Genomic DNA, 54,082 nt, shown 5'->3' with positions numbered 1-54,082 from the left:
AGCGTGGAGTTCGTCGACCTGCCCGCCGGGCCGCCGCTCGGCGTGGGCGGCCTGCCCTTCGAGACCACCGAACTCCAGCTGGCACCCGGCACCGCGCTGGTCCTCTACACCGACGGACTCGTCACCGGCCGCGAGCGCGACCTGGAGAACGGACTCGCCGCGCTGCTCGGTTCCCTGGCCAGCGCCCACGCGGGCGGGTCCCCGGAGGAGACCTGCCGGGCCGTGTTCGACGCGCTGGTCCCGTCGCGTCCGAGCGACGACATCGCGCTCCTCGTCGCCCGCACGCGCCTGTTCGAGCCGTCCCGGGTGGCCACCTGGGACGTACCCGACGACCTCGCCGCCGTCTCCCGCATCCGCAACGCATGCACCGACCAGCTCACCGCCTGGGGCCTGGAGGAACTGACCTTCACCATCGAGCTGATCCTCAGCGAGCTGATCACCAACGCCCTCCGCTACGGCGCCGAGCCGATCCGCGTGCGCATGCTGCGCGACACCAGCCTGGTCTGCGAGGTCTCCGACGGCAGCAGCACCGCCCCGCACCTGCGCTACGCCGCCATCATGGACGAGGGCGGCCGGGGCCTGTTCCTGGTGGCCCAGCTGGCCGAGCGGTGGGGAACCAGGTACACGGCACGCGGCAAGGTCATCTGGTCAGAGCAACCGCTGACCGCACCCGAGTACCGGTTCGAGGCGATGCTGCTGTAGCCCCCGCGGGTTTCTCGCCCGGGTATTCGCGTGGTGCCGGCGCTGCTCGTACGTCGCCGTACGCCAGTAGCATGGGCCTGGCTCCAGGGGTGCTACGAAGCAGGGTGCGGTTCAAGCTCGGTGACAGTCCGTCAGTGGTTTGCCGCGACCGGATTGCCGGTCAGGTTGACAGCGGGAGCGGGGTGTCCGCGGGGCCGTTGTGGTCGCTGGAGGGTGGGTCGGACACGATGGGGGGATCGCATGGGATCGCCTGGCCGGAGCGGACCCGGAAGTCGGCCCAGTCGGCACGCCACGGCCTGTGTGTCCCGTCACCGGAGTCGCCCGGACACAACGCCCCGCCGTCGTGCCCGCAGGTCGACCCGACGCGGTGGGCGTGTGACCGGCCGGCCGGAGTCCGCGGTGCTGCTCCCGTCGCTGCGTGTGTGGCTCGGGTCGGTTGCGGCCTTCGCCGCGTTGGTGGTCGTCGTGCTCGGGATCCGGTATGCCGACGAGGGCGAGCCCGGCGGGGCGGACGCGCGGATCGGGGCGGCGGTGGACGGTGTGGGGCCGTCGTGGCGGTCCGTCGCGCTGGCCATGGATTCCCTTGGGGAGCCGGTGGGAGCCGCGACGCTGGTCGCGGCCACTGTCGCGGGCTGCCTGCTGCTTCGGCGTCCTCGCGCGGCGGTGTTCGTCGTCGCCGGCGTCGCCATGGCCGTGGGGACGGCCACGTTGCTGAAGCACCTGGTGGGACGCACCATCCACGGCGGGAACCTGTCCTACCCGAGCGGGCACACCGCCTTCCTCGCCGCGCTCGCCCTCACGGTGGCGATGCTCGCGGCCCGCCGCCGGGGCCGGGACGGGCTCGGCGGCGGGCCGGTCGACGCCTTACGCGTGCTCACTGCGGCGCTGGTCGCCGGCGCCGCCATGGGCTGGGCGCAGGTCGCGCTGGGCGCGCACTACCCGACCGACGTCCTCGGCGGCTGGTGCACCGCGCTGGCGGTGGTACCGGCGACCGCGTGGCTGGTCGACCGGCTGGTCGGTCGGATGACCGACGCCGGTCGGAGGGAGCGTCGCTGACGTCGCGTCACGCCAGTCGGCGGAACACGGGCTTCACCGGCCGCCCGCCCAGCCAGGGGGCGGGGTCAGCGGCGTCCAGTGCCTTCCGGTACACGGCACATGCCTGGGCCACCACGTCGACGGTGTGGTCGATGTCGGCGTCGTCGAGCGCGCTGCTCACCACGAACGACGGGGCCAGCACTCCGCCCGCGAGGAGCTGGCGCAGGAACAGGGTGCGGTACTGCTGCGACGGCTGCCGGTCCTCGTCGAGGGTGGCGAAGACCAGGTTGCTGGCCCGGCCCCGGACGACGAGGTGGTCGCCGACGCCCATGCAGGCGGCGGCCTCGCGGACACCGGCGGCCAACCGCTCGCCGAGGGCGTGCAGCCGAGCGGTGACGCCCTCCTCGACGTAGGTGGTCTGCACGGCCATCGCGGCGGCCAGCGAGTGCGTCTCCGCACCGTGCGTGGTGGACAGCAGGAACACCCGGTCGCCGGAGTGACGCAGCCCGCCCCGCTCCATCAGGTCGCGGCGTCCGGCCAACGCGGAGACGGCGAACCCGTTGCCCAGCGCCTTGCCGAACGTGGAGAGGTCGGGGACGACGCCGTACAGGCCCTGGGCGCCCGCCTCGGACCAGCGGAAGCCGGTGATCATCTCATCGAAGATCAGTACGCAGCCGTGCCGGTCGGCCAGCTCGCGCAGGCCGGCGAGGTACCCGGGCGGCGGCTCGGTGTGACCGGCGGGTTCGAGGATCAGGCAGGCGACCTCGTCCCGGTAGCGGGTGAGCAGCTCCTCCGTGGCGGCCAGGTCCCGGTAGGGGAACGCCACGGTGAGGTCGGTGATCGCGGCCGGAATCCCGGCGGACATCGGCGTGGTGCCGATGAACCAGTCGTCGACGGAGAAGAACGGATGGTCGCCGCAGACGGCCACCCGCGGGCGCCCGGTGACGGCGCGGGCGAGTCGCACCGCGGCGGTGGTGACGTCGGAGCCGTTCTTCGCGAACTTCACCATCTCGGCGGTCGGAACCGTGGCCAGGAAGTGTTCCGCGGCCTCGACCTCCACGATGGACGGCCGGACGAAGTTGCTGCCGCGGTCGAGCTCCCGCCGCACCGCCTCCAGCACGCGTGGGTGGGCGTGGCCGAGGCTGACCGACCGCAGGCCGGAGCCGTACTCGACGTAGCGGTTGCCGTCGACGTCCCACACGTGGGCACCGCGGCCGTGGCTGATGACCGGGGCCAGGTTCTCGGGGTACTGGTCGTCGCCCTTGGCGTAGGTGTGCGCGCCCCCGGGGATCACGGCGTGCAGTTTCTCGTTCGCCGCCCGCGACCGGGGCAGGGCGAACTCTTCGGTGGATTCGGTGTCCACGCGGGCCTCAGCTCTCCTTCTGCCGCAGGACCTCGGCGAGGCTCGGCGCCTCCCGGTCCCGCTTGGACATCGACGTGGGCGGCAGCGGCCAGGGGATGGCGAGCTCCGGATCGTCGAAGGCGATCGTCACGTCCTCGGCCGGATCGTGCGGGCGGTCGATCAGGTACGAGACGTCGGTGGTCTCCGTCAGCGCCTGGAAGCCGTGCGCGCACCCCGCCGGGACGTACACGCTGACCTGCGTCTCGCCGGACAGCTCGAAGAAGGCCACGTTGCGGTAGGTCGGCGAGTCCGGGCGCAGGTCCACGACGACGTCGAAGACCTCCCCGTACGAGCACCGCACCACCTTGGCCTCGCCCGCGCCGGAGCGCAGGTGCAGGCCGCGCAGCACGCCCTTCACCGAGCGGGACACGCTGTGCTGGACGAAGGCGTCCGGAGCGAGGCCCACCGAGCGGAGCACGTCGGCGTCGAAGGTGCGGCAGAAGAAGCCGCGCTCGTCCGCGTACGGGGTCGGTCGGAACATGAACGCGTCGGCGATCGCCGGGACTTCGGTCGCCTTCACGGCGTCTCCCTCGAAGCGTGGGTGTGGTCGGTCGTCGGGAAGAGGGCCGCGGTCAGCGCGCTGAACTGGTCCTCAAGGCGCCGGGTGGCGGCCAGGTTCCGCTCGGCGAGGGTCTGCCGCAGCTCCGGCGAGCGCTTCTCCAGCTCCTGGAACTGCTCGATCAGCCGGTCGGCGTCGACCTCGCGCGCCGGGTGGCAGTAAGTGCCCAGCCCCATCTGGTCCATGAGCGCGTCACTCTTCGCCGCGTAGCTCAGGGCGAGCGTCGGCGTGCCGACCTTCAGCGCGCAGACCAGGTTGTGGTATCTGGTCGCCACTACGGTGTCGGCGGCCGCCGTCTCTTCCATCAGGTCGGCCAGTGAGGCCGTTTCGGCAGCGGTGACCAGCGGCGAGTCCACCGCTTCGAGGATCTCGGCGACCACCGTCGCGTCGACGTCGTCGCCGGTGAGCAGCCGGACCGGCCTGCCGTCCTCGACCAGTGCGCGGACGAAGCGGGTCGTCCCGTCGAGGTAGCGCCGGTGGATCTCCTCGGCCCGGGCCCGGTCGTCGTTGCCGCCGTGGAAGTCCATGACGCCGACGCAGACCACGCCCGGAGTGCCGGAGGGCGCGCTCGCGGGCGGCGTCGGCAGGGCGAAGGCGAGGTCCGGGTGGACCTCGTCCCGCGCGGTGTCCACGCCCATCGCCCGTATCGCGTCGCGGGACAGGGTGTCCCGGTACGACCGGTACGCGGCCAGCCGCGCCGACCAGCGCACCAGGGCCCGGGTCGGCCGGTTGCGGATCGCGGCGGCGCCGACGCCGACCAGCGCCACCCGGGTGCCGAACAGCCGGCCGGACGCGCAGAGCAGGAACAGCGCGTACGGGAAGCCCCACGGCCGCAGCGGCAGCGTGGCCTCCAGGACGCCCATGCCCGGCACGATCACCACGTCGTGCCGGCGCACCCAGGCGGCGGTGCGGACTGCGTCGACGAGTTTGCCCAGCCCCTTCGCCGCGATGGCGCCCGCCCGCGAAGCGGTCCGGTACTCCCCGCGGTACCAGTGCAGCCGCGTCGCGGGGATCCGGTACCGGGCCGCGACGACCTCGGGTCCGCCGCACAACGCGTCCACGACGGCCTCCGGGTGCTCGGTGCGGAGGTAGCCGAGGACGGCCTCCAGCGACCCGTCGTTGCCGAGGTTGCCGGAGCCGAGCAGGCCGAACACCCCGACCCGCAGCGGGGGTCGGTTCATGCCCTCCTCCCCTCGCGTCCGGCCACCAGGGCGTCGACGGAGACCGTGAGCAGGGCCGGCTCGACCGGGGCGCGGTCCTCGACCCGCTCGCCGGCGCCCGGCCGGAGCCGACTGGTCATCCAGGCGGCCAGGTGGCCGTAGCACGTGCGCCGGTCGTCCGCGGACAGCGGAGCCCGCCGGATCGCCGAGGCGAAGCCCCAGACGTACTCGGCGAGCAGCCGGGGCGTCGGGTGCAGCGGGCCCGCCCGGCGCGGGTCCAGGTTGACGCACCGGGAGCGCTTGGAGGGGTTCGCCCGCTCGGCGCGGGTGGGGTGGTCGCGGCGGAAGTACAGCAGCTCCGGCACCTGGTGGAAGGGCCCGTGCAGGGTGATCTCGGCGACGAAGGTGCGGTCCGCGTGGTGGTAGCTGTCGTGCGGCTTCACCCGGCGCAGCACGTCGGCCCGCATCACCCCGTAGAAGTCGTCGCCGCCGGGCTCGAACAGCAGGCTGCGGAAGCGCTCCGGCGCGTGCGGCGAGTCGGTGGCGAGCCCGTACTCGTAGGGGACCTTCACCTGGCCGTCGCCGTCGATGACGGCCTGGCCGGAGTGGGCGAGGATGATCTCCGGTCGCTCGTCCAGCGCCTCCACGCAGCGCAGCAGGAGGTCCCGGGCGTACAGGTCGTCGTGCGAGGCCCACTTGAACAGCTCGCCGCGGCACTGGGTGAACACGTGGTTGTGGTTCGGCGCGGCGCCGATGTTGCGGGGCAGCCGGAGGTAGCGGATGCGCGGGTCCCGCGCGGCGTACTCGCGGCAGATGTCCTGGGTCGCGTCGGTCGAGGCGTTGTCGGAGATGACCAGCTCGAAGTCCTCGTAGGTCTGGCCGAGCAGGGCGTCGAGCGACTCGGCGAGGTATTCCTCGCCGTTGTGGACGGGCAGGCCGATGCTCAGCCGGGGTTGGGCGGTCATGGTGTCCTCACTTCGGGGATGCCGTCCTCTACTTCGGGGGATGGGGCGTGGTGGCGCTCGCGCAGGGCGGTCCGCAGTTGCAGCCACCACAGGGCCGAGCCGCAGGCGGTCGCGGTGGCGACGCCCCAGGCCGAGCCGACCGTGCCGGCCAGGGCCGCCCCGCCGAGCCCCCCGCCGAGGTAGCAGGCGGAGGCGAACAGCTGGCAGCGCAGGCTGCGCCGGGCCGCGGCGAGCGCGCGCAGCCCGGCCGCCGCGCCGCTGCCGAGGCCGGCGCCCGCGACGCCGAGCGTGGCCGGCACGATGAGCTGCGAGGCGGAGTGCCAGACGTCGCCGAGGACGAGCTCGCCGACCCGGTCCGGCATCAGCAGCAGCGCCGCGCCCCACAGCAGCGCGGCGCCGGCCTGCCCGCCGCCCAGCAGGAGGCAGAACCTTCCGAGCCGTTGCGGCGCCTGCCTCAGCACCCGTGCCGCCTCCGCCACGGTGACCAGCGACAGCCCCATCAGCAGTGCGAGGAACGGGCCGAGCAGGAGCTCGGCGCCCCGGACGGCGCCCACCGCGCCGACCCCGGCGATCGCGCCGAGCCCGTACGCCCGCAGCTGGCTCGCGCCGCTGAGGCTGACGTTCTCGACCAGGTACCGGCCGCCGAGGTCGCGCTGCTCGCGGAGCCATCCGCGGGCTCGGGTGACCCGGGGCCGGAGGCCGGACTGGAGGCAGCCGTACCCGGCGGCCACCGCGGCGGAGGCGCCCCAGGCGAGCAGGAAGGCGGCCACGGTGCCCACCCGGGCCGCCACGACCATGGCCGGGACGAGCATGACGCCCTGCACGAGGTCGTTGGCGAAGGCCTTCTTCCCGGTGCCGGCGGCGAAGAACGCGAACCGCCAGGCGTCCTGCAGCAGCAGCGCCGGCAGGGCGACGCCGAGGCACGCGAACGCAGGCCCCACGCTGCCGCCGAGGGCGAGCCCGACCAGCAGGCACACCGCGCCGAGGCTGGCGCCGACGCCCAGCGCGGCGCCCGTCGACCGGGCCGCCGCCGCGCGCCAGGGCGCGTCCGGCACGCCGCTGAAGCGCACCACGAGCGGGTCGGTGGCCAGCCCGCGGGCGACGTTGAGCACCACGCCGTAGGTCAGCCAGGCCAGGCTGAACACGCCGAACGCCGTCACCCCCAGCTCGCGGGCCACGTAGATGCCCACCGCGAAGTTGGTCATGCTGGAGGCCGCCTGGTCGGCCAGTCCCCAGGACAGCCGACCGACGACGGCCCGTTTGCCGGTCGGCCGGGCCGCTCCCGCCGTGGCCGCCGGTGTCGTCGACGTCAACCCCTCGGTGGTCATCGGCGTCACGCCTTGATCAGCCCGGCGCCCTGGAGGGCGCCGGCCGCGACGGCGACGGTGTCGAAGGGCAGCCCGGAGCGCTCGGCGACGTCCAGCAGGCTGTGCTCCCCGTCGGACATGCTGAGCACCCAGAGCATGGCCATCTGCGCCTGCTTCGCGTTGCTGCGGCCGCCGAGCGAGTCGTACAACCCGCGCCGGCCCAGCTGCGGTTCGCCGTACGGGCTGAGGTTGAGGTAGCGCCGGTTGCGGTCGAGCACGGCGAAGGCCTCGCGGCAGACGGCGAGGGTGTCCGCCATCGCCTCCGGCTTGACGAAGTCCGGGTTGTCCGCCGAGGTGTGGTACTCGGGGTACCCGGCGTACGGGGTCCGGCTGAGCGAGCCGACGCCGAGGTCGAACCCGGGCGAGCAGTACTGCCGCTCGTCGTAGCCGTACGGGGTGAACTCGGCGACGCGGTGCGGGCGTTCGGAGGCGGCCAGGACGTGGCGCAGCACCCGGTCGATCTCCGCGTCGCCGCGCCGGCTCTGCTTGTACGTCAGTTGGCCCGGGTCGCCGGCGCATGCCAGCACCAGCCCGTGCTTGACCCGCTCCACCCGCTCCGCGTTGCGGGCCAGCCAGGTGATCGCCCCGATGGTGCCGGGTGCGAAGATGAACCGGTAGGTGTACCAGGGAGTCTGCTGCGCCAACTCCCGCGCCAGGAAGGCCGCCACCGCGATGCCCGCCAGGTTGTCGTTGGCCAGCGACGGGTGGCAGACGTGGCAGGAGACGATCACCTCGTCGGCGACCTGCCCGGGGACGACGTGCTCGGCGTAGGTGAGGTGGCCGTCGGCGAGCGTGGAGTCGATGCGCACCTCGTACTCGCCGTCCGGCAGGGCGTCCAGGGTCTCCTGGGCCAGGCAGAACCCCCATTCGGGCGTGTAGTAGCTGGTGCGGTACGGCACCCAGGTCGGGTGCTCCGGCAGGGTGTGTAGGTGTCCGCGCAGCTCGGTCAGCGGCATGGTCGCCGCCACCGGCACGCTGTAGCCGAGCACGTGCAGGGAGGACGCGGCGAAGTCGACGACCCGGTTGCCGGCGGCGTCGGCGATGTACGCGTCCCGGATGTTCCACTCCTGCGGCACCGTCCAGTCGAGCACCTGCGTGCCGGTCGGCACCTCGTGCACCTGCAGCGGGAGGTACTCGCCGACGATGTCCAGGGTGGCGCGCACACCGTCGCCGGTGATGCTCCGGCACAGCGGGTACAGCCGCTCCACCAGTGCGTGCATCTCCTCGCCGACCGTGGTCACCGGCGCCACCGCAGGGTGTCGTCGACGGTGCCGGCCTCGGAGGCCCGGCGCAGCACGGCCAGCCGGGTGAAGCCGCGTTCGAAGCTCTCCCGGGTCATCCCGAACTTCCGGTAGGCGTCGGCGAGTTCGAGCGCGCCCTGCTTCACCGTCCACTCGCAGTCGAAGCCGGGCAGCGCGGCGCGGAACCGGGAGAAGTCCACCCGGTACGAGCGGGGATCGGCGCCGGCCTCCCCGGTGATCCGCACCTGCGAGCCGTCCACCGCCTCGGCGACCTGCTCGGCGATCTCGGCGACCGTGACGTTGTTGGTCTCGCTGCCGATGTTGAAGGCCCGGTCGTGCACCGCCTGCCGCGGGGCGGTCAGCGCGGCCGCGAAGGCCCGGGCGATGTCGGCGGCGTGCACCAGCGGGCGCCAGGGGGTGCCGTCGGAGAGCACCAGCACCTCGCCGGACAGCAGCGCGTGGCCCACCAGGTTGTTCAGCACGATGTCGGCGCGCAGCCGGGGCGAGTAGCCGAAGGCGGTGGCGTTGCGCATGGACACCGGGGTGAAGTCGTCGTCGGCCAGCTCGTGCAGGTCGTCCTCCACCCGCACCTTGGACTCCGCGTAGGGCGTCACCGGGCGCAGCGGGGCGTCCTCGCCCACCAGGTCGTCGCCGCCGGCGGCGCCGTAGACCGAGCAGGTGGAGGCGTACAGGAAGCGCCGCACCCCGGCGTCGCGGGCCAGCTTCGCCAGCCGTACGGAGGCGTGGTGGTTGATGTCGTAGGTGAGGTCCGGCGCCAGCGAGCCCAGCGGGTCGTTGGACAGCGCGGCCAGGTGGATCACGGCGTCCACCCCGGCCACGTGCTCGGCCGTGACGTCGCGCAGGTCCACCCGGTGCCCCGGCGGGTCCGCGGGCGTCGGGCCGAGGACGCAGTCCGCGAACAGGCCGGCGTCAAGGCCGACGACTTCGTGCCCGGCGGCCGCGAGGACCGGTGCCATCACGGTGCCCAGGTAGCCCTGGTGTCCGGTCAGCAGTACGCGCAAGGTTCAGTCCCCCAGATCGAGAGTGCCCAGATTGAGAGTGAGTTTGGTGACGGCGAACGCCTCGGCGTAGCGCGCGTGGCATTCGATGCCGCGGATCCGCGCCAGCCCGAGGAAGGCCTCCCGGTCGTACCAGGGCCGGTGCCGTTGTGAGGGGTAGTGCCCCTGCAGCAGCCGCACCTTCTGTTCGGCGGTCTCCGGGGACAGCGGCTGGTACGCCACCGGGCGGCCCAGGTCGGCGTCCCACTTGACGATCTCGTAGCCGAGCACGAGGTGGTCGCGGAACGCGGTGGTCACCAGCTGCGCCAGGCCGCGGTGGTCCTGGTGCGCGTCGTCGGTGCGCGGTGCGAGGAGCAGGCCCGGTTCGGTCTGCCCGCGCAGTTCCTCGACCGCGGCCTTGGCCTCGTCCCAGTGCGCGGGCAGCCGGCCGTCCGGCAGCTTGAGCACGGTCAGGCGCAGGTCGGCGCCCGGGCAGAAGGCGGCGAGCGCGGCCCGCTCCTCCTGCTCCCGTTCGCTGCCGCCGCCGGAGAGCACCAGCGCGTCGACGCGCAGACCCGGCCGCGCCCGGCACATCGTCAGCAGGGTGCCGCCGGCGCCGACGGCGATGTCGTCGCAGTGCGCCCCCACCGCGACGATCCGGTCCAGGCCGCCTGACCCTAGCCGGATCACGCGCTCCTCACCCCGCCGCCGGTCGCGCCGGCCCCGGCGCCGTCCCGTTCCCACACGGCCCACGGGCGGTCGCCCCGGGCGTAGGCGGCGTCGAGCGCGGCCCGCTCCTTCACGGTGTCGGTCGGCTTCCAGAAGCCGCGGTGCTGGTGTGCCACCAGCCGTCCGCGCTTGGCCAGTTGGGTGCAGCCGTCGGCGACCAGGTCCCCGTTCTCCGGGATGTGGTCGAAGACCTCCTGGCGGAGTACGAAGTAGCCGCCGTTCTCCCACAGCGGCAGTTCGCTCACCGCGGTGATGCCCCCCACCAGGCCGTCCTCGCCCAGGTCCACGCAGTGGAACGAGGACTGCGGGGGCACCACCATCATCGACGCACCGGCGTCGCGCCGGGAGAACCGGTCGATCATCTCCGGCAGCGGGGCGTCGGTGAGCACGTCGGCGTAGTTGGCGAGGAACATCTCGTCGCCGTCCAGGTGGTGGCGCACCCGGCGCAGCCGCTCTCCGATCGGCGACTCGATGCCGGTCTGCGCGAACGTGATCGTCCAGGAGGCGATGTCGGTGGACAGCAGTTCGGTCCGCCCGCCCCGCAGCACGAAGTCGTTGGACGTCGTCTCCTCGTAGTTGAGGAAGAAGTCCTTGATGTGGTGGGCCCCGTACCCGAGGCACAGGATGAACTCCGTGTGCCCGAAGTACGCGTAGTAGCGCATGACGTGCCAGATCAGCGGCCGCGGGCCGACCATCGCCATCGGCTTGGGCACGTCGTCGGAGGCTCCGCTGCGCATGCGCAGCCCGTAACCGCCGCAGAACAGGACGACCTTCATGGCTTGACCTCGACAATGCTCAGTTCCGGGATGGGGAAGACCAGCCGGCCGCCCCACTCGTGCACGAAGGACAACTGCTCGACCAGCTCGGCCCGCAGGTTCCACGGGAGGACGAGGACGTAGTCCGGCCGGTCGGTGCTGATCCGCTCGGGGGCCAGGATCGGGATGCGGGTGCCCGGGGTGAACCGGCCGTGCTTGTAGGGGTTCCGGTCGACCGTGTACGGGAGCAGGTCGGGCCGGATGCCGCAGTGGTTGAGCAGGGTGTTGCCCTTGCCCGGGGCGCCGTAGCCGACGACCGTCTCGCCGCGCTCGGCCGCGTCGATGAGGAACCGCAGGAGGTCCCGGCGCACCTTGGCCACCCGGGCGGAGAACTCGGTGTACCCGGACAGCTCCTGGAGCCCGGCGGCCTTCTCCCGGTCCAGCACGTCGGCCACCCGCCGGCTCGGCTCGCCGGCCACCTCGGCCGGCCGGGCCCACAGCCGGATGGAGCCGCCGTGGGTGGGCAGCAGCTCGACGTCCACGAGCGTGAGTCCGCCGCTCGCCAGCGCCCGGGTCGCGGACGCGACCGTGTAGTACTGGAAGTGCTCGTGGTAGATCGTGTCGTACTGGTTCTCCTCGATCAGGGTCAGCAGGTGCTGCACCTCGATGGAGACCCAGCCGTCGTCGGACACCAGGGCGCGCAGCCCCCGGGTGAACCCGACCACGTCGGGGATGTGCGCGTACACGTTGTTGGCCACGACCAGGTCCGCCGGCCCGTGCTCGGCGCGGACGGCCGAGCCGGTGGCCGGGTCCAGGAACTCCGTGAGCGTGGGCACACCCGCCTCCCGCGCCGCGGCGCCGACGTTCACCGACGGTTCGATGCCGAGGCAGCGGATCCCCCGGTCCACCACGTGCCTGAGCAGGTACCCGTCGTTGCTCGCGACCTCGACCACGAAGGCGCCGGGGCCGAGACCCAGCCGCTGGACGGCATCGGCGACGAACGTGCGTGCGTGCTCCACCCAGGAGGTCGAGTAGGAGGAGAAGTACGCGTACTGCGTGAACGTCTCCTCCGGCGTGATCAGCGGGGGGATCTGCGCGAGCCAGCAGTCGGTGCAGACCCGCAGGTGCAGCGGGTACGCCGGCTCCGGCCGGTCCAGTTGGTCAGCGGCGAGAAAGCTCTCACACGGCGGGGTCGCCCCCAGATCGACGACGCTCCCCATCGCCGTCGAGCCGCAGAGTCGGCATCGTGTCATTTCCTGCCCCCATTCCTGCCCGCGCGGGTGCCCCGCCGCGAGCCAGCGTTTCCGTTCCCTACCGGCGGTGCGCCGTCCGCGCCGCCGGACCGCACCGCGATCGCGGTGCGGTACCCCTCCACCAGGCGCTCCAGCCCGACGGCCGGGCTGAACCCCTGCTCGTAACGGCGCCGGGCCGCCCGGCCCATCTCCCGGTTGCGGTCCGGCTCGGCCGTGATCCGGCGTATGCAGGACGCGAGCGAGGCCGCCTCGCCCGGCTGGTGCAGCAGCCCGGTCACCCCGTCCTCGACGAGTTCGACGAAGGCGCCGTGACCGGCGGCGACGGCCGGGACCCCGGCCGCCATCGCCTCCACGACCACCAGGCCGAACGCCTCCAGCCACGTCGAGGGAGCCACCACGGCGACCGACCGCGCGACGGCCTGCCGGCACTGGGCCCGGTCGTACAGGCCGACGCACCGCACGTCGTCCCGGCCCGCCGCCCAGGCGGTCACCTCCCGCTCCAGCGGCCCCGCGCCGGCGACCACGAGCGGCACGCCCACACCGCCGTCCGCGGCGATCTCGTCCCACGCGGCCATGAGTAGCCGCACACCCTTGGCCTCCGCGAGTCGGCCGAGATAGAGCAGGTGCTCGCCGGCGCCCGTCCGGCAGGCGCCCGGGTCGGGCACGAAGTTGTGCTTCACCGCCAGCCGCTCGGCCGGCAGGCCGGCCCGCGCCAGGACGTCGCGCTGCGCTGCGGAGATGCAGAAGAACCGCTCCACGCCGGACCACCACCGCCGCCGGTTGACCGCCAGGCTGACCGCGAGCGGCACCGTCGCCAGCCGGGAGTCGCGGTAGCAGCCGTGCCGGACGGCGGGCAGCGGTGACCCCCCGACGCACTCGGTGCACGGCCGGCCGCCGCGCTGCAGCGTGCCCGGCGGGCAGACCTGGGTGTAGTTGTGCAGCGTGGCGACGGCGGGCACGTCGGCGTCGGCGCAGGCGGCCAGCACCGCGGGCGACAGGAGCGGGAAGACGTTGTGGACGTGCACCACGTCCGGCCGTTCGGCGCGCAGCCGGGCGGCGAGCTCCGCTCGGACCGCCGGGTTCCACGGCACCAGCAGCGGCACCGCGGCCTTGCCCAGCAGGGACCGGGCGGCGATGTCGTCGCTGCGCCGCTCGAACACCTCGACCCGGTGGCCGGCCTCGCGCAGCAGCCCCACCTCCTGGTCGACGACCTCGTTCTCCCCGCTCGGCTGCGCCGAGTTGTAGCGGTTGTGCACCACGAGGATGTGCATGCTCACGTTCCCTCCGTTCTCCGGGCCCGTTGCGGTATGCGTCGTCGGGGGATTTCGGGCGTTGCGGGGGGAGCGGCCGCGGCGGGTGCCGCCAGCAGCGAGGCGGCCACGGTCAGATGGAGCAGGTACGGCGAGGCGTCGCCCAGCCCGGCCTCGGTGTACGAGGCGATCGCGCAGTAGCTGATCAGGAAGATCGCGCAGGCCCTCGACAGCGACGGTGGCCGCAGCAAGGCGACGCCGCCCAGCACGATGAAGACCGCCGCCACGACGGTGACGCCGGCCAGGCCCTGTTCGTTGTAGACGGCCAGCCAGCTGTTGTCGATCGGCAGCCCGCCGAACGACTTGTCGCCCAGGCCCATGCCGAATAGCTGCTCCGTGGTCGTCCGGGGTGCTGCCAGCAGGGCGTCCCAGACCTTGGCCCGACCGGTGAGGTTGGAGAAGTTCTCCTGGCTCTGTCCGCGCAGGAACCACGCCTGGAGCAGCGAACTCAGGCCCACCGCGGCCACGGTGGCGCACAGCACCGCCCAGGCGAAGAACCGCCGGGCGGCGGCGCTGGTCAGGATGAGCGAGCCGATCGCCAACGCCAGGCCGATGATCAGGCCGAGCGTGGCCGTCCGGGTGTGGGTCAACGCGAGCAGGACGAGTGACGGCACGATGACCGCCGCCGCACTGGCCCTGGTGGTCCGGCGGTCCAGGAGGAGCAGCACGGTGAGCCCGATGATCACCGCGGCGTACTGTCCGATCTGCGGCGGGGTGAGCGGCCACAACGCGCCGACCAGCCGACCGCCGTAGAGCTCGGGCATAGCCGCGCCCGGTGAGACGACCAGGCCGGCGGCCACCGTCGCGAGCACCGCGAAGTACATCCGGATGTGGTACCGGACGAACGTCTGGCTGCCGTCCCACCAGCGGCTGAGCAGCCACAGCGTGCCGACGAAGAGCGCCAGCCGGAAGCAGCGGAACAGCGCGCCGAACCCGGACTCCAGGTTCGCGCTGGAGATCACGCTCAGCACCAGCATCAGGGTGAGCAGGAACAGGAAGGCGCTGGCCCGGACGCGCAGCCGGAGATTGAGCACGAGCGCCAGCGCGAACGCGGAGACCAGCGCACCCATGGTGGCCATCTGGATGAGGGAGCGGGGCAGCGGGATGATGGTCCGCGCCCCGGCGGAGCCGAGCGTGTTGAGGATCAGCAGCCCCCAGACCAGCTCGACGGTCCTCGGCGGGCCGGCGGGGCGCGGTCGGGCGCCGGGCCGCGTTTCCGCGGTGTCCGGTCCGCCCGGCAGCCCGTCGTGCGTCAGGTCCCGGCCCATCTCAACCACCGGCCTGTGGCCGGAAGGTGCTGCCCGCGTCCTGCTGGTACGGCGTGCCCTGCCACTGCCCGAAGTCGAGCGTCCGGCTCGGGTCGTGGGCGACGAAGCTCCATGGTCCGAGGTAGGCGTTGTCGTGCCAGCGGTTCTGCTGCTTGCCGGTGATCGCCTCGGCCACCGGTTCGCCCTTGTACGGCGACCAGTCCGGATAGGTGCCGTAGTTGGCCAGCACCGCCATGCGGCCGCACTTGACCGTGCACCCGACGACGGACGGGTCCAGCGTGAAGCGGTTGTCGTGGATGTCCACCCGCTGGGTCTTCCACCGGCAGTCGGCGTAGAGCGGTGGGGCGGCGATCGTCGGCTGGGCGCAGCGGTCGGTCTTCTTCACCAGCAGCGTGCAGTCACCGGACGAGGTGTTGGCCGGGCTGTTGCAGAACCGGTCGGCGTTCTCCCACAGGGTGATCCCGGACCAGTTGTCCGCCAGCACGTTCCGGTAGATCTCGATCCTGTCCGTGCGGGCCGGGATCCGTGGTTCGCCGCCGGACTCGGACAGGTAGACGGTCGCGTACGGGAAGTTGTCGCCGCGGTCGGCGGCATTGCGGCCCTCGACCCAGTCGTTCCGCCGGATCGTGTTGTTCCGGATGACCGCGTTGTAGCTGGTCTCGTAGATCAGCGCGGCACCGTCGTTGGCCTCCAGCACGTTGTCCTCGATGCGGAAGTCGTTGTTGTTGGTGTCCGCCCACAACCCGGGTCCGCGGTTGTCGTGCACCCAGTTGCCGCGCACGTCGGCGCCGTTGACGGCCCAGAACTTGACGCCCCCGGTGCAGCCGCAGCCCGGTTGCCGCCGCTCCCACTGGTCGGTGTCGTTGGCCGTGATCTCGTTGCCCTCGACCACCAGATCGCTGACGGGGGCACCGGCCTTGTACGCGTTCATGCCGTACTGCCCGTTGCCGCGCAGGCAGTCGGCGCGGACCCGCTGACGGGCACCGGCCATCAGCCCGGCGCCGGAGTTGTTCTGGATCGTCGCGTGCTCGATCACCCACCCGTCGGCCGAGTCGTGGTTGACCACCCCCTCGTTCTGCGGCGCGACGAAACCCTGCACGGTCAGGTAGCGGATGGTGACGTCGGCGGCGCTGCCGCTGAACGCGTACTCGTTGGTCTTCCGGCCGTCGAGCACCGCGCCCGGCGCGCCGAGGTAGCTGTCCCCCTCCTTGGGGACGACCTGGGCGTACCGGTCCGAGTCGAGCGTGTGCGTCCCCGGTCGGAGCCAGAAGGTGGTGTTCGCGGGGCTGCTCCTGGTCTTCGCCGCCAGGTCACCGACCACCGCCGGGTCGACCGTCACCGCGCCCGCCGGCGCGTTCGCCGGCCCGGCCTCGGGGCTGGCGCACACCTGGGCCGCGGCCACGGCCCCGGATGGCGTGGCGGTCGGCTCCGGCCGGGCGTCCGAACCGCTCGTGCAGCCGGTCGCCAGCAGCAGGGCCAGCGTCAGCGGCGCCGCCGCCCACGCCCCCCGGTGCCGCCTCTTGATCCCCACCCGCCCCCCTAGTCCCGGAACCCGAGCACGGTGGTGAACCCCTCAGCGCCGTCGGCGAAGCCGGTGCCGACCAGCGTGATGGCGGGTTCCTTGCGTCCGAAGCCGGCGGAGTACCAGCCCAGCGGCGGGTTGCTCTCGCCACGGTGCGCCCGCCAGGTCAGCTGCCCGGGCAGGTCGAGCACCGCAGAGCGGTCCTCGCCGTCCCGGGTCCAGGTCAGCACGGCCCGGTTCCCCGTCAGGTCCGCGGCGATCGCCGGGCCGAGGTGGAACGCCAGGCGCACGGCCCGGCGCGGGCCGCGCACCTCGTCGACCACCCGCAGCTCCCGGCTCGCGGCGGTCAGCTCCACCCGGCGGCGGTGCACCGAGGGCTGGTAGCCGTCGTGCTCGGCACACCAGCGGGCCACGGTCTCGTCGGAGGTGTCCGCGACCAGGACACGGGTGCGGGCGTGACGGGTCCACAGGAACGGGCCGCCCGAGGCGGACTGGTCCTCGCCGTCCAGCTCCAGGGTGTTGTGGCCCAGGGTGGAGCGGAAGTAGCGCCGCCACTCGGGCTGCCCGTGGTAGCAGTACGTCCCCGGGTCCGCGAGCACGTCGACCCCGTCGTGGCGGACCTCCACGGACAGCGCGTCCGCGTGGCCGTGCGCGGCGATGGACAGGAACCCGTGCGGGCCGCCGTCGCAGCGGCACCAGATCTCCTCCCCGCCGCGCAGGATGGTCATCCCCGCGTCGGGGAAGTGGACCGGCCGGCTCGCCGGGCGGGTCACGCCGCCGTTCTTCGCGGTGGCGTCCTTCCCGTACGGCCGGATGAGCGCGGCCAGCAGCGGGGTGCGCGCATCGGCGCCGGTCACCTCCGGCCACCAGGGAAGCCGACCGAACACGGCGCCGCCGGTGGCCAGCAGCGAGGCCCAGCGGTCGGTGCCCGCGCCGTCCACGATCAGACCGTGCCCGTCGTCCGCGTCCCCCTGGCGCGGCGGCCGCAACCGATTGTCCACGACGGCCGCGAGCGCGTCGGTCATCCGCAGCAGCACCGACCGGACGGTCGCGGGGACGGGCACGTAGGCCGCGTCCGCCTCGGCCACCGCGGCCAGGCCGAGCTCCAGGACGAGCCCGTGGTACTCGGTGGCCAGCTCGCGGTTGAGGCCGGAGACGAAGGTGTTGGCGCGCAGGTGCCGCTCCAGCGACCGCAGCGCGTCCGAGCGCCAGCGCTCGGAGGAGGGGAACCACCCGAACGCGCAGGCCGCGGCGAACTGCCCGGCCGCCTCGGCGATGACGTGGTTGTTCGCCGAAGACCCCCGGCTGGGGAAGGCGGCCAGCCAGCGCTGGTGGTGCCAGATCTGGTTCAGCGCCACCGGGTTGCCCTCGAACAGCGCGGCCGCGCCCGGCCAGCCGTCGAGCAGCCGGCGGACCCACACCCAGGACAACAGCCGGATGCCCAGCTCGATGCCGCTGATCCAGTGCACGCCGCGCAGCGGTGGGTTGGCCGCCCACCACGACCGCAGGTGCTCGGCCACGCGCCCGGCGTACCGCTCGTTCCCGGTGATCGCGTAGGCGGCGGCGAGCACGGTCAGGTACTGGTGGCGGGACGGCTCCCAGATCTGCTTGATGTCCCCGACCGCGTCCTCGTCCCGGTACGGCACGTCGAAGGCGTAACCGGACGGCGCCCGGCGCCCGGTCTTCGGGTCCAGCCACCAGTCCGGGTCGGCCAGGTCGTCGCGCTCCACCCCGAAGAACTCGGCGTGCCCGTCCATCAGCCGGTCCGCCTCGGCGACGAGACGCTTCGCGGCGTCCGCCGGCACCGCGGCGATCGCCCCGGCGGGCAGGACGGCGGTGAACCGGGCGCCGGTCACTCCCGGGCAGTCCGGCGGCGACACCGACCGCCACCGCCGCCTGCGCACCGCGTCGCCCACCCGGCCGCCGACCTCCTGCGGCCCCATCCGGGACAGGCGCCGCAGGTACCAGCCTGCGCTCATGCTCACAGCGACCTCGCCAGGGTCACCGGCGCGCCGCCGGCCAGGCTCGCCCGCACGGCGAGGGTGGCCGCCGTGGTGGCGACCAGCGACTCCAGCGGCACCGGCATCGGCCCGCCGGTGCGCACGGCCTTGATGAACGAGGCCAGTTCGGCCGACTGGCCCTTGTCCCGGGCCTGGGGCAGCCGCGAGCTGACCCACCGCTTGCGGCCGGCTGTGCTGTCGAAATACACCGAGGCGCGCACGAAGTCGTCGAGCTTGAGCACCCTGCCGTCCGCGACGAGGTCCAGTGTCTCCTTGGGGAAGCCGGGCGCGCCGGTGGTGACGTAGCTGAGGGTGGCGGTGGAGCCGTCCGGGTAGCGCAGCACGATCTGGAGGTCCTCGTTGCCGGACGGGGCGACGGCGTACACCGAGACCGGGTCGGCCTCCAGCAGCCAGCTCGCCGTGTCGATGAAGTGTCCGCCCTCGCCGGCGAACCGTGAGCCCTCCGTGCCCTGTTGGAGGTACCAGCTGCCGTGCTGCAGCCGGCCCGCGTTGACCAGGTAGCGCAGGCTCGCCGGACCGGTCCGGGCGCCGAACCGGTTCCTGGCCTCCCGCAGCAGGGGTGCGAACCTGCGGTTGAAGCCCACCTGCAACCGGTCGTTGCCGGACTCCTCCACCGCCGCGAGCACGCCGGCCAGTTCGTCCTCGGTGAGGGCCAGGGGCTTCTCCACGAACACCGCCTTGCCGGCCAGCAGCGACTTGCGGGTCAGTTCGGCGTGCGAGCTGTGCCGGGTGACCACGAACACCGCGTCGACGGCCGGGTCGCCGAGCACGGCGTCGAGGTCGGTGGTCGCCTGGGCGAAGCCGAACTTCCGCCGCGCGTTGGCCGCGGACAGCGCCGTCGTGGTGACGACCGTGGACAACGTGACGCCGTCGCGCTGTGCCAGGTGCGGCAGCAGCATCGACGTCGCGTAGTTGCCGGCGCCGACGAACGCCAGCCGCACCGGTGCCCCTGCGGATCGGCCGGGCGCGGACCGGGCCGGGGTGGACGCCGTGCCGCCGCGTCGCACTGCGGGCACCGCCACCGCCGGGGCCTGCGCCTTCCCTTCCGCCGCGGGTTCGGGGTACCGGAACAGCACGGCCACGGCCTTCAACTCGCCGTCCTTCAGGCGCTGGTACGTCTCGACGGCGTCCTCGAAGTCGGCGATGTGCGAGATCAAGGGTTCCACGTCGACGCGGCCGCGGGCGAGGAGGTCGAGGAAGCACGCCAGGTTGCGGCGCTCGGTCCAGCGCACGTAGCCGATCGGGTAGTCCCGCCCCTCCAGCTCGTACGACGGGTCGTAGCGCCCGGGGCCGTACGAGCGGGAGAACCGGACGTCGAGCTCCTTCTCGTAGTACGCGTTCCACGGGAGGTCCAGGCGGCACTTGCCGATGTCGACGACCCGGCCCCGGTCCCGGGCCAAGTGGGCGGCCAGCTCGACGGGTTGGTTGCTGCCGCCGCCGGCGGCCAGGTACACCTGGTCCACGCCGTGACCGTCGGTCAGCTCGGCTACGGCGGTCTCCACGGCCGCGGATCCGGGATCGCCGCAGGCCACGGCGCCCAGACGCTCGGCGAGCTCGCAGCGCGCCGGGTCGGGGTCGGCTCCGACGACGCGCACCCCCGAGGCGGCGAGGAGCTGCACCACGAGCTGCCCGATCAGCCCGAGGCCGATGACCAGCGCCACCTCCCCGAGCTGGGGCTCGCCCTGGCGCACGCCCTGCAAGGCGATCGACCCGACGGTGCCGAAGGCCGCGTGCCGCGGCGCGAGGCCGTCCGGCACCGGGGCGTAGAGGTTCTTCGGCACCCAGTTCAGCTCGGCGTGCAACGCGTGCTCGTTGCCGGCGCAGGCCACGAGGTCGCCGACCTTCACATCGTCGATCCCGGCGCCGACCTGCTCGACCACCCCGCACAGCGAGTAGCCCAGCGGCGTGTAGGAGTCCAGCTTGCCCATCACCTTGCGGTAGGTGGCGGGCAGCCCGTTGGTGGCCACGCTCTGCATGACCTTGGCCACCTGGTCCGGACGGGAGCGGGCCTTGCCCAGCATCGACATCCCGGCCTCGGACACCTTCATGAGCTCGGTCCCGGTGGAGATCAGCGAGAAGGCGCTGCGGACCAGCACACCGCCCGGCTTGCATCCCGGCACCGGCACGTCGAGCACCGACAGCTCGCCGCTCTTGTAGTTCTGCACAACCTGTTTCACCGGAAGTCCCCTTGTCCTGAGTCAAGTGAGCTCTAAGCCGTCAAGTGAGTGCTGTGGTTGAGGCCGGAGGTCGCGTCGCGGTACCAGTACTCGAGGGTCAGCACATGCCACAGATGCTTGGAGAAGTCCCGTTGCCCGGCGGCGTCCTCGGCGACGAGCCGCGCCAGCGCGTCGCGGCGCAGGAACCCGGACTGGACGAGCACGCCGTCGTTCACCACCTCGCGCACCAGCGGTGCCAGGTCCCGGCTCATCCAGGCGCGCAGCGGGGCGCTGAACAGGCCCTTGGGCCGGTACACGATCTCCCGGGGCAGGATCGAGGTGGCCGCCTCCTTGAGGACGGCCTTGCCCTGTCGTCCGACGATCTTGCGATCGCCGGGCACGGCGAACGCCGCCTTGACCACCTCGACGTCCACGTACGGCACCCGCACCTCGGTCGACGCGGCCATGCTGGAGCGGTCCGTGTACGCGAGGTTCAGGCCCGGCAGGAACATCCGGGCGTCGCCCAGGCACATGCGGTTGACGAAGTCGTCGAGGTCGTTGTCCTGGTAGACGTCCGCGTGCTCGGTCAGCACGTCCTGGACCGTCCCGGCCAGGTCCGGGTTGACCAGGGCGAGCAGTTCGGCCTGGTCGTACATGGTGTAACTGCGCCGGAACGCCGTCTCCTCCGGCAGATCGGCGAAGGAGAGGAACCGCTTCGCGAACCGCACCGACCGGAACCCCCGGCGGGCCGTGGCGACCGGCAGCCGGTCCACGGTCGCGGACAGGCCGCGCCGAAGCGGCCGCGGGATGCGCTGGTAGCGCAGCGCGAGCTGGTTGGCCAGGTGCTTGCGGTAACCGGCGAACAGCTCGTCGGCACCCATCCCCGAGAGCAGCACCTTGACCCCGGCCTCCCGGGCCGCCGAGCAGATCAGGAAGGTGTTGATCGCGGCGGGGTCGCCGATCGGCTCGTCCAGGTGGTACGTCATCCGCGGCAGCAGGTCGAGCACGTCCGGGGCGATCTCGATCTCATGCAGGTCGACGCCGAACCGCTCGGCCACCCGCCGGGCGTAGCGGAGGTCGTCCGGCATCGCCTCGAACCTGGCGTCCTCGGCGCGGAACCCGATCGTGTAGGCGGAGATCCCGGGGTGGTCGCGGGCCGCCAGCGCGGTCAGGTAGCTGGAGTCCAGGCCGCCGGAGAGGAAGGTTGCCACGGGTACGTCGGAGAGCAGGTGGCGTCGGGTCGACTCCTCGACGATGGCGGCGAGATCCGGCCGCTCACCGGCCCGGGCCCGCTCCCGGCCCTCGGCGGCGACGTCCCGCAGGTGCCAGAACCGGCCGCGCTCCACCCGGCCGTCGGGTTGGCACCGGAGCCAGCTCCCCGGCGGCAGCTTCTCCGCCTCGCGGAACGCGCACCGGGAGTCCGGCACCCAGTAGTACAGCAGCGAGGCCACCAGCGCCGCGTGGTCCACCTCCAGCGACCCGCCGGTGGCGGCGGCCAGCGCCTTGAGCTCGGAGGCGAACACCAGGCCCTCACCGCGCCGGACCAGGAAGAGCGGCTTGATGCCGAGTTGGTCGCGGGCGAGCACCAGGTCACCGGTTCGCTCGTCGAAGATCCCGAACGCGAACATGCCGCGCAGCCGGGGCAGGCAGTCCGTGCCCCAGCGCCGCCAGGCCTCCAGCAGCACCTCGGTGTCGGAGGTGCCACGGAAGCGCACCCCGGCGGCCGCCAGTTCGGCACGCAGCTCGGGCGCGTTGTACAGCTCGCCGTTGTACGTCAGGACGAGGCCGTCCGAGACCATCGGCTGGGCGCCGGTCCCGGACAGGTCGATGATGGCCAGCCGGCGGTGCCCCAGGTGCACTTCGCCGTCACCGACGGGGTGGCTGTACCGGCCCGCCCCGTCCGGACCGCGGTGGGCGAGGGTATCGGTGAGCAGGTCGGTCACGACCTTCCCGTCCGGCCATCGGTACGTGCCTGCGATGCCACACATGTCCTACCTCGCCTCCTGATCGCTGTCCGGGACCCGTGCGGTCCACATCGGTAGTCGTTCCGTCCGCCGCCGACCCGTCCGGTTCGGCCGGGCCGGCCGCCCGTCCCGGCCGCGCGGCGCGGTGTGCGGCCCGTCCCACAGCGTGCCGTCGGTCCGGTCGCGCGGATCGGGGTCGATCAGCACCACACCGATCACCGCAATGCGCTGGTCGGCGAGCTGCCGCGCCACGGTGTGCAGCCACGCGGCGCTGCCGTGCCCGGCACGCACGACGAGCACGGTCCGGGTGCCGAGGTACCGGAGGTCGGTCCACGCCGTGCCGGGCGCCACCGAACCGACGCCGAGCCGGCGCTGCTGAGGTGCCACGGCCGCGGCGCGCTCGCCGCCGACCACGGTCGGATCCCCGGGCTTCGGACGGCGGTTGGCGAGCTGCGGGCCGGGCAGACCGTCGACGACGACCACCGGCCCCTCCTCCGCCGCCAGTGCCCCGGCGAGGTCCAGGGCGATCACGCTCGTGCTGCGCGCGCAGCCCAGTTCCAGCAGTGACACCGCTTCCGCGGAGCCGCGTACGGTGCGGGCCAGGGTCGCGGTGAGTCTCGTCCGTGCCGCCCGGGCCCGTCGGCGCTGCCACCGGCCGGCCGACCTGCGGGGCACGGCGCTCAGCTCCGCGATGACCGAGGCGCCGAGGTCCGCCGCGATCTCCCGGCGCAGCACGGGGCGGTCCGCCACCACCGCGCCGACCGCGGCCACCGCGAGCCCGAGGGCGAGCCCGAGGACGAGTCCGATCGCGGCGTCGGTGGCGGCGGTCCTCGGCAGGGACTGCCGCACCGCGCGCGGGGCGTCCACGATCTGTGTGCCGGCGACAAGCCGGGGCGTGCCGACCCGCGCCTCCGCGGCGCGCTGGCCGAAGTCGGTGATCCGCGAGGTGAGTTCGGCCCGGCTGGCGTAGAGCGCCTCCAGGTTCGCCGCCGCCTTCGGCCCGCTCTGCTGCGATGCGTCGCCGATCGCCTGGTTGACCTGGGCGAGTTCGTCCCGCATTCGGTCACGCTGGTCGAGCAGGGCCTTTGCCTCGGCGTCCGCGGCTTCCTGAATTCGCCGCACGTGGTCCGCGACGAACCCATCGGCCAGCGCCTTGGCCCGGGCCACCGCTTCCGCGTCGCTGTGACCCGTCACGGTGATCTGCAGCAGGTTGTTGGTCAAGCCGGTACCCGCGTAGTCCCGCATGAAGTCCTCCGGTTTCTCCGGGGACCCGAGGGACTTCAGGGCCTGGCCGGCGATCCCCGTGGTCCGCAGCAGAGCGGCGTCGGTGCGGATCAGCGTTCCGGGGTCGTTCGGCTGGTCCGCCTGGTGGGCGACCAGCACCGTGGCCACCGCGCTCGGCGGCGGCGGCCGCAGGACCGCCAACGCCGCGCCGACCAGCAGCCCGAGCAGCGCCATCGCACACCAGAGGCGGCGCCGCCTGCGCACCGCGACCACCAGCGCCTGCAGGTCCAGTAGTGGAGAGGCGGTCGACGGCTCCGACGCCGTACTCGTCGTCACCCCGAACCTCTCCCCGCGTCGTCGCCGACCGCGAGCGCCGGCGTGGCGCCGTCCGGACGACGGCCGGCGGAGCGCGTCGGACGGTCCCGGACCGTGCCGGCGACGACGATGCCGACGACCTCGTGCTCGGCGTCCGCACACGCCCCGGCGATGCCGGCGAGCTCCCCCGCGGTCCAGCTGCCCGCGCTGAGCACGACCAGGGCACCGGACTCCTCGTCGCGGTCCGGCACCAGCGGCCGGGACACCGGAACCCCCACCACCCGCAGCAGCGGATCGCCCCCCGCCTCGGCGACGAGCTGCCCGGCGGCCCGGTGGGCCAGCCCGTCGCCGTTCGGGACGATCACCAACAGCCGCCGGGGGGCTGGCAGTTGGTCCCGGAGGCGGGCGCACACCCGCCGGTAGCGGAGCTGCCTGCTGGCCTCGTCGCCGGAGGCGTGCGGGGTCGGCAGGTCCCACCGGACGTCGATACCCAGCAGCCGGCGGACCCGGGCCCGTGGGCCACGGCCCTCCGGCCGGTGCGCGGGCCGTTCACCGGGTACGTCGACGGTGCCGAGGAGCACCGAGCCCAGCGCCGCGGCGATCTCCGGTTCGGTGCGCAGGCGGCGACTCATCCGTGCCGCGGCGAGATGGCCGATGACCGCGAGCAGGAAGAACAACAGCGCCCCGGCGGCGACGAGTTGCGTCCTGGTCGGCGGTGCCTCGCCGGTCGGTCGGGCCGCCGACCCCATGACGACCATGTTGGCCTTGTTGGCGGCCGGGTCGACCTGGTCCAGCTTCTTGATGGCGTCCTGCAGCGTGGTGCGCAGCTTCTCCAGCTCGGTGCGGGTCTGCACGCTCTCCACGGTCTGCCCCGGATCGGCCGCGGCGGCCAGGTCGGTGATGCGGCGGCTGGCCTGCACCACCAGCTGCCGCAGTGCCTCGGGCTGCGCCGCTTCGGGGTCGGTGCTGTCGCCCGCGATCCGCGCGGCGAAGGTGACGAACTGCTGGGCCACCTGATCGGCGAGTTGCTGGGCGTGCTCCGGGGTGTCGGCCGTACCCGAGATCTTGATGATGTTCCCGTCCGCGGCCGTGGCGCTCACCCGGTCCCGCAGCTCGCTGCCGCTGACCCCGGCCCAGCCGAGCGTGACGGCCGCGCGGTCGACCACCACCGAACTGGTCGCGATCTGGGCCTGGGTCAGCAACTCGCGGTCCTGCCACACCCCCGGCAGCAGTACCGACGCCGACGTCGTGTAACTCGGCGGGAACAGCAAGGAGGTGCCGTAACCGACGAGCGCACCCACCACGGCGAGGACGGCGAGAAGCCGCCAGCGCCGACGGAGGATCCGACCGATCGTGGCCAGGCGTATCGTGTCGTCGCTCAACGGCGCGGCCTTCTCCCCGCCCGGTCCGGGGCGCCCGCCGACACCGGAGCGTGGCCACGGCAGGCGGCGGCGTAGGCGGCGAGCAGCGATCGCTGGGAGTTCCGCCAGGAGAGCGGCCCGCTGATCCGCTCCTGGCCGAGCTTGCCCATCCAGGCCCGCTTCTCCGGATCGTCCATCAGCAGCGCGATGAGCTCGGCGAACTCGGCCTCGTCGTTGGCGGACGCGTAGAGGGCGGCGTCACCGGCGGAGACCCGCGCCTCCCGGAGGTCGAACGAGACGATCGGCCGGCCCATCACCATGTACTCCAGGACCTTGTTCATGGTCGACACGTCGTTGAGCGGATTGCGCGGGTCGGGTGAGAGGCACACGTCCGCGGTGGACAGGTAGCGCACCAGGTCGGCGTCCGGAACGCGCCCGGTGAACTGCACCTGCTCCGAGAGCCCGAGCCGCCGGGACAGCTCCACCATCGCGTCGAAGGTGTCGCCGCCGCCGACGAACACCGCGTGCCAGTCGGTCCGCCCGAGCTCGTCGCGCAGCTTCGCGAGGGCCCGCAAGGCGTAGTCGACGCCGTCCTGCGGGCCCATGACGCCGAGGTAGCACAGCAGATGGGGCTTGCCGCGCTTGAGCTCCGGCTCGGGCGGTACCGGCTGGAACCGGTCGGTGTCGGGCGCGCTGCGCACCACGAAGACGTCCTCCGGCCGCCGGCCGCCACGGCGCAGCGCGACGTCCCGGTAGCTCTCGTTCGTGGCGAGCACGACGTCCGCGGCCCGGTAGGTCAGCCGTTCCAGCGCGCACACGGCGCGGTAGAGCAGATCTTCACCGCGGTCGAACCGGGAGAGGTACAGCTCGGGTACCAGGTCGTGCTGGTCGAACACGAACCGCGCGCCGCGCCGCTTCAGCCACAGTGCCGGCAGGAACAGCAGGTCGGGCGGGTTGCAGGCGTGGACCACGTCGACCGGGCCGACCTTGCGGGCCAGCCGGGCCGTGTGCCACAACGCCGATCCGTACTCCCGCAGGTAGCCGGCCGGTCCTCCGGTGGCCGCGCGCAACGGGTACCGGTGGATCCGCACCCCGTCGATCTGCGCTTCCGGCTCCGTGTCCCGCTTGCTCCCCTGAGGACAGATGACGTGGACCTCCCAGCCCGCGTCGCGCAGCGTCGTGCACTCCTGCCACACCCGCCGGTCGAACGGCACGGACAGGTTCTCCACCAGGATCAGCGCGCGACGGGCCCGCCCGCCGCGGCCGGCCGTGTCATCGAACGACGTGTCACCAAGCAAGGCCCGTGTACCCCGGTTCGGTCCGGCGCGTCTCGGCGTCGGGAAGGCGGATGAGGTCGACGATCGCCGGGCCGTCACCGTGCGGCAGCGCGGCCAGGACGTCCGGCTCCCTGGTCCCGACCACGCACACCTCGGCGTGGTCGAGCACCTCGTCGACGGACTCCGCGAGCAGCTGCGCGAGGTGCGGCAGCCGGGTCTCGATGTACTCGCGGTTCGCGCCGAGGAGCCGGGAGAGGCTCACGTTGGGGTCGTAGATCCGCAGGTCGTAGCCCTTGCCGAAGAGCCTCTCCGCCAGCTCGACGAGCGGGCTCTCGCGCAGGTCGTCGGTGCCGGGTTTGAAGGACAGGCCGAACAGGCCCACCCGGCGCTTGCCGGTGCGCTCGACCAGCTCCACCGCGCGCTGCAGATGATCGGAGTTGGAGGGCAGTACGTGGGAGAGGATGGGCACCGAGACGTCGGCCCGCCGCGCCGCGTGGACCAGGCTGCGCAGGTCCTTGGGCAGGCAGGAGCCGCCGAAGGCGAAGCCGGGCCGCAGGTAGGCGGGGCTGATGTTCAGCTTGTGGTCGGCAAGGAACACGTCCATCACCTGGTGCGAGTCCACCCCGAGCGCGTGGCACACCGCGCCCAGCTCGTTCGCGAAGCCGATCTTGAGACCGTGGAAGGCGTTGTCCGCGTACTTGATCGCCTCGGCCGTCGGGATCGGCACCCGGAACACCTCGCCGGGCAACCCGTCGTACAGCGCCGCGACCACGTCGCCGCTCGCCGGGTCGAGCTCGCCGATGACGGTCTTGGGCGGGTCGAAGAAGTCCCGCACGCTCGTGCCCTCGCGCAGGAACTCCGGGTTGACCGCGACCCCGAAGTCCACCCCGGCCGTGCCGCCGGTGTACTTCTCCAGGATCGGTACCAGCAGGTTCAGGCAGGTGCCCGGAAGCATGGTGCTGCGGAACACGACGGTCTGCCGCCCACCCCGCTCGGCCACCGCGGCGCCGATCTGCTCGGTGACCCGCTCCAGGTACGTGGTGCACAGGCTGCCGTTGGGCTCCGACGGCGTGCCCACGCAGACCAGCGACACCTCGCTGCCCGTGATCGCCTCGCGGACGTCGCCGGTGGCGCGTAACGCCCCGGCCCGCACGACCTCGGCGATGAGCTCGCCGATCCGCTCCTCGACCACCGGGGCCTTGCCGTCGTTGACCAGGTCGACCTTCACCTGGTTCACGTCCACCCCGATGACCTCGTGGCCCAGACTGGCCAGGCACGCGGCCGACACGCAGCCCACGTAGCCGAGCCCCAAGACGCTGACCCTCATGACCCGTTCCTCCCCTCGGGCAGGCCCTTCTGGCCGGCCATCCGCGCGCCGATCGGACGACGCCCCCCACGCATCAGTAGGCCCCCTGCCCCTGAAGCACCGCACGCAGCGTCTTCCAGAGAATCACCGCGTCAAGGGCGAGCGACCAGTCCTCCACGTACCGCAGGTCCAGCCGGACCGCCTCCTCCCACGGCAGGTCGCTGCGCCCGCTGATCTGCCACAGGCCGGTGAGCCCGGGCTTGACGAGCAGCCGCCGCCGGATGTCCGGTCCGTACGCGGCGGACTCCTCCGGCAGCGGAGGCCGCGGACCGACGAGCGACATCGAGCCGGTCAGCACGTTGAGAAGCTGCGGGAGCTCGTCGATCGAGTACCGGCGCAGGACTGCTCCCACCCGGGTCACCCGCGGATCCCGGCGGAGCTTGAACAGCAGGCCGGCGCCCTCGTTGCGGTCGGCCAGCTCGGCGCGTGCCCGGTCGGCCCCGTCGACCATGGTGCGGAACTTGACCAGGGTGAACTCGCGGCCGTCCTTGCCGACCCGGTGCTGCCGGTAGAACGCCCCGCCCCGACTGTCCACCCGCACGAGCAGCCCGACGAGCACCATCAGCGGCGCGAACAGGATCAGCAGGACCGCGGCGCCCAGTCGATCGACGATCTCCTTGACCGCCCGGGGGCCCCCGGTGAAGGTCGGCATGCTGACCCTCAGCATCGGGATCCCGAGCACCGCGTCGACGTGCAGCCGCGGGCCGGCCACCTCCATCAGCACCGGCGCCACGACCATCTCGGCGTCGCCGCCTTCGAGGTTCCAGGCCAGCCGCTGCAGCCGGTCCGGTGTCCAGTGCGGGTCCGGTGTGACCGCGACGACGCGGTAGCCGTCGCGGCGGACGTGGTTGGCGACGTCCGTCAGTCGGCCGACGACCGGCACTCCGTCCAGTCGCTCACCGCCCGGCCCGAGATCGTACGGCGTGCACACCGCCTCCACCCGCCAGCCGAGGTGCGGGAACTTGCGGGTCCGGGTGATCAGGTCGCGCACGGTGGCCGGGCTCCCGGCAGCGAGCACCGGGCGCAGGCACCGTCCGACGTTGCGCTGTTTGTGCAGCCAGAGGCGCAGCAGATACCGCTCGGTCATGGTGACGACCGTGATCGCCGGGATCGCGACGAAGATCCAGAGCTTGATGTTGTGCGAGGTGAGGGCGATCCCGCCGAGCGCCAGTACGACGGCCGCCGTGAACAGTGCGCGCCCGAGCCGGCGGAATTCCTCGGCGCCCTGGCCGAGTACGGCCGGAGCCCACGACCGGGTCATCGCAAGCGCTCCCAGCACCAGCAGCTCGGTGCCGAAGGCGAGAATTCCCCATTTCTCGTGCCAGTTGGCCGCGTCCCGAACCCCGAAGAAGCCGCCTGTCGCCGCTACCACGAAGGCGGTGGCCACGGTATCGCTGATGATCACAGTACGGCGGTACTGCAGCTCCCAGTCGATCTCGGGCCGGCTGATTGTCCCGTTCCTCGGACGCCCCCGCGCCGGTAGAAACGGGCTGACTAATTCTCCTTCCCCCTGCTCGACAGTCCCCTCCAGGTCACCAGCGGGTTCGACGTGTTCGCTCCACACGGTTCCTCCCCCCAGGAGGCTCGCGCCTCCCGCACCTGTTCCTCCCCTAGGGAGGCCCCGCCTCCCGTGCCGCGCTGTTCCTACCTCCGGGAGGTTCAGCCCTCCCTGCGAATGGCAAACCGGCTTGTTGCAGCGCTACTTGAACATCCCACCCAGGCGCCGGCGGACTCGCATGCCCTGTCGGAGTCCCGAGGTGCGCGGGAAACCGTCGACGGTTGCGCTCCACACTCAAGGCCCGTCTCGGGCGCCAGGAATTCGATCACGCCCACGTCTGCCGCGGGGGCGCGACTACCGGCTGTCCGCAGCGCCGGACCTGTAGATCATCATCTGTCGCCTCGCCGCCAACTGTGCGAAGCGAAAATCAATGTAGAGCATCGGGGCCGCCCAAAGTGTGGGATGTGTGAAACGCGTGCTCGACATTTGAAGCCGGATCCACCGAACGGTGACTGCCGACGGGTGCCTCGAAGACGAAGACGTGCGTTGTGGCCTGCGATGACGGGCGCTCTCCGGGCTGCCGGCACCGGTGATCCCGAGGCGTTCCGCCACTGTCGGCTGGGCCGCGGGACTCGCGGTCTTGTCGTGGCGGGTGGCCGGGCCGCACCATTGCTTGAGCCTGTTGAAGCGGCGTTCGGCGACGTTGCGGAGCCGGTGGACGCGCCGGTCGAATCCGGGTGGCCGGCCGGCCCCGCCAGCCGGATGATCCCGCTGGTCCCACCGGCGCTGATCGGCGAGCCCCTGGGCCATGGCCGATAGGCCGCTGGAGTGATGTGCGGCGACATGGTCGCCAATCCGGGCGTGAACGGTTTGCGGAGCCGTTTCCTGCATCGCATGATCGGCCGTGTTCGGTCTTTTTCGATGTCGGGCAGCGGCGCGGTGTCCCGTGCGCCCGCTCCCGGCCGGTCGCACCGGCGCCCGGGAGTCGTGGTCCACGTCAGAGAGGGGCGGCATGTCGCAACGCTTCGGCAGGACCCGCTGGAAGCGCTTCGCCGTCATCCTGCTGCCGTGTCTCGCGGCCACCGCGGCCCTCGTGGTCGGCGTGGCGCAGAACGCGCTCGGCGCGTCGTTCCTCATCTCCGGGGAGGAGTTCAAGCTCTTCGCCGACGAGCTCCAGGGTGAGGGCTTCAGCCTGTACGGCACGGTGGACCTCACCCGCGAGCACGACCCGGTGCCAGTCATGGTCACGGGGTTCGAGTCCGCCACGATCCGCGGGCTCTGCCAGTCCACCGTCTTCCCGATCCCGGTGCTCGGCACCTTCACGCTGCGGCTCACCGGCGACAAGCGAGCGGCCAGCGCGAAGGAGTTCTTCATCGACGCGAAGCACTTGGCGGCCGACCAGTCGACCGCCCATCGCCTCGACATCGGGGTTGCCGCCGGAGCGCTCACCAAGGGCGAAGTCAGCCGGGGCGATCGGGACTCGCGCTTCTTCAACCCCAACAGCCCGGCACAGCAGGCGAGTTCGATCAAGCTGACCGACGTGCGGGTGACCGCGGTCGCGGTGGCGGCCGGCAGCTTCGATGTTCCCGGGCTGGGGGTGTCGCTGGTGCGCGGCCGGGACGAGTGCTTCTGACCCGCTGACCCGATACCCCGGTGATCCGCCTCAATCCCACTGACAGCACAGGGAGTTGCCACGTGTGGAAGAAATCCACGGTCCCGTGGTCCCGGCCGGGCGAGGCGATCGCCACGGCCCGGTGGGAGTTCCGGGTCTGGCGCGGCACCCGCCCCTTCTGGGCCGGACTGCTGACGTTCGGTGGCGGCCTGCCGATCCTCTACTTCCCCTTCCCCTACGCCCACCTCAGCCTGGGCGGTCTCGGCCTGGCGCTCTCCACCACCGCGGGCGCGGGCTCACTCCTCATCGGGAGTCTGCTGATCACGCTGGGTGTCTCGCTCTGGCTCCAGCAGCAGGTGCGGATCTTCGCCGGGGTCGCCGCGATCCTGCTCTCACTGCTCTCCGTGCCGGTCGCCAACTTCGGCGGCTTCTTCCTGGGCGTGCTGCCCGGGCTCATCGGCGGCTCGTTGGCCTGCGCCTGGGCTCCACCTTCCATGCGCCCTGTGGTCCGTGGTGGTCACGGCGTTGGTGGTCACGCGCTCGGCGCGGATGGTGATGGTGTCGGGCGTGACACCGGTGGCCTGGTGGAGCCGGGGATCTCGGAGTAACCGCGAGAGGGCCCGTGTCACGCGGATCGCGCGGGCGCGGGCCCTGTCGGGGTCATCCTGGTGGTCCCTGTCCGGCCCCAGGGTGAAGGGTGATCAAGTTCTCGGGTGTGTTGCCGGGCCGAGGGGTCGGTTTACGGAGCTGGCCGCCCACCGGATGCGGACGCTCCTCGGGATGGCGGGAATCGAGCATCGAACCGGCTGTCGCTGAACCAGATCACCACGAGGAACTGGAGCCTCGCCGAGGCCGCGGACGGCTGCGTGCCCTCGACCAGGGAGCCGACCGGCTGCTGATCGCGCTCGGCGGCTCCGCCTCCACCGACGGCGGCACCGGCCTGCTGTATGCCCTGGGCCTGCGGCTGCTCACGGACGTCACCAATCCGCGGAGAATCGGCCGAGCCCCGGGCTGCTCTGAAGCGGAGGAAATGTTCGATGGCGGCGTCATGACTTCAGTCCCGAATCGCCTCTGAGACCGTCAGAAGCTTTACCGTACGGCTCGGGCGCCAGCCTCAGCAGCCCGCGGCCGGTCATCCGGGACCGCACCGCGAGCGCCAACCGGCGCTGGCACCTGCCCTCCTGACAGGGCGCACGCCCCGCCCTTACCATGCACACCTCAGGTCTGTTGCCGGACCGCGCCCTCGGCGGTCCGGCGACAGGCCCGCGCGTGCGCGCACCCCACCCTCACCACCACGTCCGGGAATGACCATGAGACGACCTGTGCTCCGCGCCCTGGCGGCAGGAACAGCCCTGTTCGCGTTCGCCGTGACAACCATCGGGGGCGCCACGACGGCATCGGCCGGTACCACGGCCAGCGCCGCCGCGCCCACTGTCCTGACCGGCGCCCAGCTGGCCGCCTCCTGGGACGGCCCGCTCAGCACCCGGGGCCGGTACATCGTCGACGCCTCCGGCAACCGCTTCAAGCTGAAGGCGGGCAACTGGGCGGGCGCGCAGGGCACATGGGAGGGCAGCGGCTCGACCACCGACCCCGCGAACAACCAGGCCGGCCAGGTCTCGTACAACCTCCCGCTCGGGCTGGACCGCGCGCCGATGGGTGAAATCCTCAACGGGTTCCACCAGTTGGGGATCAACAGCATCCGACTGCCGTTCGCGAACGCGCTGATCCACGACACCTCGACGGTGCCGGACGTGGCGGTGGCAGCCAATCCGCAGCTCAAGGGCAAGACCCCGCTGCAGGTCTACGACGCCGTAGTGGCGGCGCTCACCGCCGACGGCTTCGCGGTGATCCTCAACAACCACACCACCAGCTACCGGTTCTGCTGCGGCCTGGACGGCAACGAGCGCTGGAACAGCGGTCAGAGCACTCAGCAGTGGGAGGACGACTGGGTGTTCATGGCCAACCGGTACAGGGCCGACAAGCGTGTCGTCGGTGCCGACCTGCGCAACGAGGTCCGCCGCGACACCTGGGACGACCCCAACTGGGGCATGGGCGACAGCCATGACGAGAACGCCGCCTTCGAGGAGGCCGGCAACAGGATCCTCCAGGCCGACCCCGACCTGCTGATCATCATGGAGGGCATCAACTGGTACGGCATCCCGTCCGCCCTCTTCTCCCACGGCCGCCCGATGCTCACCCCGGTCGCCACGCTCTCCAACACCCTGATCAACTCCGGCAAGCTGGTCTACGCCGCCCACTTCTACGCCTACACGGGACCGGCCAACACGGGTGCCGGCAGCGGCCCGGGCGCGACCAGCGACCCGCGCTACGAGGACTTCACGCCGGACCAGCTGGCCTCGGTGGTCAACCAGGAGGCGCTGTTCGTCACGCAGGCCGGCCAGCACTTCACGGCGCCGGTGTGGGTGAGCGAGTTCGGCGCGGGCGGGCGCGGCTCGACCGACGCCAAGGAACAGGCCTGGTTCCGCGACTTCACCGACATCCTGGTCGCCAACGATACCGACTTCGCCGTCTGGCCGCTGGTCGGCTGGCAGAACGGCGGCGTACCGCAGGACAGTTGGGCGCTGCTCTCGTACGACGCGAACGGCGGGCAGCTCTCCTTGGAGGACCAGGGCGACTGGCGGGCCGCCGACTGGAACAAGCTGGTGAACGCGCCCTCGTACAGCGGGCAGGTCGCGAAGTCCACGCACTGGAACCAGCTCAACCTGGACCACGGCGACTACAACGTGTCGGCCCGTATGATGGCGCTGCCCGACTGGAGCGGCGGCAACCGCAAGGGCAACTGCCCCGACGGTGAGCGCCTGATCGGCCTCGGCCGCGGCGACAGCCGGGGCCTGTGCACCGACGCCGGAGAACCGGCCACGGGCGCCGGGGGCTGGGTGACCGTCACCGACGAGCGGTACGTCACCGAGGGCGACTGGGCGTCCGGCTACAACAAGCTGCAGTGCCCGGACAACACCATCGCCGTCGGATACGCCGTGAACAGCAACGCCATGTCCGCCCTGCTGTGCGCCCCGTCCGCCGCGAAGCTGCCGCTGACCGGCCGCAACGTCTGGTTCGACCACGCCGACAACCGCCCGTCGGCCTCCACCGGCTCCGACTCCGCGGCGAGCGACTGGGCTCCGGGCTACTACAAGGGCCAGTGCGCCTACAACGAGTACGTCGCGGGCGTCGCCTACACCTGGCGCTGGCTCCACTACGGCGTCCCGGACGTCCTGCTCTGCCGCCCGCTCGGCTGAGCCCACGACCCCGAGATAGGCAGCCCGGCCGACTCGACGGCCGGGCTTCGGAACCGCGGGCCGGACGGGGTCGGCTGAACAACGGCTCCGGCCGCTTCGACAGCATCGCGGCCCAAGCCCAACTGCAACCTGAGTCGGGCCCGCGCGCTTGGTGGGGCGTTCCCAACCCTGGGCAGCGGGCCGCCGTTGTCCTACCGTCGGCCGTATGAGGCGACCGCTGCTGCACCGGCGTTGGCCGGAGCTGGCTCGGCGCGGGCTACGCGCACCCCACCGTCGAGGGTGCGGTGGCGCTGACGCGGGCGGAGGGCGAGGCGGGGCTGGAACCGGAGCGGACGTACACCGCCAAGGCGTTCGCGGCGCTGCTGGAGCTGGATGCGGCAGGGCGTTTCGCGGGGGAGCCGGTGGTCTTCCTCGACGCCTTCGGCCCGAGGTGGCGGCCCGTCAGGGGACCAGGTGCCACTGCGGCTCGGCCGGCAGCCCCCTCTGGGGAAGGGGCCGCCGAACCGGGGCCCCGGGCCATTGGTCCGACCCGGTGTCGGGTGGCGGGCCGTCAGAGTGCCGCGAGGCTGCCGGCCAGGTCGTCCAGGCCCAGTGAGCCCTGGGAGAGTGCGGCCATGTGCCAGGTCTTGAGGTCGAAGTCGGCACCGCGGCGCCGCCTGGCCTCGGCCCGGCCCGCCAGCCAGGCGCGCTCGCCGAGCTTGTAGCCGATCGCCTGGCCGGGCCAGCCCAGGTAGCGCTCGATCTCGCCGTTGCGCCGTGCCGCCGGGCTGCCGTGGTAAGCGGCCATGAAGGCGGTGCCGAGCTCCGGTGTCCAGTGCTCGCCGGGGTGGAACGGTGAGTCGGCGGGGATCCGCAGGCGCAGGTGCATGCCGATGTCGATGATCACCCGGATGATCCGCAGCATCTGCTTGTCCAGGTAGCCGAGCCGGTGCGCCGGGTCGGTGAGGAAGCCCAGCTCGTCCATCAGCCGCTCGGCGTACAGCGCCCAGCCCTCGCTGTTGGCGCTGATCTTGCCCAGGGTGACCTGGTAGCGGGTCAGCCGGTGCTGCAGGGTGACGGCCTGGGCGAGCTGCAGGTGGTGGCCCGGGACGCCCTCGTGGTACCAGGTGCTGACCAGCTGCCAGGTCGGGAACCGGGTGCGGCCCAGCGCCGGCAGGTAGGTGCGGCCGGGGCGGCTGAAGTCCAGGCTGGGGCCGGAGTAGTGCGGCGCCACCGAGGTTCCGGGCGGCGCGATGTGGGTCTCCACCCGGCGCAGCGGGCCCGCGATGTCGAAGTGGGTGCCGTCCAGGTCCTCGATCGCCTGCTCGATCAGCTCCTGCAGCCAGGCCCGGATGCCCTCCTCGCCCTCGATCGCGTGGCCGTGCTCGTTCAGGTGGTCCATCGCCTCCAGAACGTTCGCGCCGGGCAGCACCTGCCGGGCGGCGCGGCGCATCTCGTCGAGGGTGCGGTGGAACTCCGTCCAGGCCCAGTCGTAGGCGTCCGTGACGTTCAGGTCTGCGCCGGTGGCCTGTCGGGCGGCACGCAGGTACTTCTCCTCGCCGACCGCGTCCGGCACCCCGGCCGCGGCGGGCGCGTAGTCGGTGCGCAGCCAGTCGCGGAAGGCGGCGATCGCGGTGGTGGCGTCGAGCGCGGCCCGGTCCAGCGCGGCCCGCTGCCGCTCCGGTCCGGGCGCGACGAAGGTGGTGAACCAGCTGGGCCCGTCGCTCTCCTCGCCGAGCCAGGCGGTCAGCTGCCCGATCACGGCCTCGACCTGGCGCGGCGCCGACAGCAGCCCGCGGTCGATCCCGGCCCGCAGCGTTCGCCGGTACCCGTCCAGGGCTCCCGGCAGCGTCCGCAGTCGGCCGCCCAGGTTCTCCCAGTCCGTCTCGGTCTCGGCCGGCGACAGGGTCAGGGTCCGGCGCAGCGTGTGCAGCGGCGAGTGCAGGGGCCGCAGCGACCAGAGGTGGTCGCCCGCCTCGTGGCCGGCCAGTTCGGCCGTCAGCCGCTCGCGCAGCAGCCGCGCGCAGTCCGCCTCCGCTCCGGCGGCGGGCACCGTCGCGTGCGCCAGCTGTGCCAGCGTCCGCCGGGCCAGTTCGGCGGCCTCGTCGTACCACTCGGGTGTGAAGTCGGGCTGCCGGTCCGCTCCGACCGGTTCTCCCAGCCAGGCGGCGGTGGAAGGGTCGTGGGCGACCACGGCGGCCACGTGGTCGTCGGCGATCCTGCGCGGCGAGCCGGGGGCGAGCGGTGCGGCCGGTATGCGATCCGACGGTACCGGAGCCGGCGGGGAGTCGGGCGTGGGGCTCTGACCGGGGAGTGAGTGTTCGGGCATGGTGACCATCCTGGAGTAACGGGTGCTGCGTGTCAGGTCCGGCCGGACTCGGCGTGGGCGGCCGTCGCCAGTACGACGGACAGCCGGACTCCGTGCGGGTGGAGCCCGCCCTCGTGGAAGCGGCGCAGGCCGGTGGGAGGGCCTGCGCCGCGGAGGTTCAGCGTGGTCGTGGGGCGGAGGAGTGGGGCGGACGCCTTCGCCGTGTTCCGGAACGGTGCGTCGCTGCCGGGCGCGCCCGGCAGCGACGACGGGTGGTGCTCACGCCGTGCTCCACTGCTGGTTGGCGGCGGTGGTGCAGTTCCACAGTCCGACCGGGGCGCCGTTGTCGGTGGCGCCGCCGGTGACGTCGAGGCACAGGCCGGACTGGACCCCCCGGATGGTGCCGTCAGGGGCGAAGGTCCACTGCTGGTTGGACGAGCCCTGGCAGGGCCAGAGGATGACGGCCGTTCCGGGGGTGGTGCCTCCTCCGTTGGCGTCCAGGCACAGGCCCTCGGTGGTGAGGGCCTGGCCGGAGGTGTGCGTCCAGTCCTGGTTGGCGCCCCCACCGCAGTCCCGGATGTCGACGGTGGTGCCGGGGCTGGTGCTGCCCGCCGGGTCGTCGAGGCACCGGTGGGAGGCCGCGCTGACCAGGGGACGGTCGGTCGGCGTGGTCGTGGCGGGTAGGCCGATCGATGCCGGGCCGAGTGTGCGCGCGGTCGCGGCGGGTGTGCCGGTCACCGCCGCGACCGGCAGGGCGCCGACGGGTGCGGAGGGGCGCTGGACGAGGTAGGAGCGCCCGGCCGTGACGGGGATGGAGATCTGCCTGGCAGAGGTGGGCGCGACGACGACCGTGGTCCCGTCGCGTCCGTCGACGACCTCGACCGGTTGACCGGGCCAGGGGTTGCGCAGCTCGACCGCCCCGGTGGAGCCCGCGTTGATGCCGACGGTGGTCACGGTGCCGCCGTGCACCTGGACCGAGACCTTGCTGCCGCCCTGGACGAACACCGTCCCGTCGGCGTCCCAGCCCGCCGGCAGGGCGGGGGCGATGCGGATGATCCCGTCGTAGTCCTGGACCAGGGCTTCGTCGAGTGCCGCTGCGACGACACCCTGCTGTTCGGCGTAGGGCTCGTCGCCGACGAACGTCGCCAGGCCGGACGGCAGGTGCTGGTACTTCTCGGTCAGGCCGGTGAGGGTACCGGCGAGCTCGTCGCCCAGGCCCAGCCGGGCGGCCTGGATCGGGTCGCTGCTCCAGTCGTTGGCCTGCTTGTTGGGCCGGTTGGCGTAGGTGCGCCTGGCGAGGTCCGACAGGCTCCCGGAGTCGCCGACGAGCCCGTACGGCCACACCGGTTCCAGGCCGATGTTCTCGGAGTTCATCGTCGCGGCGGAGGGGTCGTATGACGGCGCGATCACGTCGGTGCCGGAGGCGTCGGCGGCAGGGGTGAGCAGCCGGGACCGGGTGGCGGTGTCGGTGCGCGCGAACGGAGGGAGCTTCGGGACCGCGGCGTCGAGCTGGGCGGCCAGGTCGGCGTCCCGGCCCAGGAGCCGGGCTGCCCGGGCGGTGGCGGGGAAGAGGGCCTGCATGGCCGCGAGGTCGGTGGTGGGGTCGTGGACGTCCCACTGGGTCTCGTGGGCGTTGGACGGGTAGGTGTGCAGCCGGCCGTCGGGGCCGGTGGTCGCGTAGGCGAGCAGGAACCGGCTGGCCTGGGCCATCAGCGGGTAGTTGGCGGCGAGGAAGGACCTCTGGCCGGTCATCAGGTACTGCTGCCACACCCACAGCCCGACCTCGGCGCCGGTGGAGAGGGTGCGCGCGTTGTAGTACGGCCCGGAGGCGGCGTCGCAGTTGAGGCCGGGGGAGGAGAGCCAGGTCTCGTATTCGTACCCCTGGCCGTTGAAGCGCATCGTCTCCGGCACGCAGGTGCCCGGACGCTGTCCCATGTGGGACTGCGTCCAGGACCGGGTGTTCGCCAGGTTGTCGCGGTAGAGGTCGAAGTAGGGGGTGTTGAGGTCGAAGGCGCCGGCCGACAGGTTCGCCTGGACCTGCATGCGCATGTTCCAGTGCCAGTAGGCGCCCGGGTCCCACTTGTGGTTGTCCTGGTAGGGCGAGAACAGGTCGGCCACCCCGGCCTGGGAGCCGGGGTAGGTGTCGCGGCTCTCCGCGGCCGCGTCGTACAGGTCGAGCGTGCGCAGGTTCTCCAGGTAGTCGGCGCTCCCGTCCGCGGAGGAGAACCTGATCAGCCCGATCCGGCCCCAGTAGGAGTGCCACCAGGCCAGATGGGCCGCTTCCGTCGTCCCGGTCGCGGCGGTCGCGTCCGAGCCGAGGAGGTTGGCCGCGGTGGCCGGCGCGTCCCCGCCGGTCCAGTGCGGGGCGGCGACGACCACGCGGAAGGAACCGTCTGGGCGGGGGCTGAAGGAGACCTTCACGGTCTCGGGATCGACGACGCTCGCGTGGACGTCCCGGCCGCCGGCCGTGACGGCGCCGAGGGAGCCGAAGACCGCACCGCTCGCTCCGGGCTGGGTGGTGTCGGCCCAGGTCTCGGCCAGGGTCCCGAGCGGTCCGGACGCGAGGGCTTGCGGGGAGCGGCCCGACCAGAGCGAGAGCTGGGCGCTCTGCTGCGCGTTCGGGTCGGCGCCGGTGACGTCGACGACGAGCTCGTCCTTGTCGGCCCGCACGTAGGTGGTGGAGGTCATGCCGCCGCCGGACTCGGTGAACGTGCCGTCGTAGAGGTCCAGATGAGCCTGGTAGTCCGCCGCGCCGGTGAGCTTGGCCAGACCGGGGATGGTCACCTGGCCCGGCGACTTGCGGTCGGGATAGGTGTCGGAGCGGTTCAGCTGCGCCGTGAAGCCGTCGGCGGCCCACACGGCGGCGCCGAGGGTGCCGTTGCCCAGCGGCATGAACTGCGACTGGGCGGCGTTGGGGCGCCCGAGTACGACGTCGGAGCGCCGGACAAGGTTCGGCGTGTCGACGGTTAACTGGCCGGCCTGCCAGGCCGTCGTCGCGGTCGCGGCCGCGGCACGGGCGTGTGGCGGGGCGGGTGGTGCGAGCGACAGCGCGGCGGCCAGCGTGAGGGCGGCGGTCAGGCCGAGCGCCCGCGCGCGTTGAGGTGTTCCGGAAGGCACGTGGTTTCTCCGGTCTGTTCTGTGGTGAACGGCGTGCTGGACGGGTTCGGCCGGTGGGACGGCCCTGATCACGCTGAAAGGGCTGCCTCGTCAGGGCAGGGTCCAGAGCTGGTCGGCGCCGCCGTCGCAGTCCCACAGTCCGACCGGGCGCCGTTGGCAGTGGCGCCGCCGGTGACGTCGAGGCACTTGCCGTCCTGGGTGAGGATGCCATCGGTTCGGTCGGTGGTGGGGGACACGGCGCGCTGCGGGAGTCCGCGCACGGACTCCCGCAGCGGCGGTGCCACAAGCGGGTTGTTCAGAAGGTCAGTTGAGCGTCCACTGCTGCAACGGCGTGTCCATGTCCGGCCGCTGGGTCAGCAGGGCGCCGTCGGAGGTGCCGGCCGTGGTCAGCAGGAGTCCGGTGTGGACGTTGGTGAGGGTGTACGCGCCGGACGGGAGCCGGGTCGCATTCCAGCGCTGGTTGTCGTTGCCGGTGCAGGTCCACTGGATCACGGCGGTGCCGGGTGCGGTGGCGCCGCCCTGGTCGTCCGCGCACAGCTGGGAGTAGGCGTTGGTGAGGGTGTAGGAGCCGTCGGGCTGCCGGGCGAAGGTCCAGCCCTGGTTCCGGCCGCCGTTGGCGGTCCAGGTGTCGAGCTGGGTGCCCGGGTTCTTGGACCAGTTGGGGTCGTCCAGCGCCTTGCCGGAGATCGACACGACGTGGGTGCCGTCGAGGCTCGGGGCGGCGGTGGTCGCGGTGAAGGTGAGGGTCTGCGCGGCGACCGGCCGGGTGTCGCCGCCAGTGCCGCTGTTGTCCCAGGTGCGCTGGGGTGAGGTGGCCACGTTCTGGGGGCCGCTGGTGAGGCTGAGCGCCAGGTCGCTGTAGCGGTTGACCAGGCGGTAGGTGCCGGTGGACGTGGACGATCCGCTGCGCGCGGGGGTCTGGACGAGGGTCTGGATGGACCACTGCTGGCCGACCGTGGGGCTGACGCCCCGTGCCTGGAGGGTCGGGGCGGCACCCCAGGCGCGTCCGGCGTCGACGGTGGAGTCGACGCCGAGCAGCTGGCCGGAGCCGGCGTTGGCGATGGTGTAGAAGCCGTCGCCGGTGGGGGCGAAGGTCCACTGCTGGGCGGCGGAGCCGGCGGTGGTGGAGGTGGTGAGGGCGCTGCCGCTCTGGGCCAGGTACTGGCCGTTGCCCGCCCCGAGCTGGTACGACGTGCCGCTGCTGACCGGGGCGGCCGGCAGGGCCGTGGCGGTGGTCGGGGCGACGGTGACCTCGGAGTACTCGCCGCTTCCGGTGGAGCAGCTCCACCAGCAGTAGGAGCGGAAGGTCCTGCCGACGACGGTGGTGCCGGTCTTGCTGCCGGAGTCCACCAACCAGCGGTACCAGGAGCTCTGCGGGCCGCCGGCGGTGCCGATGTCGGTCCACTGCTGGGTGGCGAGGTCGTCGGTGACGTAGTAGTGCTGGGGTTGGTTGGAGCCGGCCTCGTTCTCGGGGGTGCCGATGTACTTGCCGAGGTAGGCGTCCCAGGCGATGTTCAGCACGGACAGCTGCGAGGGGGCCGGCATGGTGCCGGCGGCGATCTGGGTGCCGATGCTGCCGGTCCTGGCCGGGGAGTAGCTGTCGCCGGGGGCGAGGTAGCCGGTGCCGATGCCCTGGGCGGGGACGATGTCGCTCTCGGCGCCGCCGATGCCCGGGGTGGACCAGGATCCGTTGTTCCACTTGGTCCAGGACGAGGGGGCCATCTTCCGGGAGATCGGCGCGCGGGCGACGTGCTCCTCGAAGCCGCCCCAGCCGCCGTTCTTGTCGACGGCCCGGGACATGTAGAAGACGTAGAAGTAGCCGGAGCGGTAGTCGGTGAACAGGCGTGGGTCGCCGTCGCCGTAGGAGTAGGTGCTGTTGGGGAATGTCGTGTTGTCGCCGCGCACGGTGCTGTACGGGGTGGTGATGGCGTGGTCGGCGATGGTCCAGGTGTGGCCCCGGTCCTTGGAGACGGTGTAGTCGATGGCGTCGAAGTGCAGGCCGTCGCCGAAGGGCTGTGGGGTGAACTCGTTGTGGACGAGGCCGTACCACCACCCGGTGTCGGGGTCGACCCAGACACCGGCCAGGTCGCAGTAGTTGCGCTGGGCGTAGCCGGAGCCGGCCGGCGCGTAGGTGGCGGCCAGGCCGGTGGGGCTGTTGTCGCAGCGCCAGGTGGTGTCGCCGTTGCCGTCCTGGGAGTTGGCCGGGTTCACGGCCGTACTGATCGGCGCGAGCGTGGCGGTGTCGAAGTTGGAGCCGCTGTAGAACTGCCAGCTGCGGCCGTCTGCCGTGCCGTACAGCGAGTGCGCCGACTGGTAGTAGAACTGCCCGTTGGCGTCGGTGTATCCGGCGGCCGGGGTGTCGTCGGCGTTGCCGAACGCGACGGGCGTGCCGGCCGACAGGGTGTACGGAGCGGGCGGGGCCGAGGTACCGCCCCAGACCTCGGTCGCGGAGGGCGTGCACGGGGCGAGGCCGACGCGGGCGTTGTCGACGATCGACGTTCCCTGTACGGCGACGCACTTGGCCGACTTGGCGCCGTAGACGGTGCCGTCCGGGAACCAGGCGAACTTCTGGTTCCCGCCGGAGTTGCAGCGGTAGAGCTGGAGCAGCGCGCCGGTGGCGTTGGAGCCGTTGGTGACGTCGAGGCACCTGCCGAACGCGGTGACGCTGCCGTCGGTGTTCCAGGTCCACTGCTGCTCGGCCGAGCCGTTGCAGCCGAGCAGTTGGACGGGGTTGCCGTCGGCGGTGCCGGCGTTCGCGTCGTCCAGGCATTTGCCGCCGATGGTGACCGTTCCGGCCGTGGGGGCGGCGGAGGCGTTCGGCGCGGAGGCGAGGGGGATGCCGGTCGCCGCAGCCAGGGCCAGGACCGGCACGAACGAGGCCCGTGACAGCCGAGACGTCATCCGTCTCATGGGGGGATCCTTCCGGAGGCGCGCTGCCTGCGGAGTGGGGGAGGCAGCACGACTGGTGATTAGTTCCGCCAGAATCCGAACTTATCCCTGCGGTGTCAACCCCCGTGCACGAGAACTGACCGCGTGGTGATCCGATGGTGATCGAGGGCGCGGGCCGCGGCCGCGGGGCCGACGGCCCGGAGGTGACGCACGGTCAGTGCTGAGCGGGCGTCATGGCACTGGTCGGGTCCTGGTACACGGCGTCGAGGGCGAGCAGGGCGCCGCCGCGCGCGGTGCCGGTCAGTCCGGTGGTGGACAGGACGATCTCGCAGCCGCCGGCGTCCGGCGCCATCACGCGCTCGCGGACCTGGGTGGTCACGCTGTCGAGCAGGTACTCGCCGAAGAAGGCGAAGTGGCCGCCGAGGACGATGAGTCGGGGATTGAGGATGTCGGCCAGCAGGGCGAGCCCGGGGGCGAGGTTGTCGGCGATTCGCTGCAGCGCCTCCAGTGTGCGGGCGTCCCCGGCGCGGGCGCGGTCGCGCAGTTCGGCGAGGCGGCGCTCCAGGTCCACCATCGGGTCCCAGACCAGGTCGCCGGGGTCGGCGGCGTAGCGCAGCAGGGCGCCGCGGCCGATGGCGGTCTCCCAGCAGCCGCGCCGGCCGCAGGCGCACAGCTGCTCGGAGGGCACCAGCTGCAGGTGGCCGACCTCGCCCGCGTAGCCGCGGGCGCCGCGCACCAGCTGCCCGCCGGTGATGATGCCCACCCCGACCCCGGTCTGGCCGGTGACGTGGACGAGGTCGCGGACGCCCGCGGCGGAGGCGGTCACGTACTCGGCCAGGGCGCCGAGCTTCGCGTCGTTCTCCAGGTGCATCTCCGGGGCGCCCGGCCCCAGGCGCTCGCGCAGACCGGCGATGGCGGGTACGTCCCGCCAGCCGATGTTGGACGCGAAGCCGACGGTGCCGGTGGCCATGTCGGTGGCGCCGGGCGTGGCCAGGGTGACCCCCGCGACGCGTCCGCCGTCGCGGCGCAGTGCCTCGATGCCTCGGGCGACCAGCTGCGCGGTGGTGTCCAGGGTGGCGTCGGGCCCGGCGGCCCGGACGTCGAAGGGGATCCGCTGCTCCGCGGTGATCTCGCCCTTGAGGTTGAGGGCGAGGAGGCTGACGTAGTCGACGTTGATCTCGGCGCCGATGCCGTGCACTCCGCTGCCGTCGATCTCCACGGCCTGCCCGGGCCGGCCGACGGTGCCTCTGTCTCTCTCGGCCTCGCCTTCGCGGATCAGGCGGCCCTCCAGCAGCTCCGCGGTCAGGTTGGAGACGGTCGCCTTGGGCAGGCCGGTGTCCTCGGAGATGCGGGCGCGCGAGCGGGGCCCCTCGTCGCGCAGCAGTCGCAGCACCATGCCCAGGTTGGCCCGGCGGGACGATGAGCGGTCGCGGGCGACGGCCGGGCCCGCCATGGCCAGACTCCGTACGCCCGACCCCTGAAGCGCTGCCTTCACGAACGGCTCCTCTCCTGCGTCCACCCGAGGCCGGCCGGGCTCAGGCCGCGCGACCTGTGATCACGGGTGCCGCCGGTCTCCTTCCACTGCCTCTTGACTTTATCAGGGTTGGTTCAAACAATAACCGAACGAATTGGCTGGTTCCCGCTTCCCTCCACCCGGGCACGAGGAGACACACGTGAAGGCAAGACCTGTTTCGATGGCCGCCGCGCTCGCGGTCGTGATGGCGGCGGCCGTCGTCGCCGGCTGCTCGTCCAGCGGCGGCGGAAGCGGCGACTCGGGTGCCGCGTCGGGCCCGGTCAAGCTCGACTTCTGGGGCTGGGCCCCGGGCTACGACGAGTCGATCGCCCAGTTCAACAAGACCCACCCGGACATCCAGGTCACCTTCGACAAGACCGCCTCCGGCTCCAAGGGCGGCTACACCAAGATGCTCACCGCCGCCAAGGCCGGCAACGCCCCCTGCCTGGCCCAGGTCGGCTACGAGACCCTGCCCAGCTTCGCCGCCGCGGGCGCCCTCACCGACATCGGCAAGTACACCGCCGACGCCAAGGGCCAGTTCGCCGACTGGGCCTGGAACCAGGTCACCGTCGACGGCCACACCTACGGCATCCCGGTCGACACCGCGCCGATGGCCCTGATGTACCGCAAGGACCTGTTCGCCAAGTACGGCATCGACAAGCCCCCGGCCACCTGGGACGAGTACGCGGCCGACGCCGCCAAGGTGCACGCCGCCGACCCGACCGTCTACCTCGGCAACTTCGGCAACGACGCCTACAACTACGCCGGGCTCGCCTGGCAGGCCGGTGCCAAGTGGTTCGGCACCGGCAACGACCAGTGGCAGGTGAGCCTGAACAGCGACGCCAACAAGAAGGTCGCCTCCTACTGGCAGGACCTGCTGGACAAGAAGCTGCTGAAGACCGACCCGAGCAACGACGCCTCGCAGTTCAGCGACATGGCGAACGGCAAGATCCTCTCGGACGTCAACGCGGTCTGGGACGCCCCGATCATCGCCACCAGCGTCAAGGACGGCGCCGGCCAGTGGGCCGTCGCCCCGATGCCGGTCTGGGACGCCGCCAACCCCGCGTACGGCAACGACGGCGGATCGGCCACCGCCGTCCTCAAGGGCTGCGCCCACGCCAAGGAGGCCGCCGAGTTCGCCACCTGGATGAGCACCGACGCCGACAGCGTCGGCAACCTGATCAAGGTCACCGGCATCTACCCGGCCGCGACCTCGGGCCTGTCCAACCCCGCGCTCACCCAGCCCGACCCGTTCTACGGCGGCCAGACCATCTACGACGTCTTCAAGGCCGAGACCGCCCACATCACCACCACCTGGCAGTGGGGCCCCACCATGACACAGACCTCCACCGACCTCGGCGACGGGCTCGGCAAGGCCGGCACCGGCGGCGCCACCCTGCCGAACGTGCTCGCCGACGTGCAGGGCAAGACGGTGGCCGGGATGAAGCAGCAGGGTCTCGCCGTCTCCGGCTGACGCCCCACCGACCGGCCCCGCGCCATCCCCCACGGGCGCGGGGCCACCCACCGACTGGCCCCGCACCGCCCCGACCACAACCGGTGCGGGGCCGAGCACCGGCCGGCCCCGCACCGCCCGCCGCTCGGCGGCACGGGACCGGTCGGGCCGCCGACCCGCATGCCGGACGGGGTCGGCCCGCCGGGACGCGGCGCGGCCGGACGCGGCATGCCGTCAGGACCGGCGCCCGGCCCGATCAAGGAGAGACGACACCCATGACCACCGCCCTCGCCGGGCGGACAGCACCGCAGGAACCGGCCGCCCGGCCGGCTCGGCGCCGCCGCGGCCCGGCCCGGACCGTCGCGCTGTTCCTGGCTCCGTTCCTGCTGCTGTTCACGGCCCTGTACCTGGCGCCGATCGGCTACACCGTCTACCAGAGCCTGTTCCGGATGCACCGCTCCGGCCTCGGCCTCTCGGCACCCACCCAGGCCTTCGCCGGCCTCGGCAACTACGCCACCGCGCTGGGCGATCCGCAGTTCCGCGGCTCGCTGCTGCGGGTGCTGCTGATCGGCGTGGTCCAGGTGCCGCTGATGCTGCTGCTGGCGTTGGTCCTGGCGCTGCTGCTGGACGCGAAGTCGACCATGTTCAGACGGTTCTTCCGGCTGGCCTTCTTCCTGCCCTACGCCCTGCCCGGCGTGGTCGGCGCGATCATGTGGTCCTACCTGGTCGCCCCCGGCCTGAGCCCGATCACCGCCGCCGCCCAGCACCTGGGCCTGCACCTGAACCTGACTTCCGACGGCATGCTCGGCCCGACCATCGGCAACATGCTGACCTGGGGCTGGACCGGCTACAACATGCTGATCATCTACTCCGCGCTGCAGGCCATCCCGGCAGAACTCAGCGAGGCGGCCACGATGGACGGCTGCTCGGCCTTCGGCATCGCCTGGCGCATCAAGGTGCCGATGATCCGCCCGGCCCTGGTGCTGACCACGGTGTTCTCCATCATCGGCACCGCCCAGCTCTACAACGAGCCCGCGATCCTGCACAACGTCGCCCCCAACCTGAGCAGCGCCTACACCCCCATCTACGCCGCCTACAACGCCGTGGACGCCAACAACTTCAACATCGCCGCGACCGAGTCCGTCGTGCTCGCGCTGCTGGCGTTCGTGCTGTCCTTCGGCTTCCTCAAGCTCGTCCAGCGCCGCGGAGACGCCCTGTGAACACCACCCGCGCAGCCCGGTACACGGCCTCCCGCTGGCTCACGCTCGGCGTGCTGCTGATCGCCTCCGTCTACTTCCTCGCCCCGGTGTGGTGGCTGCTGGTCGCCTCGACCAAGAGCAGCAGCGGCCTGTTCTCCGGAAACGGCTTCTGGTTCGGCGACTTCGCCCTCCTCGACAACCTGCGGGACGTGTTCACCCGCCAGGACGGCATCTACTGGCAGTGGCTGGGCAACAGCGCCCTCTACGCGGTGGGCGGCGCGGGCGTCAGCACCCTGATCTCCGCGCTGGCGGGCTACACGCTCGCCAAGTACCGGTTCCGCGGACGGGAGTTGACGTTCAACGGTGTCCTCGCCGCCGTGCTCGTGCCGCAGCCGCTGCTGGCCGTGCCGCTCTACCTGATGTTCTCCCAGCTGCACCTGGTGAACTCCTACTGGGCGGTCCTGCTGCCCAGCATGGTCAGCCCGTTCGGGGTCTACCTGGCCCGGATCTACGCCGCCGCCTCCGTGCCCGACGAGCTCATCGAGGCCGGACGGATCGACGGCGCCGGGGAGTTCCGGATCTTCGCCACCATCGCGCTGCGGGTGATGTCCCCGGCGCTGGTCACGATCTTCCTGTTCCAGTTCGTCTCCATCTGGACCAACTACCTGTTGCCCGTGCTGATGCTGGCCAACGACCACCTCCAGCCGGTCACCGTCGGGGTCGTCGGCTGGCAGGCCCAGCGGGCGATCGGCCCCGGTGCGCCGCCGCTCAACATCGTGGTCACCGCCGCCATGGTCTCGGCGATACCCCTGGTCGTCCTGTTCCTGTCCCTGCAACGCTTCTGGCGCGCCGGCCTCACCGCCGGCAGCGTCAAATGAGGAGGCCCGGCGTGCCCGCCCGGTACCACCTGCGGTTCCAGCTCCACCCCACCCCGGACGCAGCCGAACGCGCCGCCGAACTCGCCTCGTTCTGCCGGGAGGCGGGAGTCGACGAGGTCGTCCTGCTGCTCGGGGCCGAGGAGCTGTACACCGGCCACCCCGCGGGCGAGGCCGAGAACCGCCTCTACGACACCGCGGCGACGGCCGTCACGGCCCTGCGCGAGGCCGGCCTCGACGTCAGTCTCAATCCATGGGTCACCGCCGGCCACGCCGACCGCGGCCGGGCCGACCGCCTCGGCTTCACCCCCATGGTCGGCCCGGACGGCACGGTGGCCACTGCCCAGGCGTCGCTTGCCTGCCCACGCTTCCGTGCCTGGATCACCGCCCACTACGCCCGCTTCGCCGACCTCGGCTTCCGCGTGCTGTGGCTGGAGGACGACTTCCGCTACCACAACCACGCGCCGCTGCCCTGGGGCGGCGGCTTCGAACCGCTGATGCTGGAGCGCCTCGCCGCGCTGGTGGGGGAGGAGGTGACCCGGGAGCAGGTCGTCGCCGCCGTCACCGCACCCGGCGCTCCGCACCCGTGGCGCGCCCTGCTGCAACAGGTATGGCGTACCGCGCAGTTGGAGGTCGCCGGCGAGGTGGCGGCAGCGGTCGCGAAGGCGTCCGGCGGACGCTCGCAGCTCGGCCTGATGAGCTCCGAGCCCGGCGTCCACTCCGTCGAGGGCCGCGACTGGCCCGCCCTCTTCGACGCGCTCGCCATCGACGGGCAGGCCTCGCACCGCCCGCACTTCGCCCGGTACAGCGACGCTCCTGGGCGCGAACTCAGCTTCTCCGTCTGGATGCTGGAGGTCCAGCGGGCCCTGCGGCCGCCGTACGTGCGCAGCGAACCCGAGATCGAGAACTGGCCGCACACCGCCTGGTCCAAGTCCGACACCCAGACCTGGTCCGAACTGGTCGCCGCCCAGCTCGCGGGCTCGGACGCCATGTTCCTCAACGTCCACCCCATGCAGTCGGGTTCGGCCGGACGTTTCCCGCGCGTCGCCGAGCTGCTGCGCCGTTCCCGGCCCGCGCTCGACCTGATCGCCGGGCCCGCGCCGCGCACCTACGGCGTGGCGCTGCCGGTGCGCCAGGACGCCGCCGGGCACGTCCGCACCCGGCGGGGCGGCGACCTCGCCGAACTGGCCGTCGACCCCGGTCCTGCCGCGGACTTCCTGCTCCGCTACGGCGTGCCGGTCACCGCCGAGGACGCCCCGGTCAGGGTGCTGTTCGGGCAACTCGCCTGGGCCTGCGACGACACCGAGATCCGGCGGATGCTCACCGGCGGCCTGCTGCTGGACGGCACCGCCGCGTCCATCCTCCGGGCGCGCGGGTTCGGGGACCTGCTGGGCGTGACCGTCGAGGAGATCGTCGAGCGTGAGAGCCCGTGTGAGCCGGGCCCGTACGCGCTGGAGCGCGTGCTCTCGGAGGACGGCGCCGGCGCGTACCTGAGCGTCAACGTCCAGCCGGCCCTGGCCCGGCTCAGGCCCGCGGCGGAAGCCGAGACCTGGACCGAGATCCTGACCCCGGACCACCGGGTCTGGGGTGCCGGCCGGTGCGTCTTCACCAACGGACTCGGCGGCCGCGTCGGAGTGTTGGCCGCCACCGCCGTCGAGCTGCTGCCCTACGACGACGACGGCCAGCGCCTTCTGCACGCCATGGTCCGCCACCTGGAAGGCGACACGCCGACCCTGCCGCTGGTCACCGGCGGCCCCCACCTGATCCCGCACCTGACCCGCACCGAGGACGGCTGGCGGCTCGCGGTCGCCAACGGCAGCGCCGACCCGGCCCATCCGCAGGTGCACCTGCCCGGCGGCGCCGTCCGCGCCGAGGGCACCCTGCTGCGCCCCTTGGCCGATCCCGAGGCCGTCGCCGCCACCACCACCGGCCGCACCGTCGAGGTCGACCGAAACCTGCCGCACCGCGGCTGGCTGCTCCTCGACTGGCGGTAGCGGCGGACGACCGGGGCCCTCGACGGCGAGGAGCCCCGTGAACGACGACCGGCCGCCGGTTCCCACGGGACCGGCGGCCGTCCTCGCGCCGAGGCGGCTGCCTTCCCCGCCGCCACGCTCCATCCTGCCCGCCGCCTGCGACGGTCCAGCGCCCAGGTGGACGGGCCGGTGGTCGAGCCGTCGATCGACGACCTGGCTCCAGGGAGGTCGAGGGAGGGCGGATCGTGGCCGTCGAGACGCCCAGCGGCCCGGCCGCGTCGGTGACCTTGATCCGGCCCTGCTCGCGCAGGAGACGGCGCGGCCACTACTGCGATCGCATGCGCGGTATTGATCAAAAGTGATTGAATGCACTATAAAGCAAGCAGTCACGAGCATCAATGATCATCATTGCGCATGAGAGGATCACCATGAGTCACGTCGAGCGGGAGATCGCCAGCCAGCCGGAGTGCTGGCGCCGGGCGCTGGAGCTGGAGCCCGCCGGACTGCCGAAGCGCGGTGAGCGGGTGGCCGTGATCGGCTGCGGCACCTCGCTCTACATCGCGCAGGCGTACGCGTCGCTGCGCGAGGCCGCGGGACTCGGGGAGACCGACGCGTTCGCGGCCTCCGAGTTCCCGGCCGCCCGCGGCTACGACCGGCTGGTCGCCATCAGTCGCTCCGGCACGACGACCGAGGTGCTCGCCGCCCTCGCTCGCGCCGGGCACATCCCCAGCACGGCGCTCACCGGTGACCTCGACACGCCGATCAGCACGGCCGCGAACGCCGTGGTGGACCTGGAGTTCGCGGACGAGAAGTCGGTGGTGCAGACCCGCTTCGCCACCACGGCGCTGGCGCTGCTGCGTGGCCACCTCGGCCTCGCGCCGACCGACCTGTCCGAGCAGGCCGAGCGGGCGCTGGCCGAGCCGCTGCCCGAAGGAGCCGCCGCGGCGGGCCAGTTCACCTTCGTCGGCACCGGCTGGACCGTCGGCCTGGCCAACGAGGCGGCGCTCAAGCTCCGCGAGGCTTCCGGCGCCTGGACCGAGTCGTACCCGGCGATGGAGTACCGGCACGGCCCGATCAGCATCGCCGCCCCGGGCCGCGTGGTGTGGTTCTTCGGGGAGCCGCCGACCGGGCTGCTGGAGCAGGTCCAGGGCATCGGCGCCATCACCTCCGTGACCGACCTCGACCCGCTGGCCGATCTGGTGCGCGCCCAGCGCCTGGCCGTGGAGCTGGCCAAGGCCGGCGGCCTGGACCCCGACCAGCCGCGCAACCTGACCCGCTCGATCGTGCTGGCCCAGCCGTGACCAGAGTGATCGCCCTCGATGTCGGCGGCACCTACATCAAGGGCGGCGCGGCCGGCGAGGACGGCATCCTGCGGGAGACCGACCGCTGGTTCACCGGCGCCGAGCGCGGCCCGGACGCGGTGCTGGAGACGGTGCTGGCGGCGGCCCGCGAACTGGCCGACCGGCACCGCCCGGCGGCGGCGGGCATCGCGGTGCCCGGCATCGTCGACGAGGCGTCAGGGACCTCGGTCCTGGCGGCCAACCTCGGCTGGCACCAACTGCCGCTCCGGGACCGGCTCGCCGAGGAGTTGGGCGTCCCGGTGGCGCTGGGCCACGACGTTCGGGCCGGCGGCCTGGCCGAAGCGCGCATCGGCGCTGGGCGCGGCAGCCGGGACTTCCTCTTCGTCCCGGTCGGCACCGGCATCGCGGCAGCCGTCATGTCCGACGGACAGGCGGTGACCGGCAGCCACGTACGGGCCGGGGAGCTCGGACACCTGGTCGTCCGGCCCGACGGCCAGGCCTGCCCCTGCGGCGGCCGGGGCTGCCTGGAGACCGTCGCCTCGGCGGCCGCCATCGCCCGCCGCTACGCCGCCGCCACCGGGGAGAACGGGAACACCGCCAAGGACGTCGGCGAGCGCGCCGCCGCCGGGGACCAGGCCGCCGTCACGGTCTGGACCGAGGCGGTCGAGGCGCTCGCCGACGCCCTGACCGCCGCCATCACGCTGCTCGACCCCGAGCGCATCGTGATCGGCGGCGGCCTCGCCCGGGCCGGCGACCCGTACTTCACGCCCCTGCGCGCGGCGGTCGCCGAGCGGCTCACCTTCCAGACGCTGCCGCGGATCCTCCCCGCCGAACTCGGCCACGAGGCCGGCTGCCAGGGCGCCGCCCTGCTGGCCCATGACCTGCTGCGGCGAAAGGCCGGCCGGTGATCCTGACCGTCACGCTGAACGCCGCGCTCGACGTCACCTACTGGGTCGACCGGCTGCGTCCGCAAGGGAGCAACCGGGTGCGGGCGAAGGCCGAACGGGCCGGCGGCAAGGGCGTCAACGTCTCCCGGGTGCTGCACGTCCTCGGCCGCGAGACCGTGGTCACCGGCTTCGCCGGAGGAACCGCGGGCGCGACGCTGCGGCGCGAGCTCGCCGCCGCCCGCCTGCCCGAACGCCTGCTGCCGATCGCCGGGGAGACCCGTCGCACGGTGGCGGTGGTGGACGAGAGCGCCGGGGACACCACCATCCTGCTCGAACCGGGCCCGGCGATCTCGACCGAGGACTGGGCCCGGCTGCTCGACCACCTCGACGCCCTCCTGCCCCAGGCGTCGGCGGTGGTGTTCTCCGGCAGCCTGCCGCCGGGCGCGCCCGAGGACGCGTACGGCCAACTGGTGCGGCTGGCCCGCGCACACCGAGTCCCGGCAGTGGTCGACGCGGACGGTGCCGCGCTGCGGGCCGCGCTGGCGGCCGGCCCCGACCTGGTCAAGCCGAACGCCGACGAACTCGCCGCCGCCACCGGCCTGACGGACCCGGTCGCCGCCGCCGGTGCGCTGGTCGACGGCGGAGCCGGGGCGGTGGTCGCCTCACTCGGCCCCGACGGCCTCATCGCCGTGACACCGCAGGGGAGTTGGCGGGCCAGGCCGCCGGAGCACCTGGCCGGAAACCCCACCGGAGCAGGGGACGCCGCAGTGGCCGCCCTGACGCTCGGCCTGGTCGACGTCACCCCCTGGCCGGAGCGGCTGGCCGAGGCGGTGGCCCTGTCCGCCGCCGCCGTGCGCGCCCCGCTGGCCGGCGACTTCGACCCCGATGTCCACCACCGCCTGCGACCGCTGGTGGACGTCCACCCCCTGCACCCTCAGAGGAGCCCCCGATGCCCTTGACTGGAACCGGCGCCATCGTCACCCCCGCGGCGGACGCCGCGCGCGGGGTGGGCGCGTTCAACGTCATCCAGCTCGAACACGCCCAGGCCATCGTGGCGGGCGCGGAGGACGCCGGTGCCCCGGTGGTCCTGCAGCTGAGCGAGAACGCCGTCCGCTACCACGGGGCGCTCGCCCCGATAGCCTCCGCCGTGCTCGCCACCGCCCGCACCGCCTCAGTGCCGGTCGCGGTCCACCTCGACCACGCGACCTCGGCGGACCTGGTGGTCGAGGCCGTCGAACTCGGCTTCTCCTCGGTCATGTTCGACGCCTCCGTGCTGCCCTACGAGGAGAACGTCCGCGCCACCGCCGAGGTGGTCGCCCGCTGCCACGACGCGGGCGTGTGGGTGGAGGCCGAGCTCGGCGAGGTCGGCGGCAAAGACGGCGTGCACGCCCCCGGCGCGCGAACCGTTCCCGCCGAGGCCGCCGCCTTCGTCGCCGCGACCGGCGTCGACGCCCTCGCGGTGGCCGTCGGGACCTCCCACGCCATGCTCACCCGCGACGCCGTCCTCGACTTCGACCTGATCGCCGAACTGCGCGCAGCCGTCCCGGTCCCGCTGGTCCTGCACGGCTCCTCCGGTGTGGCCGACGAGCACCTGACCCGCGCCGTCGAGCACGGCATGACCAAGGTCAACATCGCCACCCACCTCAACCAGGTCTTCACCGGCGCCGTGCGGCGCACCCTCGAAGACAACCCCGAGCTCGTCGACACCCGCCGTTACCTCGGCTCCGGTCGCACGGCCATGGCGGCGGAGGTCACCCGCCTGCTGCGCGTCCTCAAGGCACCGACGGCCTGAGGACGGTGACGCGCCGAGGCCCCTCCCGGGTGGGACGGGCCTCGGCGTCGTGCTGCTCGGGGCTCGGCTCAGGCGGACTTGACGGTGGAGAAGGTCTCGCCGCCGCGGACCCACCGGCCGTGGCGCATGACGGCGACCAGGTCGTAGCCGTCGGAGTCGAGCACGACCAGGTCGGCGAGCTTGCCGGTCTCCAGCGAGCCGACCGAGTCGGCGAGGCCGAGCAGCCGGGCCGGGGCCGTGGAGAGCGATTCAGCGGCCTGATCGAGTGTCAATTTATTGACTTGAACAGATCTTTGGAATGCGCGGTCGAGCGTGAGCGTCGAGCCGGCGATGGAACTGCCGTCGGACAGCATCGCGACGCCGTTCTTGACCTCGACCTGGAGGGGGCCGAGGGGGTAGAGGCCGTCGCCCATGCCGGCGGCGCCCATGGCGTCGGTGATCAGGGCGACGCGGTGGGCGCCGGCGGTGCCGTAGGCGAG

General features: G+C 72.6%; 40 protein-coding genes. 14 read left to right on the top strand and 26 right to left on the bottom strand.

Translation table 11 applies throughout. From position 1 onward, the window contains the following. Both ACZ3UD_RS34570 and ACZ3UD_RS34565 read left to right on the top strand, forming a co-directional pair. Positions 1-702, top strand: a 702-nt coding sequence (locus tag ACZ3UD_RS34570) for a SpoIIE family protein phosphatase (RefSeq protein WP_465596977.1), incomplete at its 5' end; no start/stop codon positions are given. Between the two features lie 375 nt (positions 703-1,077). Then, positions 1,078-1,758, top strand: coding sequence for a phosphatase PAP2 family protein (locus ACZ3UD_RS34565; RefSeq protein ID WP_465596974.1), 681 nt, complete (start codon positions 1,078-1,080; stop codon positions 1,756-1,758). A gap of 7 nt (positions 1,759-1,765) precedes the next feature. Here the strand turns inward: ACZ3UD_RS34565 and ACZ3UD_RS34560 are convergent, their stop codons facing one another. From ACZ3UD_RS34560 to ACZ3UD_RS34460, 21 genes are all read right to left on the bottom strand, one after another. Beyond that, positions 1,766-3,100: a glutamate-1-semialdehyde 2,1-aminomutase gene (locus tag ACZ3UD_RS34560; protein ID WP_465596971.1), complete on the bottom strand. Its 1,335-nt coding sequence runs from the start codon at positions 3,098-3,100 to the stop codon at positions 1,766-1,768. Positions 3,101-3,107: 7 nt separating this feature from the next. Beyond that, positions 3,108-3,659 carry a dTDP-4-dehydrorhamnose 3,5-epimerase family protein gene (locus tag ACZ3UD_RS34555; protein WP_465596968.1) on the bottom strand — a complete coding sequence of 184 codons (552 nt, stop codon included), beginning with the start codon at positions 3,657-3,659 and terminating at the stop codon, positions 3,108-3,110. Next, the gene (locus ACZ3UD_RS34550) at positions 3,656-4,879 is read right to left on the bottom strand and encodes a polysaccharide pyruvyl transferase family protein (protein ID WP_465596965.1); all 1,224 of its coding nucleotides are present in this window, start codon (positions 4,877-4,879) and stop codon (positions 3,656-3,658) included. Before ACZ3UD_RS34550 ends, ACZ3UD_RS34555 begins: the two co-directional genes overlap by 4 nt. Beyond that, positions 4,876-5,823 (bottom strand): glycosyltransferase family 2 protein, encoded by a 948-nt coding sequence (locus tag ACZ3UD_RS34545; RefSeq protein WP_465596962.1) that lies wholly within the window; start codon positions 5,821-5,823, stop codon positions 4,876-4,878. The genes ACZ3UD_RS34550 and ACZ3UD_RS34545 overlap by 4 nt, the downstream gene beginning before the upstream one ends. Continuing rightward, positions 5,820-7,151, bottom strand: coding sequence for a hypothetical protein (locus ACZ3UD_RS34540; protein WP_465596959.1), 1,332 nt, complete (start codon positions 7,149-7,151; stop codon positions 5,820-5,822). Before ACZ3UD_RS34540 ends, ACZ3UD_RS34545 begins: the two co-directional genes overlap by 4 nt. A 5-nt stretch (positions 7,152-7,156) precedes the next feature. Beyond that, positions 7,157-8,440 (bottom strand): DUF4910 domain-containing protein, encoded by a 1,284-nt coding sequence (locus ACZ3UD_RS34535; RefSeq protein ID WP_465596956.1) that lies wholly within the window; start codon positions 8,438-8,440, stop codon positions 7,157-7,159. Then, a complete protein-coding gene (locus ACZ3UD_RS34530; RefSeq protein ID WP_465596953.1) occupies positions 8,428-9,453 on the bottom strand; it encodes an NAD-dependent epimerase/dehydratase family protein in 1,026 nt (341 codons plus the stop codon). Before ACZ3UD_RS34530 ends, ACZ3UD_RS34535 begins: the two co-directional genes overlap by 13 nt. Positions 9,454-9,456: 3 nt before the next feature. Continuing rightward, positions 9,457-10,119, bottom strand: a complete 663-nt coding sequence (locus ACZ3UD_RS34525) for a PIG-L deacetylase family protein (protein WP_465596950.1) — start codon at positions 10,117-10,119, stop codon at positions 9,457-9,459. Then, complete coding sequence (locus ACZ3UD_RS34520; RefSeq protein WP_465596947.1) at positions 10,116-10,934, bottom strand: glycosyltransferase family protein; 819 nt, start codon at positions 10,932-10,934, stop codon at positions 10,116-10,118. Before ACZ3UD_RS34520 ends, ACZ3UD_RS34525 begins: the two co-directional genes overlap by 4 nt. Further along, positions 10,931-12,166: a class I SAM-dependent methyltransferase gene (locus tag ACZ3UD_RS34515; RefSeq protein WP_465596944.1), complete on the bottom strand. Its 1,236-nt coding sequence runs from the start codon at positions 12,164-12,166 to the stop codon at positions 10,931-10,933. Before ACZ3UD_RS34515 ends, ACZ3UD_RS34520 begins: the two co-directional genes overlap by 4 nt. Continuing rightward, positions 12,163-13,437, bottom strand: a complete 1,275-nt coding sequence (locus ACZ3UD_RS34510; protein ID WP_465596983.1) for a glycosyltransferase — start codon at positions 13,435-13,437, stop codon at positions 12,163-12,165. The genes ACZ3UD_RS34515 and ACZ3UD_RS34510 overlap by 4 nt, the downstream gene beginning before the upstream one ends. A gap of 2 nt (positions 13,438-13,439) precedes the next feature. Next, positions 13,440-14,744 (bottom strand): O-antigen ligase domain-containing protein, encoded by a 1,305-nt coding sequence (locus ACZ3UD_RS34505; protein WP_465596941.1) that lies wholly within the window; start codon positions 14,742-14,744, stop codon positions 13,440-13,442. Position 14,745: 1 nt separating this feature from the next. Continuing rightward, complete coding sequence (locus ACZ3UD_RS34500) at positions 14,746-16,275, bottom strand: right-handed parallel beta-helix repeat-containing protein (RefSeq protein WP_465596938.1); 1,530 nt, start codon at positions 16,273-16,275, stop codon at positions 14,746-14,748. Positions 16,276-16,283: 8 nt separating this feature from the next. After that, positions 16,284-18,245, bottom strand: a complete 1,962-nt coding sequence (locus tag ACZ3UD_RS34495; protein WP_465596935.1) for an alginate lyase family protein — start codon at positions 18,243-18,245, stop codon at positions 16,284-16,286. Between the two features lie 2 nt (positions 18,246-18,247). Beyond that, positions 18,248-20,464 carry a bi-domain-containing oxidoreductase gene (locus ACZ3UD_RS34490; protein ID WP_465596932.1) on the bottom strand — a complete coding sequence of 739 codons (2,217 nt, stop codon included), beginning with the start codon at positions 20,462-20,464 and terminating at the stop codon, positions 18,248-18,250. Between the two features lie 32 nt (positions 20,465-20,496). Further along, positions 20,497-22,431 carry an asparagine synthase (glutamine-hydrolyzing) gene (asnB, locus tag ACZ3UD_RS34485; RefSeq protein ID WP_465596929.1) on the bottom strand — a complete coding sequence of 645 codons (1,935 nt, stop codon included), beginning with the start codon at positions 22,429-22,431 and terminating at the stop codon, positions 20,497-20,499. A gap of 3 nt (positions 22,432-22,434) precedes the next feature. Then, on the bottom strand, positions 22,435-23,967 hold the full coding sequence (locus ACZ3UD_RS34480; protein ID WP_465596926.1) for a Wzz/FepE/Etk N-terminal domain-containing protein: 1,533 nt from the start codon (positions 23,965-23,967) through the stop codon (positions 22,435-22,437). Continuing rightward, a complete protein-coding gene (locus ACZ3UD_RS34475) occupies positions 23,964-25,328 on the bottom strand; it encodes a Wzz/FepE/Etk N-terminal domain-containing protein (protein ID WP_465596922.1) in 1,365 nt (454 codons plus the stop codon). Before ACZ3UD_RS34475 ends, ACZ3UD_RS34480 begins: the two co-directional genes overlap by 4 nt. Then, entirely contained in the window at positions 25,325-26,605 is a 1,281-nt protein-coding gene (locus ACZ3UD_RS34470) for a glycosyltransferase family 4 protein (RefSeq protein ID WP_465596919.1), read from the bottom strand. The genes ACZ3UD_RS34475 and ACZ3UD_RS34470 overlap by 4 nt, the downstream gene beginning before the upstream one ends. Continuing rightward, positions 26,595-27,911: a nucleotide sugar dehydrogenase gene (locus tag ACZ3UD_RS34465; RefSeq protein ID WP_465596916.1), complete on the bottom strand. Its 1,317-nt coding sequence runs from the start codon at positions 27,909-27,911 to the stop codon at positions 26,595-26,597. The genes ACZ3UD_RS34470 and ACZ3UD_RS34465 overlap by 11 nt, the downstream gene beginning before the upstream one ends. Before the next feature lie 73 nt (positions 27,912-27,984). Next, a complete protein-coding gene (locus ACZ3UD_RS34460) occupies positions 27,985-29,481 on the bottom strand; it encodes a sugar transferase (protein ID WP_465596980.1) in 1,497 nt (498 codons plus the stop codon). Between the two features lie 979 nt (positions 29,482-30,460). On the opposite strand from ACZ3UD_RS34460, the gene ACZ3UD_RS34455 reads away from it, so the two are divergent. From ACZ3UD_RS34455 to ACZ3UD_RS34440, 4 genes are all read left to right on the top strand, one after another. Beyond that, on the top strand, positions 30,461-31,081 hold the full coding sequence (locus ACZ3UD_RS34455; protein ID WP_465596913.1) for a DUF6230 family protein: 621 nt from the start codon (positions 30,461-30,463) through the stop codon (positions 31,079-31,081). A gap of 62 nt (positions 31,082-31,143) precedes the next feature. After that, positions 31,144-31,668, top strand: coding sequence for a DUF6114 domain-containing protein (locus ACZ3UD_RS34450; protein WP_465596910.1), 525 nt, complete (start codon positions 31,144-31,146; stop codon positions 31,666-31,668). Positions 31,669-31,757: 89 nt separating this feature from the next. After that, complete coding sequence (locus ACZ3UD_RS34445) at positions 31,758-32,135, top strand: glycerate kinase (RefSeq protein WP_465596907.1); 378 nt, start codon at positions 31,758-31,760, stop codon at positions 32,133-32,135. 235 nt (positions 32,136-32,370) lie between these two features. Further along, a complete protein-coding gene (locus ACZ3UD_RS34440) occupies positions 32,371-34,317 on the top strand; it encodes a glycoside hydrolase family 5 protein (RefSeq protein ID WP_465596904.1) in 1,947 nt (648 codons plus the stop codon). A gap of 550 nt (positions 34,318-34,867) precedes the next feature. Here the strand turns inward: ACZ3UD_RS34440 and ACZ3UD_RS34435 are convergent. The 4 genes from ACZ3UD_RS34435 to ACZ3UD_RS34420 form a co-directional block, all read right to left on the bottom strand. Beyond that, complete coding sequence (locus ACZ3UD_RS34435) at positions 34,868-36,625, bottom strand: DUF885 domain-containing protein (RefSeq protein WP_465596901.1); 1,758 nt, start codon at positions 36,623-36,625, stop codon at positions 34,868-34,870. 258 nt (positions 36,626-36,883) lie between these two features. After that, positions 36,884-39,721, bottom strand: coding sequence for an RICIN domain-containing protein (locus ACZ3UD_RS34430; protein WP_465596898.1), 2,838 nt, complete (start codon positions 39,719-39,721; stop codon positions 36,884-36,886). A 303-nt stretch (positions 39,722-40,024) separates the two neighbouring features. Next, positions 40,025-42,631 (bottom strand): RICIN domain-containing protein, encoded by a 2,607-nt coding sequence (locus ACZ3UD_RS34425; protein WP_465596895.1) that lies wholly within the window; start codon positions 42,629-42,631, stop codon positions 40,025-40,027. A 193-nt stretch (positions 42,632-42,824) separates the two neighbouring features. Next, on the bottom strand, positions 42,825-44,105 hold the full coding sequence (locus ACZ3UD_RS34420; RefSeq protein WP_465596892.1) for an ROK family transcriptional regulator: 1,281 nt from the start codon (positions 44,103-44,105) through the stop codon (positions 42,825-42,827). 178 nt (positions 44,106-44,283) lie between these two features. Between ACZ3UD_RS34420 and ACZ3UD_RS34415 the strand changes: the two genes are divergently transcribed. The 8 genes from ACZ3UD_RS34415 to ACZ3UD_RS34380 all read left to right on the top strand — a co-directional run bounded on the left by ACZ3UD_RS34415 (position 44,284) and on the right by ACZ3UD_RS34380 (position 53,603). Next, a complete protein-coding gene (locus tag ACZ3UD_RS34415; RefSeq protein WP_465596889.1) occupies positions 44,284-45,597 on the top strand; it encodes an ABC transporter substrate-binding protein in 1,314 nt (437 codons plus the stop codon). 254 nt (positions 45,598-45,851) lie between these two features. Beyond that, on the top strand, positions 45,852-46,796 hold the full coding sequence (locus ACZ3UD_RS34410; RefSeq protein WP_465596886.1) for a carbohydrate ABC transporter permease: 945 nt from the start codon (positions 45,852-45,854) through the stop codon (positions 46,794-46,796). Continuing rightward, positions 46,793-47,653 (top strand): carbohydrate ABC transporter permease, encoded by an 861-nt coding sequence (locus ACZ3UD_RS34405; RefSeq protein ID WP_465596883.1) that lies wholly within the window; start codon positions 46,793-46,795, stop codon positions 47,651-47,653. Before ACZ3UD_RS34410 ends, ACZ3UD_RS34405 begins: the two co-directional genes overlap by 4 nt. Before the next feature lie 11 nt (positions 47,654-47,664). Next, positions 47,665-49,644: a hypothetical protein gene (locus ACZ3UD_RS34400; protein ID WP_465596880.1), complete on the top strand. Its 1,980-nt coding sequence runs from the start codon at positions 47,665-47,667 to the stop codon at positions 49,642-49,644. A gap of 407 nt (positions 49,645-50,051) precedes the next feature. Further along, positions 50,052-50,924, top strand: coding sequence for an SIS domain-containing protein (locus ACZ3UD_RS34395; protein ID WP_465596877.1), 873 nt, complete (start codon positions 50,052-50,054; stop codon positions 50,922-50,924). Next, positions 50,921-51,832 carry an ROK family protein gene (locus tag ACZ3UD_RS34390; RefSeq protein WP_465596874.1) on the top strand — a complete coding sequence of 304 codons (912 nt, stop codon included), beginning with the start codon at positions 50,921-50,923 and terminating at the stop codon, positions 51,830-51,832. The genes ACZ3UD_RS34395 and ACZ3UD_RS34390 overlap by 4 nt, the downstream gene beginning before the upstream one ends. Next, positions 51,829-52,770, top strand: coding sequence for a 1-phosphofructokinase family hexose kinase (locus ACZ3UD_RS34385; protein ID WP_465596871.1), 942 nt, complete (start codon positions 51,829-51,831; stop codon positions 52,768-52,770). Before ACZ3UD_RS34390 ends, ACZ3UD_RS34385 begins: the two co-directional genes overlap by 4 nt. Beyond that, positions 52,761-53,603, top strand: a complete 843-nt coding sequence (locus ACZ3UD_RS34380; protein ID WP_465596868.1) for a class II fructose-bisphosphate aldolase — start codon at positions 52,761-52,763, stop codon at positions 53,601-53,603. Before ACZ3UD_RS34385 ends, ACZ3UD_RS34380 begins: the two co-directional genes overlap by 10 nt. 68 nt (positions 53,604-53,671) lie before the next feature. Here ACZ3UD_RS34380 and ACZ3UD_RS34375 read toward each other — a convergent pair. Further along, positions 53,672-54,082 (bottom strand): amidohydrolase family protein (locus ACZ3UD_RS34375; protein ID WP_465596865.1); only part of this gene is annotated, 411 nt, incomplete at its 5' end.

This window comes from Kitasatospora sp. NPDC023118 (assembly GCF_055560875.1).
The sequence above is the reverse complement of the archived record's forward strand: the minus strand, read 5'-3'. Positions and strand labels throughout refer to the sequence as shown.

What these genes read in the sequence shown, in the direction of transcription:
- ACZ3UD_RS34550 (WP_465596965.1), bottom strand. Translation starts at nt 4,879, where the DNA reads ATGAACCGACCCCCGCTGCGGGTCGGGGTGTTCGGCCTGCTCGGCTCC.
- ACZ3UD_RS34545 (WP_465596962.1), bottom strand. Translation starts at nt 5,823, where the DNA reads ATGACCGCCCAACCCCGGCTGAGCATCGGCCTGCCCGTCCACAACGGC.
- ACZ3UD_RS34540 (WP_465596959.1), bottom strand. Translation starts at nt 7,151, where the DNA reads ATGACCACCGAGGGGTTGACGTCGACGACACCGGCGGCCACGGCGGGA.
- ACZ3UD_RS34520 (WP_465596947.1), bottom strand. Translation starts at nt 10,934, where the DNA reads ATGAAGGTCGTCCTGTTCTGCGGCGGTTACGGGCTGCGCATGCGCAGC.
- ACZ3UD_RS34515 (WP_465596944.1), bottom strand. Translation starts at nt 12,166, where the DNA reads ATGACACGATGCCGACTCTGCGGCTCGACGGCGATGGGGAGCGTCGTC.
- ACZ3UD_RS34510 (WP_465596983.1), bottom strand. Translation starts at nt 13,437, where the DNA reads ATGCACATCCTCGTGGTGCACAACCGCTACAACTCGGCGCAGCCGAGC.
- ACZ3UD_RS34505 (WP_465596941.1), bottom strand. Translation starts at nt 14,744, where the DNA reads ATGGGCCGGGACCTGACGCACGACGGGCTGCCGGGCGGACCGGACACC.
- ACZ3UD_RS34495 (WP_465596935.1), bottom strand. Translation starts at nt 18,245, where the DNA reads ATGAGCGCAGGCTGGTACCTGCGGCGCCTGTCCCGGATGGGGCCGCAG.
- asnB (WP_465596929.1), bottom strand. Translation starts at nt 22,431, where the DNA reads ATGTGTGGCATCGCAGGCACGTACCGATGGCCGGACGGGAAGGTCGTG.
- ACZ3UD_RS34465 (WP_465596916.1), bottom strand. Translation starts at nt 27,911, where the DNA reads ATGAGGGTCAGCGTCTTGGGGCTCGGCTACGTGGGCTGCGTGTCGGCC.
- ACZ3UD_RS34455 (WP_465596913.1), top strand. Translation starts at nt 30,461, where the DNA reads ATGTCGCAACGCTTCGGCAGGACCCGCTGGAAGCGCTTCGCCGTCATC.
- ACZ3UD_RS34440 (WP_465596904.1), top strand. Translation starts at nt 32,371, where the DNA reads ATGAGACGACCTGTGCTCCGCGCCCTGGCGGCAGGAACAGCCCTGTTC.
- ACZ3UD_RS34435 (WP_465596901.1), bottom strand. Translation starts at nt 36,625, where the DNA reads ATGCCCGAACACTCACTCCCCGGTCAGAGCCCCACGCCCGACTCCCCG.
- ACZ3UD_RS34425 (WP_465596895.1), bottom strand. Translation starts at nt 42,631, where the DNA reads ATGAGACGGATGACGTCTCGGCTGTCACGGGCCTCGTTCGTGCCGGTC.
- ACZ3UD_RS34410 (WP_465596886.1), top strand. Translation starts at nt 45,852, where the DNA reads ATGACCACCGCCCTCGCCGGGCGGACAGCACCGCAGGAACCGGCCGCC.
- ACZ3UD_RS34395 (WP_465596877.1), top strand. Translation starts at nt 50,052, where the DNA reads ATGAGTCACGTCGAGCGGGAGATCGCCAGCCAGCCGGAGTGCTGGCGC.
- ACZ3UD_RS34380 (WP_465596868.1), top strand. Translation starts at nt 52,761, where the DNA reads ATGCCCTTGACTGGAACCGGCGCCATCGTCACCCCCGCGGCGGACGCC.